We start from the raw sequence: 57,671 nt of genomic DNA, 5'->3' as shown, positions 1-57,671 counted from the left end.
GAGTTTCAAGAACACGATTGGGATTTGCTGCTTTTAGATGTGATGCTTCCTGAACTGAGCGGACTTGAAGTACTTCGTCGCATTCGAGCAAACAATGATCAGACGCCCGTTATCTTATTAACCGCTCGAGACGCCCTTCCTGATAAGGTAAGCGGACTAGATTTAGGAGCGAACGATTACATTACAAAGCCCTTTCAAATTGAGGAGCTTTTTGCACGTATCCGCGTATGGCTTCGCCATCCTGCATCAGCATCTCCTGCTGAAAAAGAAGCAGATACTCTGCAGCTAGGAACTTTAGTTGTTAATGAAAAAACGCGAGAAGTCACGCGTGAAAATGAAGCTATTGAGCTGACTCCTAAAGAATATGATTTGCTTGTCTATATGCTTCAAAACAACAATCAAGTGCTGAGCTTTGAACAGCTTCTTACAAACGTATGGGGATTCGATTACTACGGAGACACCAATATTGTATACGTATACATTCGTTATTTGCGCAAAAAGATTGATGCACCATTTTCAATACCTTATATTCAAACAGTGCGCGGCGTTGGCTATATGCTTAAGGAGTAGCTTATGAAACTGCAAACAAAGATTATCCTTACATCAACTGCCCTGCTTTTTATTCTCTTAGTAATTGCAAACAGTTCGATTTACTTCATTTTCAAAAAAACCATGGAAGACAATGCAATTGAACGTTTACAAGCAGAAACAAGCAACGTAACAAATGGGCTAAAACAAACAAGTTCGACGGTTAAACAAGCCAATTTGCTTCGTGCCTATTTGCCTCCTAACGGAATGATTCGTATTTTGCCTAAATCAGGGAGTCCTTTAGTTGTATCGGTTACTGATCAAACGAAAGAGCTTCAGGACTTATCCTATTCTTATTATTCAAATGAACAAACAACCATCAAAGAAGACGACGGCCACCTATACGCAATTTCGCATACTCCGGTCATTTGGACGAACGGTGAAGTCGTTTCTTTAGAAGTCACGGAACAACTCGAAGACGTGGAACAATCTTTACAGACGTTAAAATTCATCTTGCTTATTGCCTCTCTTGTTATATTAATTCCGACCATATTTGCCGGACGGCTTTTAAGTAAAATCATTTTGCGGCCTATCAAATCTCTTATTCATACTATGGAAGAAATTCAAGTGTCTCGCACATTCAAAAAAATCGCTCTCTCTTCCTCTTCTAAAGATGAGTTAGATCAAATGGCCAACACCTTCAATAATATGATGGATTTATTAGAGGAAAACTATAAAAAGCAAGAGCAGTTCGTATCCGATGCTTCTCATGAATTAAAAACACCCCTGACCGTGGTAGAAAGCTATGCCAATATGCTAAAACGCTGGGGGATGAAGCGTCCAGATATTTTAGAAGAAGCCATCGAAGCCATTCACTCTGAGTCTTTACGCATGAAACAGCTTACGTCTCAAATGCTGGTGCTTGCGAAAGATGAGTCGCAGTGGGAGCTTCACATGGACCACGTAGATGCGGCGGCCGTCTGTAACCAAACAATCAAGCATCTAGAACAAGCTTTTGAACGAACCATTTATTTAAGCGTAAAAACTGATCATCCAATTGTAACAGCCGATGAAAAGCGCTTAAAGCAGCTGCTGTACATCCTCTTAGATAATGCCATTAAATATAGTGAAAAAGCGGTAGAGGTAACCATAACAAGAAGCGAAAGCTTTATGATTACGGTCACAGATCAAGGAATTGGTATTCCAAAAGAAGATTTATCAAACGTGTATGAACGCTTTTTCCGCGTAGATAAAGCAAGAAATCGAGAAACCGGTGGTTCAGGGCTTGGGTTATCCATTGCTCGAAAGATTGTAGAAGCCCATAGCGGACGTATTGAGATTAGCAGCGATGAAGGCAAAGGGACATCCGTAACGGTTTGCTTTCCTCTTTGATTTCTCACCGTTTCTTAGAGATTTTTAAGAATTGCCTGCTATACTATTTTTCATAATACTGGAGGTGAATGTATGAAGAAAACGGTGCTTTTTATACTTATCTTTCTTGCTGTTGGTTCAGCTTGCTTTTATGGAATAGCAAAAGCAATGAATCGATCTGATACCATTTTATCCGAGTCTGAAATCAGCCGTATGATTCAGCAGAAATATGGCGGCACGATTGAAAATGCAAGTTTTTCTCAAAAAGATGATGAACCGATTTATCGAATCACTTTGCTTAAAGGTGATATTCCATACCACATCACAGTAAATGGAGAAAATGGAGAAGTCCAGTCATTAATCAAACAAAAAGTAGAGAAACAAACGTCTACTCAAACTAAAAATGATACAGAAAAAGAACAAAAAAAGAGCGAGCAGCCACCCGTTTCTCCTACATCCGACGAGCCTCTCATTTCAATGGAACAAGCAAGAGATATTGCTTTACAAAAAGTAAAAGGAACGTTTTCCTCAGTTGAAATAGAAGAGGAAGAAGGCCAAACCTTCTACGAAGTCGAAATTGATCAGTCTAAAACAAGAGAAGCTAAAGTAATGATAAACGCTTACTCTGGGCATGTAGATTCCATCACCTATGAAAATGACGACGACTAAAAGTACAGCGGAAAGCTGTGCTTTTTTTATACACCTTTATTTATTTCTAAGAAAATTTTAAACTTCTTCTTCTTTTCCTTTAAAGTTCATCGGCTAAGATAGTCTTAACAACAAATCAAGGAGGCCGTAACATATGAAAGTTATTACAACCGTTTTAGCCAGTGCAGTATTAGTCGGTGGATTAGGTGCAAGTGCATATGCCATGACGGATCAGTCTAAAAGCAATGACAAGAAGCAAACCACAACGATTGAAGAAGCCAAGGCAAAAGACATTGCTCTTCAAAAAACAGACGGCGGTGACATTACAAATATCCAATTAGCCGTAGATGACGGCGTTAAACAATATGAAGTAGATATCACAAAAGGTAATAAAGAATACGATGTAGATATTGACAGCAGAAGCGGTAAAATCATTGAATTTGATGAAGACCAAAAAGACGATGATGATGAGAAAGAAGAAAATCTCCAAAACATTTCCCCTGCTGTTTCATTAGATCAAGCGATCAAAACAGCTTTAAAAAGTGCTAAAGGAACCGTGAATGAAACGGATTTAGACCAAGAAAACAGCCGTTTAGTATATGAAATTGAAATTGACACAGCCGATAAACGTGAAGCAACTGTTTCAGTAGATGCCAAAAACGGTGACGTAATCAGTGTAGAAATAGATGATTAATAGAAAAAGCACGCTCCAAAAGGGGCGTGCTTTTTTTATACCGCTAATTTAATAACCGTTAACACAATACCAATCAAGAATCCACATAGAGCTCCGTTCACTCGAATCCACTGCAAATCTTTTCCGACATTGTTTTCCATCATATCCACAAGCGTTTCATCATCTAATTTATCTAAGTTTTCTTGAACAAGCTGCCCAATTTTTGAATGATTCTCGTCTACAAAACTCATGATTTGCTTTTGAATAGCCGTATCAATTGCTTCTTGACGCTGTGCATCCACTTCAAGAGCATTCAGCCAGCTCTCTACGTAAGGAACGGCGTAGCTTTTCATAAATTCAGGGCTTTCAATAAATGCCGTCACTTTCGCTTTCATTTTATCGACGATTTCTGTTAATTTATTCGTTACATTTAATTCATTAATCGTTTTTTGTTTCCATGCTTCTAATTTCTCAAGAAGTTCTTCATTGTGCTCCAAGCCTTGCAGCTCTTTTCTAATTCCATTTACCAAAGCAAGGCGATATTCATCATCTTCATTACGAAGACGACCTGTAATAGAAAGCAGTAGATTTTGCAAAATAGACCCTAGCTTCTCTTCGTTAATCATGCTTTGAAATGATTTGAGAGCAAATTGTAAAATACCGTCAAGCTCAATATTATCAAGCGCATTTTTAGCAATACTTCCGAGCTGATACTGGGTTTCTTCTTTTTTAATCCAGCCCTCTCCCTTATTTAAAAGAACATCAAGTGCTTTTTCATCATACTGATTTCTAACCACTTCTCCAACAATCGAATGCACGATAGGCTTTAACTCTATTGCTGAAAGCGATGACTTGAGCTCTTTTTCAATAATAGGAACTACTTTCTCTGTATCCACACGATTAATCGCATCAACAAGCAGTGCTGTTCCTTTTTGTTGAATCGTTTCCGAATGAACACCTTTTCGAACAATCGGAAGCAAACGCTTTGTAAACGCAATTCTTTTCACTTTTTCTTGAATACTTTCTTTTGACAGCCAGTCGTTTTCAAGCGTTGAGACTAACCCTCTTGTAATACGCTGCCTGTTTTTAGGAAGCAGCGCAGTGTGTGGAATAGGAATGCCTAAAGGGTGACGAAAAAGAGCCGTAACTGCAAACCAATCCGCTAAGCCCCCGACTAATCCAGCTTCGAACCCACCTTGAAGCAACCGACCCCAAATTGAATCACCAAAAGGCATGGTGGCAACGAAGCCCACTCCCATAATGGCCAAAGAAATCGTGGCCAAGTGCTTTGATTTCTTTTTTGGGTTTGTTGTAAATACATTATTTGATTCCATTGTAGTCCTCATCCTTTATTTATTTAACTAAACATTTCATCTAGAAATATGTAACGTGATACAGAAATTTTCGCAAAAAAAGAAAGACAAGCTTTTACCCTCGTCTTTCTAGTATATTGCCTTTTTGCTATACTTCAAACTTTTTTTCTTTTCGACTTTTATTAATAAATGAAAAAATGAGGAGTACGACCAGGATAACCGCACATACGCTTGATCCAATCACATTGTTTTTGTTAAACATAAACGATACAAAAATAACAAGCAGTGCTGCTGTTGCAAAGAGCGTTGTATAAGGAAACCACTTTAAGGCAAAAAACGGCTTTTCTTTATACCCTTTACGCAGCTTTAATTGAGCTAAACAAATGCTCACCCAAATGAGAATGATCGTGAAACCTGGAATAGTCATTAAATAACTAATTACATTATCCGGCGTCTTATAGGCTAAAAACAAACCTATTAAAATACAAGCAGCCGTAATCATCAAACCGTTAATCGGAATGCCATTTTTTGAAACTTTCAAGAAGCGCTTTGATGCTTCTCCGCTTTGAGCCATAGCATAGAGCGTACGCGAAGTTGCATACATCCCTGAATTGGCTGCTGATAAAACGGCCGTCAATAAAACGAAGTTCATAATGTGAGCCGCACCTGGCAGACCGGTAATACTAAACACTTGCACAAAGGGACTGTCTTGCCCCGATACAGAATTCCAGGGCATAAGGCCGCAAATAATTAAAATAGGCAAAATATAAAAGCCAATCACTCGCCATACTGTGCCTTTAATTACTTTCGGTAACACGTTTTTTACATCTTTTGTTTCCGTTACGGCCACACCAATTAGTTCAGCTCCCCCGTAAGAGAACATCACAATTAAAAAGGCACTCAGCACACCGCTCATGCCGTGAGGGAAAAAGCCTCCATGAGCCGTATAATTTGCCCAAGGGTTTTGCACATCACTTGGAATTACACCGAATAAAATGAAAGCTCCCAAAATGATAAAAGCAGTAAGAGCAATTACTTTAATACCGGCAAACCAAAACTCAATTTCTCCGTAATACTTCACTTGAAATAAATTCATCCCGACAATCAGCACTGCACAGAGAAAGCTTAAGAGCCAAAGAGGTACAGAAGGGAACCAAAACTTCAAAAAGCTTCCTCCCGCAAGCAGTTCAACAACCGTCACAACAATCCAGTTCACCCAGTACAGCCACCCTACAATAAAAGAGGTTTGCGTACCGAATGCCTTATGCACTAAATTTTGTACGTTCATATTCGGATAGACAATTGCCATCTCCGCTAGTGCTGTCATTACAATAAATAAGATAAGGCCGCCAAATAAATACGCAAGTACAACACTTGGTCCTGCAATACCTAGCGTGTCAGCGCTACCTTTAAAAATGCCTGTCCCAATCATGCCGGCAAGTGCAATGAGCTGCACATGACGAGGCAACAGACCTTTTTTTAAATTTTGATCTTGTTTTCCCATAATGCCCGTCCCTTCTGTTCATTTTACGTGTTAGTTTAACCAAATCACTTCTTGCACAAAAACCCCTACCGGATATTCAGTAGGGGTTGGACCAACACTGTTTTTTTTCTTCTATATAATGAATGAAAATAATCTCATTTAATCACTGTTACTTTAGTCATTTTATGCGTTGCAACAATGCATTGTCAATGTTATTTATTTTCCAAAAATAAAGTCAAAAGAGTATCTACACCCTTTTGACTTCTAGTCTTCGTGCAATGACTGATAAAGCATAGTTTACAATAAAATACATCATCGCAATGATCAAAAACATCGGCACCACGTAACTTTGTTTCTGTCCATAAATGATTTGAGCATTATGCAGCAAATCAGGAAGCGCGATGACCACTGCAAGCGACGTATCTTTTAATAATGAAATAAATTGACTAACTAAAGGAGGTACCATTCGTCGCAAAGCTTGTGGCAATACAATAAAACGAAGCGTTTGGTAATAGTTTAAACCTGATGAACGTGCCGCTTCAATTTGTCCTTTTTCAATTGATTTTAATCCGCTTCGGATAATTTCTGAAATCATAGCAGATTCAAATACAGTGAGGGCCACAATCGCTGCTGACGTAATTTCCATATCAATTCCGATTTCAGGTAAAGCAAAGTATGTAAAAAAGATGATTAAAAGAAGCGGCAAATTCCGGATAATTTCTACGACAAAAGCGAGTACATGAGACAGAACTGGAATGCGGGCATACCTTAAAATACCTACTATACTTCCAATAATAAAACTTAACACAATCGAAATGAATGCCACTTTTAAAGTGACCCAAAATCCTTCCATTAAGAAGGAAAGGTGATCAGGAGAATAAGCACCCATAAAATCCATCACTTTCACTCCTTTCAGCTTGTTTTACCAAGACGTTTCTCAAGATAACCAACTCCTAAACTCAACGGAATGGTTAGAACTAAATAAAACAGAGCCACAAAAATATACACATCAAACACTACATAAGTTTGAGAGGAAACAAGATCTGCCTGATACATTAAATCAAAACCAGCAACAATCCCTAACACAGATGAGTTTTTCACTAAATTAATAAATTGATTCCCAAGAGGAGGAATGACAATTTTAATGGCTTGAGGCAATATAATGAATCGCATAGCCTGACTATACGTAAGGCCGGATGAACGCGCCGCTTCAAGCTGCCCTTTTGGAACTGCCATAATTCCCGCTCGTATGGCTTCGGCTATAAAAGCTGCCGTATAAATAGTTAATCCCAGCACTCCGGCTGCTGTACCGCTGATTCCTGCCACAATAAAAATAAAAAAGACGATAACCACAAGTGGAATATTTCGAATAAACTCTACGTAGACAGTGCCAATTACATTTACTATTTTGAGAGGGGCTATTCGCATTACCGCAATGATTGTACCAAGTACAAAACTGGCCACTAAAGCAATCAGACTGGCGATAATGGTGTACTTAAAACCTTCTAAATAAAGATCCATATTGTTCGTCAGAATTGAAAAATCCAGCAATTTTCTTCCTCCTTTCAACTAAACAAGCAGGATGAGCATAATGCTGCTCATCCTGAGAAAAGAAAACTGTACGCTTATTGTTTGATCCACTTGTCGTGAATTTCATCATATTTTCCAGAGTCTTTCATTTTTTTAAGCGCATCGTTTAATGCATCTACAAGCTCTTTGTTTCCTTTTTTCACAGCAATGCCATAAGGCTCTTCTGTGAACGGCTTTCCTACTAATTCATAAGAAGGATCTTCATCAGCCATTCCATAAAGAATAGCATCATCAGTTGTTAAAGCATCTCCTTGCTTAGATTTTAAAGCGGTAAATGCTTCTGCATAGTTTTCAAACTCTAATACCGTTGTCTCCGGTGCTTTTTCGCGAATATTAATAGCTGAAGTTGATCCTTTAACAGCCAACACTTTAGTACCTTTCTTCAAATCATCAACGCTTTTAATTTTACTGCCTTTTTTCACAAGAAGAGACTGGCCAGCTTGAAAATACACGTCCGTAAAATCCACTTCTTTTTTACGCTCATCTGTGATGGTCATTGTTGCAACAACAGCGTCAATATCTCCTTTTTGAAGAAGAGGAACCCTTGTTTTGGACGTAACTTCTTTAAATTCTACCTTGTTTTCATCTCCTAAAATCTCTTTAGCCAGCTGCTTAGAAATATCAACATCAAAACCTTCTACTTCACCCGTCTTTGGATTCTTTAAGCCAAACAAACGCGTATCATTTTTAACTCCAATAACAATTTTCCCTCTGTCTTTGATTTCAGTGAGCGCATCTTTTTTAGCTGATGATCCACTCGTTTCTTCACTTTTCCCTCCACAAGCCGCTAACATCATAGCCGCTGCTAATGAAAGCACAGCTGCCTTTAAAAACGTTTTTGATTTCTTCATATTACTCCCCCTATTAAACAATTAATGATTTAAAATACGGCTAAGAAATAAACGTGCCCTTTCTTCTTGCGGGTTTTCATAAAACTCAGCCGGAGTTGCCTCTTCTAAGATTTTTCCTTGATCCATAAATACAATGCGGTCTGCTACTTCTTTAGCAAACCCCATTTCATGAGTTACAACTACCATCGTCATTCCTTCTTTAGCCAATGTTTTCATGACATCCAGCACTTCTCCAATCATTTCTGGATCAAGAGCAGAGGTAGGCTCATCAAAAAGCATAATCTCTGGTTTCATTGCAAGTCCCCTCGCAATGGCTACACGCTGCTGCTGGCCACCTGAAAGCTGGGATGGGTAGGCGTTGGCTTTTTCACCGATTCCTACTTTATCCAAATAGTATAGAGCTGTTTTCTTAGCTTCTTCTGACGACTGTCCCAGTACTTTCATAGGCGCTAAGGTGATATTTTCTAAAACCGTTTTGTGCGGATATAAATAAAAATGCTGAAAAACCATACCTATATTGCGGCGCAGTTTGTTAATATTTGTTTTTTTATCTGCAACCAATATATTATTTACCGTCAATTGTCCGTTAGATATTGTTTCTAAATAATTTATGCATCGCAGCATCGTGCTTTTACCCGAACCCGAAGGTCCAATTACGACGACAACTTCACCTTTTTTAATCGTTAAATTGATATCTTTTAATACGTGAAAATCACCGTAATATTTGTTCACTCCGTCAAAAACAATCATTTTCCTCCTCCTAATCTACGAACAATGATAAATATTTAAATTTTTAAAATATTTAAAATATGTTAAAAATTATATTCTTACCCTTAAAGCAAAGTCAACAGTTGACAAATTATCTCTTTTTTGTAATCAAAATGAACTATCTTCAAATAAAATATGCTAGAAAAATAAAAGGTTTTGTTGGCATTTGCCGATATGTAAGCATACGTTCGCTAGGCTGAAGGTACTTGTATAAGCTTAATCAATAGATTATATTAGTTAACGCATATCTTTATACGAATTGTCTTTCATTTTTCTAGGGCAGTTCTCTCTAATCAGCCCTTTTTCTAATTATCCGTCTATCACTTTATTATATTAATATATATAATTCTCTTAGCAGTAAATTAATAAAAAAAGTAAATACAAGCTTCCATTCATGTTAGAGGTTCTGACATAAATATAGTGAAATTATATTATTTCTCTAAAAAACACACGCTTTATTAGCGTGTGTGGCCTTTTATATTTTCCGGACTCATTTGAAAATGCGGATAGTCTTTAAAACCTTGCCAATCTCCTCCCCATTCAAACCCTAAACTTTTTGCGATATCTACAACCTCCATCCAATCAGACCGATTATTGTTATTACCGTCATATTTCATGTCCCAAATAACTTGTCCGTCTTTTAACCCAATAGCAAAATCAATAGCTAGTCCATAGTTATGATAAGACTGGCCGCCCTTTGAATAGGTAACAATGTTGCCTTCTTCCGTCCTGCCTTTTGCATAAAGCTTATCTTGTTCTTCTTTTGAACGGAAACCTTCCGTAATGACAATCGAGATTCCTTGGTCGTTTGCTTGTTGAACAAGTTTATTTTTCTTTTCTTCTACGACAGGATGCAACTCAGCTGCTCCTGAAAAATCTTTTAACGTTGGACCTGGCTTTAACTCATCGCGAAACAAAAATAACAGGCTTACCGCTATCACAACTATCAAAGCTATTGCCAATTTTTTAAGAACGTTCATCTATATAAAGTCTCCATTCTTTTTTGCTGTTACTTAGATAAAATCATATCGAATTTCATTTTGTTATCCAATAAAAGAGCTGTAGTGTTCAACAAACGTCTATATTTTTTCGTTTTTTATCTATTTTCACCATTTTTTCACTATTGGTGGTTACATTAACAATTGTGGACAGCTCTGTACCACACCCCTATAACTTTTAAGGAGTGACAACAGCATGAAAAAGAAACTATTCGGTTATATCATGGCAAGCGGTTTAACACTAGGAGTTATGGCCGCTGCAAACTCCACGGCATTTGCAGCAAGCAAAGATGAAACAAGCTCTTCAACGGTTGTAGAGCGAACAAATGGCAATACAACAACTACGAGTGATGCAACACAACAAAAAGTTGATGATATTATGAAAAAAGCACAGGAAAAATTACAGAAACTCGGCGTAAGCTTACCTCAGCATCATAAAGAAGGCCCCTTTAGCAATTTAGATGCTGGTACAAAGGCAAAAGCGAAAGCTATTATGGATCAGCTTCGCGACGGCACCCTGACTAAGGAACAAGCTGAAGCCAAATTAAAAGAACTTGGCGTAGACTTTCCTGAACATAAAGGCGGTCCTTTTAGCAATCTAGATGCAGCCACTAAGAAAAAAGCCAAAGCTATTATGGACCAGCTTCGCGACGGCACCCTGACTAAGGAACAAGCTGAAGCCAAATTAAAAGAACTTGGCGTAGACTTCCCTGAACATAAAGGTGGTCCTTTTAGCAATCTAGATGCAGCCACTAAGAAAAAAGTCAAAGCTATTATGGATCAGCTTCGCGATGGCACGCTGACTAAGGAACAAGCTGAAGCCAAATTAAAAGAACTTGGCGTAGATCTTCCTGCTAAAAAGAAAGATTTTCTAAATGGTTTAGATGCTGAAACAAAAGCTAAGGCCGAAACCATTTTAGAAAATGCAAAAAAAGAAATTCAAAAACTCGGTGTCACAATGCCGTTTGAAAAGAACGAGCACAAAGTTCAATAACTAAAAAAGCTACTTGGCTGTTGAGAGCCAAGTAGCTTTTTTATGATGCAGTTTTCCGTTTCACTAATGCCATGTATACACCTAATGCTAATAAATCACAGACCATAATCACAATGCCCATCGGCAGAGCATTTTGCCCTCCTCCAAGTCCCACAAGAGGAGCTACGGCTGCTCCGAGCAAGAACGGCAGCAATCCAAGAAGCGCTGAAGCACTTCCCGCATTGGAAGCTTGATTTTGCATAGCAAGTGAAAAAACGGTGGTGTTCACAATTCCTACGCTTGATACAACAAAGAAAAGCAAGATGCAGACCAAAATAACGGACGTGTGAGTAGCAATTACAGCCACTAAAAGCACGCTTCCAACGGCTGCTTGAAGCAATCCATACATGAGAAGAGTAGCTTCTTTTACTTTACCAGCTAAACGTCCTGTCACTTGAGTAGCTATAATGAGACCAAAACCGTTAATAGCAAAAACAAAGCTGAACATCTGCGGAGACAGCCCGTAAATGTCTTGAAGGACAAATGTAGAGCCTGAAATATAAGCAAACATAGCGCTCATAATAAAACCTTGCGCCAGCGCATATCCCACGAAGACACTATCTTTTAGCAATACGCTAAATATACGCAGTACTTCTGTTAATCCACCCTCTTTACGGCGTTCGACCGGCAGCGTTTCTTTTAAGCCAAATAAAACGGCAAAAAACATTAGTGCACCAATTACGGCTAACACACCAAATACTCCACGCCACGACATAACCGTCAGCAGCTGTCCACCGGCAACCGGAGCCAAAATGGGAGCTAAACCATTTACGAGCATGAGCATGGAGAAAAACTTTGTTAAATCCGAACCTGAAAACAAGTCTCGCACGCTTGCTCTTGAAATAACCATTCCTGCTGCTCCCGCCATACCTTGAATAAATCGTAAAACGATAAAAATCCAAATAGAAGGCGCAAACACGCATAAAACAGAGGCAACTGCATAGGTGATTAATGCTGCTACAAGTGGCTTTTTCCTTCCCCGGATATCACTGAATGGCCCCATTACCACTTGCCCAAATGCCAAGCCTAATAAGCAAGCTGTCAGACTGACCTGGGCTAAAGAAGCTGACGTATGCAGTTCTTTAGCGAGCGTCGGCAGCGCTGGCAAATACATGTCGATTGATAACGGTCCAAATGCGCTTAGTGAACCCAAAATTAAAATAAATAAAATGCGATTTCCTCGGCTTAAAGACATTCCTTGGGAAATACTTTGCTGATTCATCTATTGTTGTCTCTCCCTTCAGCAGTTTTACAATAGTCTCATCTTAAACCCTCCAGCAACTGGATAGTCAAGACGTAATTCGAATTTGAATTTCCGTCAGCCGCTCTTCTTCATGATGAGAAATAAATGAATCTACAATTCGCCGAATTAAAAAAGGCCCTTCTGCTTTGTATCCTTCGGCTTTAATAAAGTTCAGTAACGTATCGTAATAGACTCCTGTGGTATCTCTCTTTTCTCTCATATAAATAGATGCGTAATCGCCTTCAGGTATTAACGTAACGAGTTCATGCTTAAAAGAAACATCGCTTTCGACCAATAAAAAAATGCCATCGTAATCTGTAAATTGTTGTTTTTTTGTGTTTTCTACAGATAGTATAAACCCTACTTTCCCAATCATAATCGGGGTAATATGACTAATTTTCTTTTTTAAATCACGGAGAACACTTTCAGTTCCGTCTAACGTACCTACCTCTGCTTTTACTTGCACAACTTCACGAGAAGGAAGGTGTTTGATGAAGGGGGCTCCTATTTGGTTAATATGTCTCGTCTGTTCTAATTCCTTCATTCGAGTTGTTAACTGCGCATTCACTCTTTGAAGGTGACGAATTTTTTCTTTTGTTACCTTCTGATATTCCGCTAAGGTGTCAATAAATTCATCCAAGCTGCTGTGCTCCATTTTTCTTTTAATTTCTTTTAACGGAACTCCCATCAGCTTTAAATAGACAATGATATCTAATTTCTTAAATTGTTCTAACGTATAATAACGATATCCAGTTTGCGGATCAACTTCATAAGGCTCGAACAGACCAATTTCATCATAATAGCGAAGTGTTTTAATCGGAATATCGTGCAGTCTGGCCATTTGCCCAATCGTAAATTTGTTTTGCACTATAAGTTCACCTTCTTTATGTAAAGCTGCTTGCACTTAAAGCAAGCAACACCGTAATTCTCATCATTCATTTAGTTCTTGTACAAGCTCTTCCACAATAAGATGTGCAGGCAGTTCTTTTGCCAGCGTAAATCCAGTTCCTGCCCACAAAGAAGTGTACTCTGGATTATTCATTTGTGTAGCTTTTGTTCGAATAGGCTTTGTCATGTAATGAATATGAGGGTAAGCGGATGGTGCTGATTTATCATAGGAAATAAAAAAAGCATTCACAAATCCTCTAGCACGTTTCCCTGTAAAAGCTCTTGTAACACCTGTTTCATTAAAACGCTTTTGAAGAATGCTTTCTTTATGAAGAGCACTCGCTCCGCTTTCTGGACAACAAATAAAAGCCGTACCTAACTGCGCAGCAGAAGCACCTTCCTGTAACACGCGTTTAATGTCAGACCCCGTCATCAAGCCTCCCGCAGCAATTAATGGCTTTTTAGTGATTAGACGGACTTCTTTTAGCAAATTTATAAGCGAAAAGTCCACCGAACTCTCTAAAAAAGTAGACCGATGGCCGCCGGCTTCAATTCCTTGCAAGCACAGCACATCTGCTCCTGCTCTCAAAGCCACTTCGGCTTCTTGAGGTGTTGTAATCGTAACGAAAATATGACTTCCAATTCCCTTTAAGCTTGCTACGATCTCTCGATCCGGGCACCCAAATGTAAAGCTCACAGCAGGTACTCGATGTTTTTGAATGATGTCGAGCTTGGCACTCCATTCATCATCATCATTCTTTGGTATGCCAACTTGACACTCCAAATATCCAGCGGCTTTTGACAATTCTTTTTGATAACAATCAAGTGCATCAACTGCTACTTTTTCATTTGTCGGAACAAACAGATTTACTCCAAAAGGTTTTTTCGTAAGTGAATGCATCTCTATAATTTCCTGCTCCAATTCACGCGCACTTTTATATCCAGCGGCTAAAAATCCTAGCCCTCCGCTATTAGATACAGCTGCAGCTAGTTTAGGCGTCGAAACTCCTCCTGCCATAGGAGCTTGTACAATTGGATACTCACATATATTTTCCACACTTATCACCTCAGCCCTTCATGCGTTCTCTCTTCATTCTACTACAACACCAGAAAAAAAAGCCCTCCAAAAGGGCTTTTCTTCCATATATAGATTATGCTCATTTCAAAAATTGGGATCATAAATGACGCTTAGGAATGCGGACTACCTGACTATTCCCTCAAAGGTTCACCTATGCGGATGGCACTAACCCCGAAAGGAGAGTGACAGCCGCTTAGGTTTAGAAAGCCAGACCTGATTGTTTTTGGATCAGGTCTGGCTTTCTACATCGATTACTTATAGTGGAGGAACTTTACGCATACAGCTTCTGGAACCGTAACGTTAGATTGAAGAAGCGTTAGCTTTCCATTTTCTTGGTCTCTTTCAAACAGCACCAAGTTTCCTGTCTCTTGATTAGACGCCACAATAAATTGTTCCGTTGGATCTAAAACAAAATCGCGCGGCCAGTCGCCTTCAGTGCCTGTCCATTCTACGAATGTTAACTGTCCAGAATCCTGGTCTACTTTGAATGTTGCAATCGAGTTATGTCCGCGGTTTCCTGCATAGACAAAGCGGCCGTCTGAAGAAATGTGGATCGCACTCCCTTGATTATTTTCTGTAAAATCAGCCGGAATTGCTAAAGTAGCTTGTTGTTGAGTAAAGCTTCCTGTGCTTTCGTCATACGTTAAAAATAAAACTTCGGAGCTGAATTCTGTCATTGCATACGCATAGCGGCCATTTGGATGGAACGTTAAATGTCTAGGGCCCGAACCAACAGATGTAGAAAGGCTGTTGACTTCCTTCAATTTATTCTCTTCCACTTCATATGTCACAATTTCATCAATACCTAGGTCTACAACCGCCACGTGCTTTTCTCCAGGAGTAAAATCGGCATAGTGTACGTGTGGTTTTCCTTTTTGTCCTTTTTTGAGGTCTGAATGAGGATGTTCCACTACGGATGCTACATATTCAATTTCTCCTGTTTCTTCATTAACAGAATACGTCTCAACGCTCCCTTTATGAAAGTTAGCAGATAAAACAAGCGTATTATCTTCATTCACTGAAACGTAGCAAGGAGGCGCGCCGTCTAGCAGCTGTTTGTTTACAAACTTCAATTGCCCTGTGTTTGGATCAACCTTAAAAGCAGCTACTCCGCCTTTTTCTCCTTCTTTAATAACTGTATAAAGATGTTCGTTGTCTTTGCTTGCATTTAAGTATGTAGGATTTTCAATTTTAGCCACGGCTTTTACTTCTACAATTTTTTTAGCCTTCGTATCTAACGTAAATGTATAGACACCTTCACTACCTGCTTTTGTATATGTACCTGCAAATCCAATAAATTTTCCATGTTCACTCATTTTCCTATACCCCTCCTAAAGAATTGTTTTGTTTCATTTATTTTACTATATCATACCGCATTTGTTATAGAGAATGCTCCAATTCAACGTTCATTTATCAGTTTTCCCTACATGCCTAGCGTCAAACCCTTCCTTTTTAAGCCTGCATCTTGCATTTTCCTACCATTGGGCGTTATGATTAAGGATGATTTTATATCGCCCAATAGCAGACGGTTCCTGTATTTCTTAGATTTTCAAGCAAAGAAGAATGGGCTGATGAATAGTCGACTTCCATCGCTATAACCGCTGCTCAACTTTTTTCGTAAAGTTACATCAAAAAAGGAGTGAACAACAATGATCACATTAAAAAGTGAACGCGAAATTAATTTAATGCACGAAGCAGGTAAATTATTAGCTTCTTGTCATAAAGAAATCGCTAAAATGATCAAACCAGGCATAACAACAATGCAAATTGATAAATTTGTTGAAGAGTACTTAGCAAAGCACGGAGCAACGCCGGAACAAAAAGGATACAAAGGATATCAATATGCAACGTGCGCTTCTTTAAATGATGAAATTTGCCACGGTTTTCCAACAACTAAACCGTTAAAAGACGGGGATATCGTAACCATTGATATGGTTGTAAATTTAAACGGAGGCTTAGCAGATTCTGCATGGACTCATACCGTTGGAGACATTTCAGACGAAGCACAGCGTCTAGTAGATGTTACATACGAAGCGCTTTTAAAAGGAATCGAGCAAGCACAGCCAGGAAACCGTACAGGTGACATCGGCCACGCTATTCAAAGCTATGTAGAAGGCGAAAAATTCTCTGTCGTACGCGACTTCACAGGACATGGAATTGGAAATACCATGCACGAAGCGCCTACAATTCTTCACTACGGAAAAGCTGGCAAAGGTACACGTTTAAAAGAAGGTATGGTTATTACAATTGAGCCAATGGTAAACGCTGGTACATGGCATTCTAAAATGGATAAAAACGGTTGGACTGCTCGTACAACAGACGGTAAATTATCCGCTCAATTTGAACATACGCTTGCGATTACGAAAAACGGTCCTCTTATTTTAACAGCACATTAAAAAACAGCCCTTTTGAGGCTGTTTTCTTAATGTAGAGGAAATTTAATAACAAAAACTGTGCCGCGGGAAGAAGTAGATAATAATTTAATCTGTCCTCCGTGGCTTTCTAGAATACGCTGAGCAATGGGCAGACCAAGACCTGTGCCGCTATCCTTCGAAGTGGAAAAAGGCTGGTACAGCGACTGCTGCATATGAACCGGAATACCTTTTCCAGTATCTTCAATGTATAGACAGTAGCTATCTTCATGAACCTGCGAGTAGATTGTAATGACTCCTTCTCCATCCATGGCTTCCATACTGTTTCGAATTAAATTATGAAGAACTTGTTTGATTTGTTTTTCATCTACCTTTAATACATGCGGCTGCAAATTCACATCGAAAATAAGCTTATCTTTTTCTGTAAATTTGCTTGAGTGAGTAATCAAAGGCAATAACTCATTAATAATATCCTGCATGCTGACTTTTTTCATCACCGGAGTCCCAGGTTTTGATAACAACAGCATTTCTTCAATGATGTAATTGATCCTCTCTAGCTCTTTCATAAGCAGAGGCAGGTAAAAACGCTTTTTCTCCTCATCAGAAAGAGACTGATTCATAAGAGATATAAATCCATGAATCACGGCAAGAGGATTACGAATCTCATGAGCAGCTCCGGCTGCCACTTCTCCAACCAAGGCAAGTTTCTCAGACTGATGCATTCGCTTTTCTAATTCTTCGGTATCCGATATATCAATGAAATAAAAAATCCTTCCAATGCTTTCGTTCTTCTCATTAAACAGCTGCGTTTGAGAGGCTAAAAAGCAATAGCACGTCTCTTTCGTTCCAAATAATACTTTTTTATTTTCGTGAATTTCTCCCGAATTCAACATGCTCCAAAATTCAGTATTATATTCAGGACATTCCTTCATATACCGGCAAATATCCTTTTCATCGAGATCTAAAAACTGTTTTGCTGAGGTATTAGCAAATATACTATTTGTCTCATCTTCTATTGTGATAATTCCAACAGGCAGTGAATTTAAGATCTGCTGGCGATATGCTTTATCTTTAATGATTTTCCAAAATGAATCTTCTAAACTAACCGACATTTGATTGATAGAAGCCGAAAGCTGCTTCAGCTCGATTTGCTTTGTGTCTTGAAGAACAAGACCGTATTCTCCGTCTGCAATATCATTCACTTTTTCAATCATTTGTTCAATTGGTTTCGTAAGGCTTGCACTCATACGATAAGAAACATAAAGAGAAGCCACAATAGCACTTACTGTTAAAATTAATAGTAAAATTAATGAATCTTTAATAATGACAGACAGTGTATCTGATAGTGTATCAAGTGAATCAACCGTCTCTTCTTTTGAACTATTAATATCTTTTTTTATCTGATGCAGATCCGGCAAATAATTTCTCTTAAGATACTCTTTTGCTCCCTCTATATCTCCGTACTTCAGCAGTCCCTGCACGTTATTAGAAATCTTGAAATCAAGCAGCTCAATTTTTTCCTTCAGTGGAATCAACGATTTTGGCACAGGCTGCTTATACTTTTCATTGTCTTCAATAACTCGTGTATCATATGATTGATATTCTTCTATCAAAGAGACAGTGGGGTTCTTTAGATTATTTTTCACAATGTATTCTTTTATGTTCAGCTGCTCTTCCCAATAAGAAAGCCACACCATTTGAGGAACATCTTCATCTTTAATTTCGTTGCTTACATGATTCATTTTATCAATGGCATGCACTAAAACTAAAGAGAACCCGCTTAACATGAATGTAATCAAAAGAAGAATCGTTAATATTTGGCTACGGAATGACATGTTGCGAAATAATTGATTCATAATCATCTCTTTCTTTTTCATAGTTACTTCGGCTGTGTAGACATTCTAACTTTCGAATATAATATTTGTTTTTCTTGTTTACTGTACATTGGTCCAAAAGGCGCAAGCTTATAAACACCATCCCGGGCATCAAGTTTGACTTCTCCAGATCGAAGGCCCTTTTTACTAAAATAGTCTTTCATAATCGCGTTGTAAGCTTGAGGAACATCATTTATCACACTTGTTAAAATAACAGACCTCCCCATATACGCCTGATCATCTAAATATCCTATTACGTACATTTTTTGTTTTTTCGCTTCTTGAATCACTTCTTGATTATATGAATTTCCTTTAGCATAGACGATATCGACGCCTTCATCTTTTAACTCACGGAGCAGCTTTACTGCTTTTGCTCCATCGTCTCGGCTGTTTACCACTCGATAATAAAAAGCAATTGAGGAATCAGACGCTTTTAGGCCTTTTTCAAACCCTGGATTTTTTTCGCGTGCTTCAAATGCATCAATTAATCCAATTTTTTTCGTTTTTGTCTTCATGGCAGCTGCCGTGCCTGCCAGATACTCTATTTTTGTTTGATCAAATGTATATACAGTTTGGTTTTTATAACGTGAAGTACCGTGAATGGTGACGAAATGAACATGAGGATACTTAGGAGCGAGTTCTGTAAAAACGGTAGAAAATTCTCTTCCATGTCCAATTACGACTTTTGTTCCATTTTGAATAACTTTTTCAGCAGCTTCCTTCATTTTTTGGTTCGTATTTACTTCGCTAATAACTTGAGCCGAAACGGGGTACTTCTGCTCGATGTTGATTTTTCCTTTATAAGCTAGACTGCCCCAGCTTTGATCTGTCAGTACATCAGAGGTGAGAATTGCAACGCTTGTGTTTTCTACTTTTTTTGTCGTTTGCTGACTTATAATCCCTTGTGTTTTCGAAACAATAATAATTAAAAACGAAGCGACAACAATCAGGGCAAGCAATAAAATCAGCCTTAACTGTCTTGATCGTTGCATAGACCTTCTCCTTTTTGTTTAGCATACTTTCATTATATAAAAAAAGCATCTAAAAAGACTACATCTTTAACGAAATTCCAACTTTTTTCGACATTTCTTTCATATCTTACCTTTTTTAACACTTTCACTCCAAAAGAAAAAGCAGAAAACATCTGTTTTCTGCTTCGGCCTTCAATCTTCATCTTTTACGTCCATATCTTCAGGGATTGGCTCATTTAGGTATTCTTCAATTTGTTTTTTATACTTTTCCATTTGCTCTAAATGAGTGTTAAACTGCTCTTTATTTAATAAGTAGTTTTCACCATCAAATATAGCCCTTACTTTTCCTTCTTGAATCAATTTCTGTACATATTCTTCAGGAAAAGATAGATACTCTGCTGCTTCTTTTATCGTTAAATACATCCTGCTCCACCTTTTAGACGTTATAGTGTACTTCTTCTGTAGCTTTAACCATTAAATCATACTGACGCAAGCGAAGCTGGAATAATGTTAACGGATCATAGTAAGCTTCAGGATTGGCTTTCATATGACTTAATACGTCTTGATTTTCATTAATATGCGCCTGTGTTTCTTCAATCGTTTCTTTTAGAACCTCTTTTGGCTTTTCAAAGAATAGTTCAATATCAACTTCTAAATTTTTCTCAAATAAATTAAATTGCATAAAAAACTTTGCCAGCATAGATTCTGTGATATCTTGATAGTCTTGACTTTCAATGTACTTTTTATATTGATTATAAAGCAGCGTTTGATTTTGAAGAATGGAAGAAAACAGTTTCCCTGCTCCTTTTAACAAAAGCTGCGTTGGATTAACGCGAAGTAAAATATTTTCTTCATCCAGCTGAACCCGATTAGCCATACGATTAACGTCGCGGCGCCAGTCGTCCAGCACTTTAAAATCGCAGGCTAACGTTAATTTTTGCTCATTGTACATCTTATTTAATGACTCTGCTACTTCTTCAATATCTACTTGACTCGCAATCAGCTCTTCATTTGATGTAGCAATCCAGTCCTTTAAAGAAATACGGAACTTAGGTAGGACATCTTGCTGCAAGTGCTCTTCCACGCGCATATTCATTTGTTTATTCAGCTCAATATGAACCGTACTAAAATCACTGTCTTCCTTCACTAATTCTGAAGACTTTTTGAGTAAACGAGGAATTTTATTTTTTAGCTTTTTGCTGATATCCTCTTTGATGCCGTGATAAGCCGAAACAATACTACTTGCTTTTTCTTGTTCTAAGTCATCCACTCGATGCAAGAAGCCATTTAATCGCACAAGCATATCTTCGTTCCATTTAATACTTTCAATCAAATGATTTTCTGTGTGATTTCTCTTCTCCACTAAGCCCTTTAGCATGCTTTGAATAAAGAACAGCAGTCTGCGCGCACGCTCTTCTACTCCAACGTCGTTTGGATCGTAATAGAAATTAGCTTTAATAAACTGAGCCAAGTCTCCGTGGTGCTGACTCGATACGTAGTGAGGCGTATAGGCTAATACATGCGCCTGCGGGAAATCAGCGCCAATGCTTGCCTCAAATTCTTTTGTAATTCGCTCAATCGTTGCTTGATTATAAAGACTGTCCATATTGTTGATGACAAAATGAACTGGCGTATTTGGCGCATATTCTTTAATCTCCAGCAATAATTCTCTTTCTTCATCAAGCAGCGATTCTTTTGCATCAAGCACAAACAGTAAACCATCTGCTAAAGGAGCATATTTAAATGCATCCTGCTCACGCGCCTCTTGTTCTGTAAAGCTTGGCGTAACAATGCATGAACAATTATGCTTATCAAGGAACGCAAAAGGTTTTTTCACTTCTACAAGCGCCTGGTGAGAAGATTGCTCCGCTCCGTCAATCGTTTCCATCGGAATGATTTCTTGATCAGCGATTTGCTGGATAGATTCTTCTTCATCATGAATGAACACAAAGGTTGTTTCATGATTTTGCGGTACCTTTTCTTCTGTAATCGATCCCACAAATGAAGACGTTGCAGCATTTGTTCCTGTAATTAATAAGTGTGTCGTATGAGCATCTAATAAAAAGTCTACCCACCATTTAAAGGTGTGCCCCACTTCTAAACCATTTTCATTAGCCCATTTAATAATGCCATGGCAAAGTTTGTAGTGATATTCAAGACCATCAATGTCGTTACGCGCCTCAAAAATTAATCTGCCTGCATTTTCGATTGTAATGGTATCAATAGTTGACGGAAACTTTTCATTCCATGAAAGCACGGCCGCAGACGGAAATAACGCACGTGACTTATTAGTAATTTTAAGCCAGTTTGTTAATACGTTCGGAATGACTTCATGCAATTCCTTTACAGAATGATCACTTTCCATTAAGTCAGTGTACGTCTCTTGATAAAGAGTTGAAATCTCTTGCCAATAATCATAGAGACCCACTTCAATATTCAAGAAAATATCATTGATGGTTTTAATCCAAGCAAGATAAGGAGGCTGACTCTTATATTGTTTCCATAAAGCTGAGACAAGCTGTTTGAAATATACTTGGTCCACTTTGTAAAATGAAATCATCACTTGATAAAAATAGTTAGGGATAAAGTTTGCTGTATATCCTTTATCTACGTAAGTCTTTAATACCGCAAACCAATTCAGCGATTCTGTTCGAATACACTCATCTACTGCAAGCTCCACTGCGCTATTAAAATCTTCTTGCTCTTCATAAAATCTTCGCGCAATCGCCGTGACGTTTGGATAATCCGGCTGAGAAGCAACCAGCTCGTTAATAACTTCATAAGCTCGTTCAATATTGTTATGGTCCGTATAAAGCGAAAACAGCTTTAGCGCTATTTCAGCTTTTAATACTTTTGAATCCGTTTCGATGGATAGGTAAAGCTCTTCAGCGAGCGTAGACAACCCCAATTCATAATGTGCGTCGGCTGTATTTTTCTTCGCCCACAGCTTAAAGTCGCCATTTACATTCTCCCACTTAAAAATCGCGGATTCAAAATCTTGATTGTGGAAGTACACTTCTCCCTGAGCTAAGCGAATGAGCGATAAGTCGTACCACTCTTTTTGCTGCTCTTCGTAATAAGCTTGTCCAAGGACTTTTACAGGCGGCTGATTTTCATTTTCTTGCATAAACGTTTCGTAATATTTCTTTTTCGTTAACTGATATTCTACCGTCATATAGTCTCTCCTTTTTGATGTCAATATTTTATGTACTCTATCAAATTCCCTTTTTTATACTTTTCATACACGATATTTTCTTACTCATATTTTACGCAAAAAAAGCCTCAAGAACTACTCTTAAGGCTTTTTTTATAACTTTTATACTATAAAAATGGCTATTTATCATAAATCGGCGCTGAAATAACAAATATATTAATAGGCATCCCGTCGAAACAGCCCCATTACTTCTACCGTTTCCGTAATATTTACGAAAGCTTCAGGATCCACAGATTGAATTAACTGCTTGAGGTTTGCAAGCTCATAGCGTGAAATCACCGTCATTAATATTTTACGGTCTTCTCTTGAATAAGCTCCTTCACCGTTCATTAACGTCACACCGCGCACCAAATTCGTAAGAAGCTGCTGCTTCATTTCTTCGCCTTTTCTCGTAATAATGGTTAACGTGAGCTTAATGTGGCGAGTATGAATCGCATCCACTACTTTTCCTGTGACGAAAATCGAAAGCATCGTATATAAAGCCGCGTCCCAATTCACAAAGAAACCTGAAACAAATACGACCACGGCATTCATCGCTGATAATATAGCGCCAAGCGGAAATTCTTTTTTATGCGTAAGAAGCATCGCAATAATATCAAATCCACCTGTTGAGGCTGACTGACGAAAAACAAACCCTACGCCAATTCCAGTTAAAACTCCTCCAAAAACAGCTGACAGAATAGGATCTGTACTCACAGCTCTCAAGGGAATCACGTATAAAGCAATTGATAAAGCCACAACGGACAGCAGCGTATGTAAAACAAACCGCTTTCCTAACTTCATAAAACCAATAATTAAAAGGGGTAAATTCAACAAAAAATTCATTGTTCCCGTGCTTGCAGGCGTTAAAATTCCTATAATCATAGCAATACCGCTAATGCCGCTGCTTAGCACTTTATGGGGGATTAAAAACCAATTGTATGCAAATCCAATTAACACAGAACCCGCTATAATAGCAATTGCTCTATACATGATGTCCCTTCACCTCTTACCACAAATATAATGTTTTCATTTATTGCTTCTTTATTATAATTCCTAAAATATTGAAAACCTTAAAAAAAGTATATTCAGAAATTTGCTGTGTTGGTGGGGTGGACAAACGGCAAAATAAAACGGACATACAAGCGAATAATGCTTTTATATCAAGCTTTTGCTGCTTTTGGTATAAAAATGCTAACTTTACCTTTTCCGTACTTATTTAACCTAAAAGAAGTTGAGACATCATAATGAAATGAATCTGATTTAAAGGCGAACAACTAGTATAGATGAGCTTGTATGGAACCGCAGTTGATTTCCGTGCAAGACTTCGCTTTCCGCGGGCGGCCGCTGAGCCTCCTCGTCGCTTGCGCTCCTGCGGGGTCTCACCTGTTCCGCTTTTCCCACAGGAGTCTTCGCCTTGCCCTCCAATCAACTGCTAGAAGGAACGAAACAGACGACACTTATTTGCCCTAACAAAAAAATAAACCACGAATCAAACATGTTAATTAATGGTTCGTTTTTTACTTGGGTTAAAATACTTTTGTCCCAGCCTCTTGGTGGAAAGTTATTTTAATTTTATTCTTCTTCATATAAACCGTTAATAAATTCTTCAAATGAATGGGCGACGAAAAAAATACTGCTTTCAGGATTCTCATATGCTAGTTCATGATTTATAAAAACGATAATAGGCCGCTGAGAGTTAGAACGGTAGTCAAAACATACATGATTATCCGCTATGTCATATCCAAATGGGTAAATACCATCAACTAGCTGGTATTTAATATCATGATACACGTTTAAAATGTAATCCTTTTTCTCCTGATTAAAACTTAGTAAGTGGTAAAAAGAACATTCTCTCTGTCCAACATTAAATCCATCAGCTGAAGGTTCTCCACCATGATACTTTGTTACACATTCAATAAAGTCGATTGGAAACAATACATCCCATACTTTTTCTACATTCAAAATGGTTTCTAAACTTACCTCTTTTTCATCCGTTTCCCACGTAATCAATTTGCTTCCTCCATTTTGCCTTATGTATATTTAGGAATCTTTTTACTCCCATTTATAATTGCTTTTATTTGTTTCTCTATAAATCTTTTAGTATATTCCGTACTGTATTAAAAATAAAAGCCAATATAAAACACCACTACCATTCCTAATGATAGTGGTGTTTCAAACAATTTTCTTATTTTAATGTAAGCACCGCCACATTCTCCACATGCGTCGTATGCGGGAACATATCAACAGGCTGAACTTCAACCGTCTCATAGCCGCCTTTTTCTAGAATAGCTAGATCACGCGCAAGAGTTGCTGGTCCGCATGAAACATAGACAACTTTTTTCGGCTTCATCTCGATGATGGTATTTAAAAGGGCTTCGTCGCATCCTTTTCGCGGTGGATCTACGACGATGACGTCCGCTTTGATGCCTTGTTTGTACCAGTTTGGAATGACGACCTCTGCTTCGCCTACTTCGAATTCAGCGTTGTGAATACCGTTTAGCTCAGCGTTGCGCTTTGCATCTTCAATCGCTTCAGGCACGATTTCAACGCCATATACTTTTTTCGCTTTTTGAGCGAGAAATAACGAGATTGTTCCGATTCCACAGTAGGCGTCAATGACCGTTTCTTCTCCTGTTAAATCTGCATACTCGAGCGCTTTGTCATAAAGCACTTTCGTTTGCTCAGGGTTTACTTGATAGAATGATTTTGCTGAAATGGCAAATTTAACGTCGCCGATATAGTCGTAAATATATTCTTCTCCCCAAAGTACGTTCGTTTGGTTCCCTAAAATGACGTTCGTGCGCTTGCTGTTGACGTTTTGAACAATTGATTTCACGTTCGGCACGGCTTCGATAATGTCTTCTATAATACGCTTTTTGTTTGGCAACTCAGCTGTACGAGTCACAATTACAACCATAATTTCACCCGTTACAAGTCCGTAGCGCGCCATGATATGACGAAGCGAGCCTTTATGCTTTTGTTCTTGGTAAGCAGAAACCCCATGCTTTTCACAGATTGATTTGACAGCTTGAACAACATCATCATTTGCCTGCTGCTGAATCAAACAGGCATCCATGTTAATGATATCGTGGCTTCGCTGCTGATAAAATCCAGCGACCAAACCGCCTTCTCGCTCTGCTACGGGAACTTGAGCTTTGTTTCGATAGCGCCAAGGATCGTTCATTCCTAGCGTCGAATGTACCGGAACGTCAGGTAAATGGCCAATTCGCGCCATGACGTCTTTTACTTGCTTTTGTTTAAATTGCAGCTGTCCTTCATAGCTTACATGCTGCAGCTGACAGCCTCCGCACTGCTTGTATACCGGACAGGGTGCTTCAACACGCTGCTCACTAATTGTATGGTGCTTGATAAGCTTGCCAAACGCATAGCCTTTTTTTACTTTAATGACTTTTACTTGGCCGCTTTCGCCGGGCAGCGCATTTTGAACGAAAATAGGAAATCCGTTCACTTTCGCTACACCCGCTCCGTCATGCGTTAAATCTTCAAACGCAACATCTATATATTCATTTTTTTCTACAGGTGGTTTTAATTTTTCCATTTATCGTTACATCCTTTTAGTCATTTGAAAATGCTGAACTGATTGTACCATAAGAGCGAAAGCCAAACAAAGGAAAGCATGAAAAAAGATCGCAATTAGGCGATCTCATTTTTTTCCATCAATTCAGCTGTTGCTTTTGGAACAAAGATTTCTACATGGCGATATAAGTTTACAAATTCCCCAGGCAATAACCCACCGTACTCGCCATCTAGATTTAGCTGCATTTTATCATTCGTATGAATTTTAACACGGTTCGCTTTTGTATAAATAATATGAGGATCATTGATATGTTCTCCTCGCAGCGCAAGTGTCGCAATTCGAATAAACTCAGCTAAATTTGCTTTCTTTAAAATAATTAAATCAAACATGCCGTCATCTAAAGAAGAGTCTGGTGCCAGCTTTTCAAAACCGCCGACTGAGTTCGTTAAGGAAACGAGGAAGAACATAATCTCGCCGCCAAAGAATTTTCCGTCATACTCAATTTCAACGGATGTTGGTTTAATAGAAGGAAGCATTTCCATGCCTTTTAAATAGTAAGCTAGCTGTCCAAGCATTGTTTTTAACTTGCTTGGCACTTCATACGTTAATTCAGTTAAACGGCCGCCTCCGGCGATATTTACAAAGTAATGCGTTTCTCCGTCGTTTGTTACACAGCCTAAATCAATTGGCTTCGTTACACCTTCTACAATAACATCAACAGCGCCTTCAATTGTACGCGGGACATTAATGGCACGAGCAAAGTCATTGGTTGTTCCAACAGGAATAATACCTAGCTGCGGACGATAGTCTTGTCCGGCAATACCGTTTACGACTTCATTGATGGTACCGTCTCCACCGGCTGCAATTACAACATCAAAGCGGCGCTCTACTGCTACTTTGGCAGCTTCTGTTGCATCGCCAGCGCAAGTTGTAGCATGACAAGATGTTTCGTAGCCTGCTTGCTCTAGCTTTTGCAAAACTTCCGGTAAGTTTTTCTTAAAAATTTCACGGCCCGATGTCGGGTTATAAATAATTCTCGCTCTTTTCATATTCATCATCCTAATAATGATAATTTGTCACAAATCTTTGCCTACTTTTATCAGTGAAAGAATGCCCCCTCACATTACATCATCAACAAGAGGGGGCATGAACAAACATATTATAAAGAAATTAACCTTGATATACAATATTCACGTTTCGGTTTTTATTCATACCTTCAGCGCGATCGCCCTTACTCATAATAAATGTGAGATGGATACCCACCTCACATTTAGTTATCAAATTTAGCGTTTATTAATTTCTTCTAAAAGAATTTTATTAACCATCGGTGGGTTCGCTTGACCTTTTGAAGCTTTCATAATTTGACCAACTAAGAAGCCGATTGCACGATCCTTACCGTTTTTGAAATCTTCAATAGACTGAGGGTTTGCATCTAATGCATCTGTTACGAATTTACGTAAAGTTGCATCATCAGAAATTTGTACAAGACCTTTTTCTTTTACAATTTTCTTTGCATCTCCGCCATTTTCAATTAATTCTTTGAATACTTTTTTCGCAATTTTAGACGAAATTGTACCTTCTTGAATTAATTGAATCATACCAGCTAGACCTTCAGGTGTTAATGCTACATCTGAAAGTTCTTTTTGATTTGAGTTTAAGTAAGCAGAAACTTCGCCCATTAACCAGTTAGAAGATAGCTTAGCATCTCCGCCTGCAGCAAGTGTTGCTTCAAAGAAATCAGACATTTCTTTTGTTAGCGTTAATACCATTGCATCATAAGCAGGTAAGCCAAGCTCTTCTACATAGCGCTTTTTACGAGCATCTGGAAGTTCAGGAATCGAAGCACGAACGCGTTCTTTCCACTCTTCGTCGATGTGTAATTCTAATAAGTCAGGCTCTGGGAAGTAGCGGTAGTCGTCAGATCCTTCTTTTACACGCATCAGAATTGTTTCACCCGTAGACTCATCAAAACGGCGTGTTTCCTGCTCGATTAGGCCACCAGACAATAACACTTTTTCTTGACGAATTTCTTCGTGTTCAAGACCGCGGCGCACATAGTTAAATGAGTTTAAGTTCTTTAGCTCAGCTTTTGTACCAAACTCTTCTTGTCCAACTGGACGTAAAGAAATATTGGCATCACAGCGAAGTGAACCTTCTTCCATTTTACAGTCAGATACGCCTGTATATTGAATGATTGATTTTAGTTTTTCTAAATAAGCATATGCTTCTTCAGGAGAACGCATATCTGCTTCCGATACAATCTCAATTAGAGGTGTACCTTGACGGTTGAAGTCTACTAGTGAATAGCCATCGCCTGTATGCGTTAACTTACCAGCATCTTCTTCTAAATGAAGTCGGTTAATACGAATGCGCTTCGTTTCACCTTTCACTTCTACTTCAATCCAACCGTTCTCGCCAATTGGTTTATCAAATTGAGAGATTTGATAAGCTTTTGGGTTATCCGGATAGAAATAGTTTTTACGATCAAACTTTGTATCTGTTGCGATTTCACAGTTTAGCGCAAGCGCCGCTTTCATTGCAAAATCAACTGCTTCTTTGTTTAACACAGGTAGTACGCCAGGATAACCTAAGTCAATTACACTTGTGTTAGCATTTGGAGCCGCACCAAATGCGTTTGGACTTGCTGAGAAAATTTTAGATTTTGTCTTAAGCTCAACGTGTACTTCAAGACCAATAATCGTTTCAAAGTTCATCTTTATCTCACCCCTTACAGTGCTGGTTTCGCTTTATGATGCTCAGTTGCTTGTTCGAATGCATGAGCAACACGATAGATTGTGCTTTCGTCGAAATGCTTACCGATAATTTGTAACCCTAATGGCAATCCATTTGATAAGCCGCAAGGCACAGAAATACCAGGTACTCCAGCAAGGTTTACTGGGATTGTTAAAATATCGTTTGCATACATTGTTAATGGATCATCTGTTTTCTCACCAATTTTGAATGATGGAGTTGGTGTAGTTGGTCCAATGATAACGTCATAGTTTTCAAATACAGACTCAAAGTCTTGCTTAATTAACGTACGTACTTGCTGTGCTTTTTTGTAGTAAGCATCATAATAACCAGAGCTTAACGCAAATGTCCCAAGCATGATACGGCGTTTTACTTCGTTTCCAAAGCCTTCGCTTCGAGACTGCTTGTACATTTCGATTAAGTTCTCAGCATTATCTGTACGGTATCCGTAGCGAACGCCGTCAAAACGAGATAAGTTAGCAGACGCTTCAGAAGAAGATAATAGATAATACGTAGCTAATGCGTATTTAGAGTGTGGAAGCGATACTTCTTCCCAAGTTGCGCCTAGTCCTTCTAACACTTTTAGTGCATCTAAAACAGACTGGCGAGCTTCTTCGCCCACACCTTCGCCTAAGTATTCTTTTGGAACAGCAATTTTAAGGCCTTTTACGTCACCTGTTAAAGCAGATACATAATCCGGTACATCAACATTAGCAGAAGTAGAATCCATTGGGTCTACGCCTGAAATTGCTTGAAGTAAGTATGCATTATCTTCAACAGAATTTGTGATTGGTCCGATTTGATCTAAAGAAGATGCAAATGCCACTAATCCGTAACGAGATACGCGACCATACGTTGGTTTTAATCCAACAACACCGCAATAAGCAGCTGGCTGACGAATTGAACCACCTGTATCAGAACCTAAAGAGAACGGAACTTCGCCTGCTGCTACAGCTGCAGCTGAACCACCGCTAGATCCACCCGGTACGTAATCTAAATTCCATGGGTTGCGCGTTAACTGAAGACCTGAGTTTTCAGTTGAAGAACCCATTGCGAATTCATCCATATTTAATTTACCGATTGTTACTGCTTCAGCTGCCTGCAGTTTTTGAACAACTGTTGCATCATAAATCGGATCAAAGTTTGCTAGAATTTTACTAGAGCAAGTTGTACGTAAATCTTTTGTGACAATATTATCTTTTACACCGATCGGCATACCAAATAATAGGCCAAATTCATCTTTTGTTTGTAATGCTTCATCTAGCTCTTTTGCATAAGCACGAGCATTGTCTTCATTAAGCGCTAAGAACGCACCTACTTTATCATCTACTTCATTAATACGTTTGTATGATTCGTCTACTAAATCTTGTACACGTACTTCTTTCTTGTGTAAAAGGCTATGTAGTTCTGAAAGTTTACGATCGAATAAAGACATCGTAAAGCCTCCTTCCTTATTCTAAAATAGTTGGTACTCGAATGTAGCCATCCTTGTGGTCTGGCGCGTTTTTTACTACGTCTTCAATTGGTAAGCCTTTAGCTGGCTTATCTTCACGCATCACGTTTTTCATATCCAATACGTGAGAAGTTGGTTTTACATTTGTAGTATCTAGCTCATCTAATTGTTCTGCATATGTAATAATAGCATCTAATTGTTTTGTAAATAGTTCTGCTTCGTCATCCGTCACCGCAAGTCTCGCTAAGTTTGCAACGTGTTTTACTTGATCAACAGAAATTCTTGACATGTTCCTTCACCTCCGAATATTCGTCCCACTACAATATACTGATAATACCAAACTTCACTAGCAACAGGCAACATTTCTGAGACTAGTTCCTAAAATATTAAAAACCCCGCCAGACAAGACAGGGCTTACATTTATCACTTCTATTTTATACCAAATCTATTTCATTCAAACAACATTCCATACTTTTCCTTCGTCATAAAATATTTCTCTCTTGCATAGGTATAAAATAACCTTCTTTTTAGAAAAGATAGATAGAAAGAGAAACATGCTTTAGAAGAACACACCACCATGTTTTAATTTCACTAGTCTTTGGGAAAGTAAAGAAAACGAATAACTACTTTACCGTAAAAGAGGTGCTATAAAAATTGAATAAAATACTTATACAGTCAGTCATCCACCAGCGCCCTGTGTATCAGCAAAGCGGAAGATGGTTTGTATTAGATGAAGAATTCAAGTGGGATTTATCCACCTTGCAAAAAGATGTTTTTGCTTGTTTAAATAAAGCCTTTCATATTCCTATCATTTTTTGTGATTCATGTGAAGCCAATAAAATTGTCTCCGCTCTCGGAGAAGAAGAAGCAGAATACCTGCAGTTTGCCTCAGGTGTTTACTGGCGAGAAGTCGGCATTATATTTATTTTTAAATTTGATGACTACCTTCCGCTTGTTGAAACCATCTTTCACGAGCTGCGTCACTATATTCAAGATCACATCCCTTATTATCAGAAAGAATTTGAGCTGGATAAAAAACGCCCGTATGAAGAGCGGACAACCGAACAAGATGCATTTGCATTTGCTGCTTATTATCTTGCTAAGTTTACGAGACAAAATTCTCACGCCATTTCTTCATAGGAGGCAATTTCATAGAATTAAAAAAAGACACTGCTTGAGCAGTGTCTTTTTTTGCTTACTCTTCGTAAATATGAACGAACGGCTTGTCTTCATCTGCTTTTCTAACAATGAGAGCTTCCGGTCCGCTTACTGAGTTAATAGAGATACTCGTTTCCATATATGAAGGGAAATGATCAAGCATTAAACCAGCAACGTACTGAGTAAATCCTACAATTTCACCTTTTCCATAAAATTGTACGGGAATATCAATCGTCATTTTTTGAAGCTGTCCATCTTTGTAATACCCTTTCCCTACTACGCTTGTAAAGTTTGGGAAATAGTCTTCGATTTGCGCTTTAAACTCATCAAACTTCATCGCATCATCTCGGTGATCTTTTGTTGCATCTGATGATGGGAATAAATAATATTGCTCGTCTAAATTATCCCAGCTGCCAACGGCCGTATCATTTGAACCTGCATTTCCGACAGCTATAAAGTTACCCGGTGTTAAAGAGGACTTAGCACTTTGTTTGAATAATGCTACTCGAACTGGAACATTTTCTAAGCCTTTGATGTTGCGCATACGCTTAACAATTTCATCTGCCATTTGCTTTCCTTGCGCTTCAATCTCTTTATTTGTAAGCTTCACTTCACGTGCATAACCATTTTCCTCTGTATAATAATGAACAGAATTCATCGCTAAGCCAATTGTGACGCCTCCAAGTTTTACCTTGTCGTCTCCGTCTTGAATAAGGTAGTCTTGTTCAGTAATGTTCGCTAAGTACATTGGACTTGTTTCGTTACGAGTTTTCAAATCGCCTTTTTCTGTATCAATTGGGTTTAACCCAGTGTTTTTAAGCTTCTTTTTCGCCGTATCATCTTTTGCTTTGCTTTGAAGATCTTTAAACTGTTTATCACTCAGCTTACGGCTTAACCATGAGCGAATAGTATCTTTATCAAGATACTGGCCTTCTTGATACACATATTTTTTCGGAGAATAGCTATCTGTCGATAAGCGCATTAAGCCTGTTTCAAATTCTTGCGCATCCAAGCGGTTATTTAAGTTTGCTGCTACTAAGCCTCTTGCCACTCCCGCTTTAAATGGAAGAATTGTTCGGTAATAATCGTCTGAAATACTATACTTCGGAATAACTGCTTTTTCTTTCTTGTTGTTGGTTTGTTGAACAGTCTCTTTATCGTCCGAAAGCTTCGGTGCACACGCTGAAGTTACAAGCATGACCGCAAGAGAAAGTAACAATATCTTTTTCAACTACACACACCTCTTATTTATTTAGTTCCGTAAGTAGCCTTGCTTCATCCCATACTTCAATTTCAAGCTCGTTAGCTTTTGTCAGTTTGGAACCAGCCTCTTCCCCTGCCACAACAAGGTCTGTCTTTTTACTTACGCTTCCTGTGACTTTACCGCCAAGTGCTTCAATTTGTGCTTTTGCCTCATTGCGAGATAGCTGTTCAAGCTTACCTGTTAATACAACGGTTTTACCAGCAAAAACAGAATCTACATTTTCTACACTTACAAGCTTGGGTCCTTTGTATGTAAGGTTTACTCCATACTCTTTTAATTCATGTATAAGTTCTTGAACCTCTTCTTGTGTAAAGTAAGCGACAATAGCATCAGCCATTTTGGCACCAATTTCATTAATTGCCACTAATTCATCATACGTTGCTTTTGTTAACTTGTCTATGGTTTCAAAGTGCTGAGCTAACGTCTTTGCAGCTTTTGCTCCAACGTGGCGAATGCCCAAACCAAAAAGCAAACGCTCAAGTGAATTTTCTTTAGAAGCTTCGATGGCCGCAATCAAATTATCAGCAGATTTCTCACCCATGCGCTCAAGCTCGATTAACTGCTGTTTTGTCAGCGTATAAATATCTGCTACATCTTTAATTAACTGTTCACGAAATAATTGTGATATAACTTTTTCACCAAGTCCATCAATGTTCATCGCATTGCGGGACACGAAATGAATAAGTCCTTCACGAATTTGAGCAGGACAGCTTGGATTAATGCAGCGAAGCGCAACTTCTCCTTCTAAACGTACCAGTTCACTTTCACATTCAGGGCAGTGAGTAGGCATCGTAAACTCTTGCTCTTCTCCCGTTCGCTTCTCTTCAATCACATTCACTACTTCAGGAATAATATCTCCTGCTTTTTTCACCACGACATAATCTCCGATGCGAATGTCCTTTTCACGAATCAAATCTTCATTGTGAAGAGACGCACGCTGTACCGTCGTACCTGCTACTTGAACCGGCTCCAAAATAGCTGTTGGCGTAATGACACCTGTCCGGCCTACCGTCAGCTCAATATTTACAAGCTTGGTTACAACTTCTTCAGCAGGAAACTTATAAGCAATAGCCCAGCGTGGACTCTTGGCCGTTGTTCCAAGCTCAGCCTGCTGATCAAATGAATCTACTTTTACAACAATGCCATCAATATCATAAGATAGTTCTGGACGTTTCGTTTGCCAGCTTTCGATATAAGCAATCACATCATCAATGGTTTCACACGTCTGTCTTTCTTTATTTGTTTTAAAGCCAAGATCATCGAGTAAATTCAAACTTTCGCTGTGAGAGTCGATTTCTAATTCTCCTGTATCAGTCATGGCATAGACAAAGATATCTAAATTACGTTTTGCCGCAATTTTAGGATCTAGCTGACGCAGTGAGCCAGCAGCTGCGTTACGGGGGTTAGCAAACGGAACTTCATCTCTTTCCATTTTTGCTTCATTAAGTGCTTCGAATGATTTCCTCGGCATAAATGCTTCTCCGCGAACTTCCATTGATAACGGTTCTTTAATTCGCAGTGGAATCGAGCGAATTGTTTTTAAGTTTTCAGTAATATTTTCACCAGTCGTACCATCTCCGCGCGTAGCACCCAGCACTAAGTATCCATCTTCATAGCGAAGAGATACAGCAAGGCCGTCAATTTTAAGTTCGCATACATAAGAAAACTCGTCTTCAACGGCTTGGCGCACTCGGCGATCAAAATCTCGAAGGTCTTCTTCATTAAATGCATTTCCTAAACTTAGCATAGACGTTTGATGCTGAACCTTCTCAAACGCATCGAGCACTTGGCCACCGATGCGCTGAGTAGGTGAGTCAGCTGTTTTTAATTCTGGAAACGATTCTTCTATTTCAATTAACTCATTCATTAATTTATCGTATTCTGCATCTGGAACAGATGGCTGATCTAACACATAATATTCATAACCATATTGATTTAATAAGTCACGTAATTCTTGAACTCGTGATTTTGCTGTCTCAAACTCCATATTCTAGCTCCTTTTCACGATTACACTTTCGTAACCGGGGCAAATTTAGCAAGCAGTCTTTTTACACCTGTAGGACTAGGAAAAGCAATGTCTAATTCTTTTGAGTCTCCTTCTCCTTTTACACTTACAACTGTACCAATTCCCCATTTTTTATGCTCGGCCTTATCTCCAACGCTCCATCCAATCGATTCACTGCCCGTTGATACAAGCTTCGTTTTTGCCACGGCCGCTTGTCGGCGCGCTGCAAACGGCGAAGCTGAAGCCCCTGAACGACCAGCAGCAGGCTTGCGCATCGTTTCATTTAAAGATTCCACAAGCTCGCTTGGGATTTCTCCAATGAAGCGCGATTTTGGATTGACGTTTGTTTTACCAAATAGTGTACGCATTTGAGCATTTAATAAATACAATTCTTGTTCAGCACGTGTAATCCCTACGTAGGCTAAGCGTCGTTCTTCTTCCATTTCATTATCTTCGAATAACGATCGGCTATGAGGGAATACGCCTTCTTCCATACCCATTAGGAAAACAACCGGGAACTCTAGACCTTTTGCTGAGTGAAGCGTCATCAGAATCACTTGTTCGTTCTCTTCTTCTTCCTCGTCGTCAAGCTTATCGATATCAGCAACAAGCGCTAAATCGGTTAAAAATGCTACTAAGCTCTTATCTTCACTTGCTTCTTCAAACGTTTTTGTAACAGATAAAAACTCATCAATATTCTCTAAGCGACTTTGTGCTTCAATTGTTTTTTCTACTTTAAGCGCTTCACGGTACCCTGTTCTTTCTAATACTTGTTCCACAAGCTCTGTTACAGACATATAGTCTTGCATTTGAGCTAAGTTTGAAATCATGGATTGGAAATCACGAAGTGCTTTTGTTGCTTTACCCGTTAACCCCATCAATTCTACTTCATCAAGCGCTTTGAAAATAGAAATGTCATGAACGTTTCCGTAATTGGCTACTTTATCGACTGAAGTAGCTCCAACTCCGCGTTTTGGAACGTTCACAATACGAGCTAAGCTAATGTCATCATCTTGGTTGGCAATTAAGCGCAAGTACGCAAGCAAATCTTTAATCTCTTTGCGGTCGTAGAACTTAATCCCGCCGACAATCGTATAGTTAATATTGGATTTTAGCAGTACTTCCTCCATTACACGCGACTGTGCATTTGTACGATACAAAATGGCAAAATCGCTATATTTACGTTTGCCGCTGTCTACTGCTTCTTTGATTTTACGTGCTACAAACTGTGCCTCATCATGCTCACTCATTGCTTGGTAATGATAAATCTTCTGGCCTTCATCGTTTTCCGTCCATAAGTTTTTCACTTTACGATTCATATTGTTTGCAATGACGCCGTTTGCCGCAGCCAAAATCGTTTTCGTTGAACGATAATTTTGTTCAAGCAAAATGGTTTTGGCTTTTGGGTAATCTTTTTCAAATGACAAGATATTTGTAATATCAGCCCCGCGCCAGCGGTAAATAGACTGATCTGAATCCCCTACTACGCATACATTTTCAAATCGTGCGGCTAGCAAGCGAACCAGCATATATTGTGCATGGTTTGTATCTTGATACTCGTCCACATGAATATATTGAAACTTGCGCTGATAGTACGTTAACACTTCAGGAACTCGTTTAAATAACTGAATCGTTGTCATAATCAAATCATCAAAATCGAGCGCTTGGTTTTTCTTTAAACGCTTTTCATACTCTTTATAGACTTTACTTACAACTTCTTCATATGGTCCTGCTGCTGTTTTATCAAATTCTTCCGCTACTTTCAGTTCATTTTTAGCTGAACTAATGCTTCCTAATAGCGAGCGCGGATCGAATTTTTTTGGGTCGATGTTTTGATCTTTTAAAATGTTTTTAATAACGGACAGCTGATCCGTTGAATCTAAAATCGTAAAGTTGCGATTAAAGCCAATACGATCAATATCTCTTCGTAAAATACGTACGCACATCGAGTGGAACGTTGAAATCCAGATATCTTCTGCCACTCCGCCAACGATACTTGCCACACGCTCTCTCATTTCACGAGCTGCTTTGTTTGTGAAGGTAATAGCTAAAATATTCCAAGGTGCAACTTCTTTTTCCGCCATTAAAAACGCAATTCGATGCGTTAATACGCGTGTTTTCCCACTTCCTGCACCGGCCATAAGTAATAATGGTCCGTCTGTTGTTTTAACTGCCTCTTGCTGCTGAGGGTTTAATCCTGTTAATAATTTTTCACTTAAAAAATTCACGTTTTCACCGCCTATATCGAACATATATTCTCTATTCTACTTTATTTATTTTTCACTGTGCAATATTCTTTTTTACCGCTTTTACCGTTTTTAATGCTTCCGATAAATTTGTATAAATAACATTTCCTACAATAACTGTATCAGCTAGCTCTCCCATCTCACTTGCTTGCTCTTTTGTCTCAATACCGCCGCCGTAAAATAACTTCGTCTCATTTAGCGAATTTTTCACTTCTGCCACTAATGCAGGGTCTCCATATGTTCCACTGTATTCTAGATAGAAAACGGGCAAATGAAACATGCGTTCAGCCATGCGAGCATACGCTACAACATCTTCTGCATCCAAATCGGTTTTCGCTTCCGTTAGCGCAGCTACTTTTGCTTCGGGGTTAAGTACGCAGTATCCTTCTACAAAAATTTCATCCCAGTCCATGATTTCACCGTATTCCTTCATCGCCGCATGATGTAAGTCAACAATCCACTTTGGATCCTTGCTGTTTAAAACGGTCGGAATGAAATAAGAATCAAAACCAGGCGTTACAGAGTCAATTGTTGATACTTCTAGCGCACACGGCACCGTGTAGCGGCGAATACGCATTAACAGCTGCAGCACATTGTCTAAAGTTACTCCGTCTGATCCTCCAACAAGAACCGCATCCGTGCCGGATTCGCAAATTTTTTCTAAATCTGCATCTGAAATTTCTTTATTAGGATCTAATTTAAAGACATGTCTCCACTCTTTAATATCATACATATAGGTTCCTCCATTTCTTTACACTTAAAAGTTCGCGCTCGTCCATTTGTTCATTATAACAAAACTAAGAGGGTGAAATGAAAGGAAAACCGAACTTTTCATCACGTTTTTTGTTTTCAAAAAATATGGATAAAAGATATGGTTTTATCCTCAAATTCCGGAAGAAAACATCACAAAAAAAGCCCATTTTGCACAAGGTTATTGTTTCTCTGCATAGGATATGCTAATATATAGCTACTAAAATTCATATGATATACGCTGAAGGATCAATAGTACTTAAATCCTCTTCACAAAGCGAACTAGGGACGGTGGGAGCCTAGAGAATGGTTTAAGGAAAAGGCAATCTGGAGTATATACAGACGAAGGTGGATACATTTTGTATCAACCAGGGTGGAACCGCGGGAAAAACTCTCGTCCCTGGGCATATTGTTGATATGCCCAGGGACGAGAGTTTTTTTGTACCCGCTCTTTTTGTTTCGCTTGAATTACTACCATTTACAGGAGGAATTAGAATGTCAAAAACAATGGATCAAATCGTATCTCACGCCAAACATCGCGGCTTTGTATTTCAAGGTTCTGAAATTTACGGCGGTCTTGCAAATACATGGGATTACGGCCCGCTTGGCGTAGAATTAAAAAACAATATTAAAAAAGCATGGTGGAAAAAATTCATTCAAGAATCTCCATACAACGTTGGTTTAGACGCTGCGATTTTAATGAATCCAAAAACATGGGAAGCTTCTGGTCACTTAGGAAACTTTAATGACCCAATGATCGACTGTAAGGATTGTAAAGCTCGTCACCGTGCTGATAAATTAATTGAAGAAAAGCTTCAAGAAAAAGGCATTGAAATGATCGTAGACGGCCTTTCATTTGATGCAATGGCTGACTTAATTAAAGAACATGAAATTACATGTCCTGAGTGTGGTTCAGCTAACTTCACTGAAATTCGTCAATTTAACTTAATGTTCAAAACGCACCAAGGTGTAACTGAAACATCAACAAATGAAATTTACCTTCGTCCTGAAACAGCTCAAGGTATTTTCGTAAACTTTAAAAACGTTCAGCGCTCAATGCGTAAAAAGCTTCCATTCGGTATCGGCCAAGTGGGTAAAAGCTTCCGTAACGAAATTACACCTGGTAACTTCACATTCCGTACACGTGAATTTGAACAAATGGAGCTTGAATTCTTCTGTAAACCAGGCACTGAATTAGAATGGTTTAACTACTGGAAAGAAACATGTAACAAATGGCTTCTTTCTCTTGGCATGAAAGAAGAAAACGTTCGTCTTCGCGACCATGATGATGATGAACTTTCTCACTACAGTAATGCAACAACAGACTTTGAATACAAATTCCCATTCGGCTGGGGCGAACTATGGGGCGTAGCTTCTCGTACAGACTATGACTTAAAGCAGCATATGGAACACTCTGGAGAAGACTTCCAATACGTTGATCAAGAAACAAACGAACGCTATGTACCTTACTGCATCGAGCCTTCTTTAGGTGCTGACCGTGTAACATTGGCTTATATGATTGATGCATATGAAGAAGAAACGTTAGAAGACGGCTCATCTCGTACAGTAATGCAGCTTCACCCTGCTTTAGCACCATTTAAAGCTGCTGTATTGCCACTTTCTAAAAAGCTTTCTAACGAAGCGCGCGCTGTCTTTGAAGATTTAGCAAAACACTTTATGATTGACTACGATGATGCTGGTTCAATCGGTAAACGTTACCGTCGCCATGATGAAATCGGTACGCCTTTCTGTATTACATTCGACTTCGATTCATTAGAAGACAATCAAGTAACAATTCGTAACCGCGACACAATGGAACAAAAACGTGTAGCAATTAGCGACCTGAAAAATATCATTGAAGAAGCAACTCAATTTTAATTAAAAAAATAAGCGTATGGCTGCTTCAGCCATACGCTTTACTTTTGATTTGAATCTTCTTGAAGGCGTTCTAATACCATTTGGTACGCATCGCTTCCATAATTCAAGCAGCGTTTAACACGGGAAATAGTCGCTGTGCTTGCTCCAGTTTCCGTCTCAATTTTATGGTACGTGTTGCCTTCTCTTAGCATTCTTGCTACTTCTAAGCGCTGTGCTAATGATTGAATTTCATTAACTGTACATAGGTCATCAAAAAATTGATAGCATTCTTCAATGTTTTCTAATGATAAAATCGCTTGAAATAGCTGATCTAATTCTTTTCCTCGTAGTTTGTTGATTTGCATCGTATCGAACTCCTTTATCATTGGCTTTCTTTACTAGTTGTTTCTATCTATAAAATACAGTTTCTATATTTATTTGCACATACATTCATTCTGTATGAAGACAGCCAATTTCATACAAATTTCAAATTCCTTTGATACTTTTATATTTTAACGCATTATAGACGGAAAAAGTACTTTTTTATTCATAACGTCATAAATTCCTACTGGCGTGATACGAATATAAGGCAAATGTGTAGACGAAAAGAACAGCAGTGAATAGACAGGATCATCGTGTTTGTATCCTCGCTCACCCAGCACTTTCTTGAGTTCCACCTCTCGTTTACTTAGCTCTTCCATCGGCAGATTCGACATGACTCCTTTTAACGGAAGATCCAGTTCATATACTACTTTCTCACCTTCTGTAATAACAATACCGCCGCCAATTTCTTTCATACGTTTGAATGCACACATCATATCTTTTTTCGATTTTCCAATTAAAATAAAATCACCTGTATTTGAAAACGAACTCGCCATTCCCGATACATTTGTCGCAAATCCTTTTAACAGCGTATTGATGCGCCACTTGCCTTCTCGGTCCACCAGCACTAAAAAGCTTTCATCATGATCAGAGGCTAATACATCTCCGCTCACATTTAAGTGAATTGAATACGGCTCCATAATAACAGCATTTTTCATTTTCACGCCTACTGGCATTGAAAATTGAAAATCGTCCATCGTTAAATCAAAGTCTAACTTTAACGGTGAAAAACCAAACTTTTCCCAAGGAAATTCCACCGAGGCTAATGCTTGTTCTTTGCCTTCTTTTTTCATCCACTTTCCTTTTGCTAGCACAGATACCGGAGTAGGCCGCATAGGATCTTCTAAAATATTAATATTAGCCACACAGCCTGTTGCTACATGCCCGTGCAAATGTTCCATGTTATAATAGCGGGCAATATTTACAGACACCATATTATAAGCATCTAACACAGGAACTCCTTCTGAAATAGCTAACGTAATTAACATATCTGACACGCCGTTTTGGTAAAAAGAAGGCGGAGAACCGTCTGTATTCATCGTAATATGGTCAAAATAATCTACCTGCAGCTCTTTTAACTCCTGCAGCAGTTTTGGCAAATCTGGCCGAATGGAAGAGTGGCGCAAAGCAACGTCATAGCCTTGCGTTAACCGAGCAACAACATCTTCCCCTGTCATAGACTCATGATCGCTGTCTGCCCCGAGCAATTTCATTTTTGCTAAGGTAAATGCTGACGCCCCCGGGAAATGTCCTTCAATATGCTTCCTCATCCGCTTTGTCTCTTGAACCCAGTGAAGCATTAAATCATCTCCGTCTAAAAGCTTCGGCCAACTTGTCAGTTCGCCTCCTTGTAAGACAGCTTCATTTTGTAGCCAAGAAGTAATGTTTGTATGTGAGAAGATATCAGCCTCTTCATCAATTTCTGTCTGCGAATCAAATCTGCACCACCAATACAGTGACTGTGGTAACGTTTTCATTTCTTCAATCAACGAAAATGCCGTTTTTTGTTCAAGCTGTAAAGCGAGAATTAAATTATCATTAAATAAAGTGGTTGTTCCGTGCTTGGCTGCATATTGGGAAAAAGTCTGGGGATTATATAACTGAAACGGGTGAACATGCGGCTCAATATACCCAGGAACCACATATTTCTCACTGCAGTCTATAATCTCTGTAGAAGCGTCTGTGTGCTTAGGCATCTCTGAGCCAACGTATACAATACGATCTTGGTAAACCCAAATATGTGCTTTTTTCCACTGCTTCATTCGAGCGTTCAAATATGTTGCATCTTTTAAGACAATAGTTGGTGCTTTTTGACCGTTTAATACTAAAAGCTGCTGTCTAATATGTTTGCTTTTCCAGCGGTATCTCTGTTCCGGCATGCTAAATTCCCCCTAATTTACTATGTATTTTTATCGTAACACATCCGTGATGTAAACGCATTCAGAAACTGTTATTAATTTTATGAATAAAGGTGATAAAACATGAAACCAAATATCGGTATTGTTAACGCATTAATTCGACTTACGCTGGGCTTTACCCTTCTTTCTTGGACAACATCTCGTTTATCTCGCAGACCGTACAAAGATTCATACATCTTCTTAGGGTTAATGGGAGCTTTAAAAGTTGCAGAAGGCATCACGCGTTTTTGCCCCCTTACGTACGCATATGATTCATGTCAAAAACACGATGAACATGAACACCATCCAAATGGAAACGAAGAAACGTATAATCCTTCATAAGGTAAAAAGGAGAGCCGGAGCTCTCCTTTTTTATTTTAAAGCTGCTTTTGCTAATGCACGATGGCCGATGTCTTTGCGATAGAAAAAGCCTTTTTCTACATCGATATGAGCCATTTGTTTGTATACTTCTTGCTGCGCTTCTTGAAGAGTTGCTCCTTTGGCACCTACTAATAGAACGCGGCCGCCGTTCGAAACGTATGTGTCGTTTTCTAAAGCCGTACCAGCGTGGAAAACAAGCGCGTCTTCACTGATCGCATCCAATCCGTTAATTGGCGCACCCTTTTGATAATCTTCTGGGTAACCCGCTGCTGCTAATACAATTCCAATAGCTGCTTCGTTATCCCATTCAATTTCTACTTTTTCTTCTTTCAAAATGCGAAGAAGCACATCGACTAAATCGCTTTTCATACGGGGCAGTACAACCTGTGTTTCAGGATCTCCAAAACGCGCATTAAATTCAATCACCTTTGGTCCTTTTTGTGTTTGAATCAGACCAGCATATAGAATTCCCGTATACTCACAGCCTTCTTCAGCTAATCCTTTAGCCATTGGAAGTAAGATGTTTTCTACAGCCTCTTGTACTTCTGCATCACTAATTTGCGGAACAGGAGAGTAAGCTCCCATGCCTCCTGTATTCGGACCTTGATCGCCGTCAAAAGCACGCTTATGATCTTGTGCAATTACCATTGGATACACATTTGTCCCGCGTACGAATGCCATTAATGAAAATTCTTCACCATCCAAAAATTCTTCTACAACTACTTTGGCACTTGCTTCTTTAAATTTTTGGTCAACTAGAAAATCACGTAATGTATCTACAGCTTCTTCTACTGTTAAAGCAACAGTTACACCTTTACCAGCTGCTAAGCCGTCTGCTTTAATAACAATTGGAGCGCCTTGCTTTTCCACATATGCTTTTGCTTCCTCGTAAGACGTAAATGTTTCATACGCTGCGGTTGGAATATCATACTTTTTCATGAGCTCTTTTGCAAAGCTTTTGCTTCCTTCAATCATCGCTGCTTGTTTGCGCGGTCCAAAGACCGGAAGACCTTCTTGTTCGAATCGATCAACAATGCCTTCAATTAGCGGATTTTCTGGTCCAACAATTGTTAATCCAATCTTATTTTCTTTTGCAAACTGCACAAGCTCTTCTTGGCTGCTTTCATCGATTGGTACAATCGTTGCCACATCTCTCATGCCTGGGTTTCCTGGTGCTACAAACACTTCGTTAACAAGTGGACTTTTTGAAGCTTTCCATGCAATTGTATGCTCTCTTCCGCCTTTTCCAATAACTAAAACATTCACGTTCTTCACCTCATTAATGTTTAAAATGTCTTACGCCTGTAAATACCATTGCAATGCCGTATTCATCTGCTTTTGCAATTGACTCTTCATCACGAATTGATCCGCCTGGCTGAATAATAGCTGTGATTCCTGCTTTAGCTGCTGCTTCTACTGTATCGCCCATTGGGAAGAAAGCATCTGAACCTAAAGCTGAACCTTGTGCTTTTTCACCAGCTTGTTCAATTGCAATTTTTGCAGCGCCCACGCGATTCATTTGACCAGCACCTACGCCAATTGTCATGTCATCTTTTGCAAGTACAATAGCATTAGACTTAACATTTTTAACAACTTTCCATGCTAATTTTAAATCTGCCCACTCTTTTTCTGTTGGCTCGCGTTTCGTTGGAACAGTAATCGTTGCATCATCAAATCCGAATACGTCTTCATCCTGAACAAGCACGCCGCCTTTTACAGACGTTAAGAAAGCTTCTTTTTCTGCTTTTTCATCAAGCTCTATCGTTAGTAAACGAAGGTTTTTCTTAGCTGTTAATACATCTAATGCTTCTTGATCGAAAGCAGGAGCAATGATAATTTCTAAGAAAATTTCTTTTAACTGAATAGCCGTTTCACGGTCGATAGGACGGTTAGCTGCTACGATGCCGCCAAAGATAGATGTAGGATCCGCTTCATATGCTTTTTGATAAGCTTGAGCAATTGTTTCACCCACACCTACACCGCAAGGGTTCATATGTTTGATCGCTACGATAGCCGGCTCTTTGAATTCTTTTACGATTTGAAGAGCTGCGTTTGCATCGTTGATATTATTGTATGATAACTCTTTTCCATGCAGCTGCGTAGCTGTTGCAATAGAACCTTTTTGTGTTAACGGCTTTTTATAAAAAGAAGCTTGTTGGTGAGGGTTTTCTCCGTATCGTAAGCCTTGAACGCGCTCATACGTTACTGTTAATTTCTCAGGAGTTGTTTCACCTGTAATGTTTGTTAAGTATTCAGCGATTAATGCATCATAAGCTGCCGTATGACGGAATACTTTTGCTGCTAATCGTTGGTTGGTTTCAAATGAAACATTGCCATCCGCTTTTAACTCTTCTACTACGGTTGCGTAATCGCTTGGATCTACTACAACTGAGACAGAACGATAGTTTTTCGCAGCTGAACGAAGCATTGTAGGTCCACCGATGTCAATATTCTCAATCGCTTCAGCAAGCGTTACATCCTCTTTTTCAATTGTCTTTTTAAATGGATATAAGTTTACAACTACAAAGTCGATTGGCGAGATATTATGCTCTTTCATTTGAGCTTGATGCTCTTCATTATCGCGTAACGCTAATAAAGCACCGTGAACGTTAGGATGCAATGTTTTTAAACGGCCGTCTAAAATTTCTGGGAAACCAGTTACTTCAGAGATTCCGATAACGTCAATGCCGTTTTCTTCTAGGGTACGCTTTGTACCGCCAGTTGAAATAATTTCTACTCCTAAGTCCTTTAATTCTTGTGCAAATGAAACAATACCTTCTTTATCAGATACGCTAATAAGCGCGCGTTTTGCTGTCATTTTGTAAACTCCTCCTGATCCGATCTCTCATTTAAAATCTTTCTTTCACTACTACTCTACCATAGTAAAGGATTAAAACTTTTTTGACAAGGTTACATCCTATTTATTTAACTGCGGCTTGTTCAAATAATTCATTCAGTACCGCGGGATAAAATTGATGTTCAATTTCATGAATACGGGCCTCAACTGTTTCTCTTGTATCGCCTTTTTCAATGCGAATAGCCTGCTGGTCAATAATTGGTCCTGTATCCATGCCTTCATCTACAAAATGCACGGTAATTCCAATCACTTTTACTCCTGCATCAAAAGCTTGACCAATAGCATCAATCCCAGGAAATGCAGGTAAAAGCGAAGGGTGGATATTAACAATACGATTTTTGTATGGCTTAAGCAACGTCGAACCAACTAATCGCATATATCCTGCTAAAACAAGAAATTCTACTTTAGCTGATGTAAGCTCTGCAAGAATTGCTGCTTCATACGCTTCTTTATTTTCATAGTTTTTAGGCGAACAAACAAAGCATGGTATTCCACATGCTTTTGCTCGTTCAATTACGTATGCATCCGGTTTATTACAAACAACAAGCGCAATATTTGCTTTTAATCGACCTGACTGAGTTGCTTCGTAGATGGATTGAAAGTTACTGCCGTTTCCAGAAGCAAACACTGCAATATTTATCATGCAAACGTCCCTCCAGCAAATTCAACACCTGTTCCTTCTTTGACACGTCCGATAACAAATGCTTTTTCGCCTTCGTTTTCAATTGCTTCAATGACTTTATTCATATCTTCAGGTTCAACAGCTAAAACAAATCCGATTCCCATATTGAATACTTCGAACATTTCTTTACGGTCTAGCTTGCCTTGCTCTTCAAGGAAATCAAACACGTATGGAATTGGCCAAGAACCGTAATCGATTTCTACACCTAAACCTTCAGGAAGCATACGAGGGATATTTTCAACAAATCCGCCTCCAGTAATATGAGCCATACCTGCAATCTTAGCTGCATGTAATGCTTTTAGGACCGGCTTCACGTATATTTTTGTTGGCGTTAATAACTCAACTCCGAGCTTTTCATTAAAACCAGCGTAAGTTTCGTGAAGATTTAATCCTTGATCATCAACAATTTTACGTACAAGAGAGTAGCCGTTGCTGTGAATACCGCTAGATGAGATACCGATCAACAGCTGTCCAGCTTTAATCTCATCTCCAGTAATAATTTCTGACTTTTCTACCGCTCCTACTGTAAACCCTGCAAGATCATATTCATCTTCTTCGTATAAACCTGGCATTTCAGCTGTTTCTCCGCCAATTAACGCACAGTTGGACTGTTCACAGCCGTCTGCAATTCCTTTTACAATCGATTCAATTTTTTCAGGAACTGCTTTCCCGCAAGCAATATAATCTAAGAAGTAGAGAGGCTCTGCTCCTTGTGCTAAAACGTCGTTTACACACATGGCCACTGCATCCACACCGATTGTGTCATGCTTATCCATTTGAAAAGCAAGTTTCAATTTTGTTCCTACTCCATCTGTACCAGAAACAAGAACAGGCTCTTTTAAATTCAATGTAGATAAATCGAACATTCCGCCAAAGCCGCCGACTGTTCCCATAATACCTGCACGAGCAGTTCGTTCTACGTGCTTTTTAATACGTGAAACAGCTTCATATCCTGCTTCTAAGTCAACTCCAGCTTGTTTATATGAATATGACATGTTGTCACTCCTTTTTTACGTTAAAACTAACAAGTTACCTTTTCATGAGGGTGTACAGTATCTGGATAAATTTCAGTTGGATACTTTCCAGTAAAACATGCCATACACTGTCCGCCGTTGCCTTCATACTGTCTGCCGATTGCGTCTACTAAACCTTCGTTGCTTAAGAAAACAAGTGAATCAGCTTCAATCAATTCACGAATTTCTTCAACAGAGCGCGTAGCAGCAATTAACTCAGAGGATGACGATGTGTCAATTCCATAAAAACATGGATTTTTAATAGGAGGTGAACTGATGCGTACATGTACTTCAGTTGCTCCTGCTTCTCGAAGCATACGAACAATGCGACGGCTTGTTGTGCCGCGAACGATAGAATCATCTACCATGACAACACGTTTACCCTCTACAATTTTACGTACAGGAGACAGCTTCATTTTTACACCTTGTTCACGCAATTCTTGTGAAGGCTGAATGAATGTACGGCCTACGTATCGATTCTTAATTAAACCTAATTCGTATGGAATCCCTGACTGTTCTGCAAAACCAATCGCTGCTGAAATACTTGAATCCGGAACGCCTGTTACAACGTCTGCTTCAATCGGTGACTCAACTGCAAGTTGTTTCCCAAGGTTTTTACGAGCAGAGTGAACATTGATTCCATCAATATTACTATCTGGTCTTGAGAAATAAATATATTCCATACTGCAAATAGCACGGTTTACGTTTAGTGTGAATCGCTCTGATTGAATACCTTCATCATTAATAATAAGTAACTCACCAGGCTCTACATCACGCTCATGAACCGCTCCAACAATATCAAACGCACATGTTTCAGAAGCTACTACATAGGCATCACCTAATCGTCCAATTGATAATGGACGCAGTCCGTGAGGATCAAGTGCAACCATCATCGTATCTTCCGTTAAAATAACGAATGCGTATGCGCCTTTAACCATGGATAAAGCATTTTTCACTTTATCTTTCATATCTTCATAGCCGCTTCGTTTAATTAAATGAGCAAGTACTTCTGTATCAGATGTTGATTGGAAAATACTCCCTTGGTTTTCCAGCTGATGCTTTAATGCATTTGCATTAACCAAGTTTCCATTATGAGCTAACGCAAGGCTTCCGCTATGAGAGCGGAAGTGAAGGGGTTGAACATTTTCAAACCCTCCGCCTCCAGCTGTTGCATAACGAACGTGTCCAATTGCTGCTTTACCGTTTAGTTGCTCTAACTCTCCGTGGCCAAATACTTCGTTAACAAGACCGACGCCTTTCATCACTGTCACTTTTTCTCCGTCTGTTACAGCAATACCAGCGCCTTCTTGTCCGCGGTGTTGCAAGCTATGCAAACCGTAATAAGCAATCTGGCTTGCATTTTCATGTCCCCATACACCGAATACGCCACATTCTTCGTTTAAGCCTTTGATTTCAGCAAGCATGGAAGCGCTCCTTTCCAAGCAGTAGTTAATTCTTCAACTGATAATTGAACAAGAACATTTTCTTGATGTTTAACAGTTAATGTTGCGTCTTCTGTTACGCGTCCTACTAATGTTGCATCTTGTACAAGCATTTCGAATTTTTCTTTATTCTCTGGTGAAACCGTTACGACAAAGCGTGATTGTGTTTCACTGAATAGCTCTGCTGTTGCTTCACCGTCTACCGTTACGTTTACGCCTAACCCGCTGCCGTTCATCACTTTTTCAGCTAGGGCTACCGCGAATCCTCCTTCTGCAATATCGTGAGCAGATTGAACTGCACCTTCACGAATTGCTTGAAGAAGCTGATCTTGACGTGTTTTTTCAACCGCTAAATCTAATTTAGGTGACTGGCCGAATACCGTACCGTTTTCTAGTACTTTTTGAAGCTCAGTACCTGCGAATTCTGCTTCAGCTTTACCAATAACATAGATTAAGTCATCTTTTTGCTTCGCATATTGAGTTGTAATATGGTTGATATCGTCGATTAGACCAACCATTCCAATAACAGGAGTTGGGTAAATTGCTTCACCTTTTGTCTCATTGTACAGAGATACGTTACCGCCGATAACCGGAGTCGATAGCTCACGGCAAGCGTCGCTCATACCGTCTGTTGCTTTTTCAATTTGCCAGAAGATTTCTGGCTTTTCAGGGTTACCGAAGTTTAAGCAGTCTGTAATCGCAAGAGGCTGTGCACCTGAACATACAAGGTTACGAGCAGCTTCTGCCACTGCGATACGGCCGCCTACTTCCGGGTCTAGGTATAAATAGCGAGAGTTACAGTCTGTTGTCATCGCTAATGCTTTATTTGTATCACGTACACGAACAACCGCCGCGTCAGATCCAGGAGATACAACTGTGTTTGTACGTACTTGGTAGTCATATTGGTTGTAAACCCACTCTTTGTTTGCAATCGTAGGCTGTTTTAAAAGCGTTACTAACATATCACTGTGATTTTCAACAGTAGGAGCGTATGCTGACTGCTCTTGGAACTCACGATAGTATGCTGGTTCTTGAGATGGTTTGTGGTATACCGGTGCATCTTCTGCTAATGCATCTACAGGAACATCTGCTACTACTTCTCCGTTATGAGTTAAACGAAGGCGCTTATCGTCGGTTACGTGACCGACTGAAACAGCTTCTAATCCGTATTTTTCAACGATTTCGACGATTTCATTTTCACGGCCTTTTTCAACAACGATGAGCATGCGCTCTTGAGATTCTGAAAGCATCATTTCATATGGTGTCATACCCGTTTCACGCTGAGGTACAAGATCAAGGTTCATTTCAATACCAGAACCTGCTTTACTTGCCATCTCTGCCGAAGAACTTGTTAAGCCCGCAGCACCCATATCTTGAATACCTACTAAAGCGTCACACTTGATAAGCTCTAAGCAAGCTTCAAGAAGAAGTTTTTCCATAAATGGATCTCCTACTTGTACAGCAGGACGTTTTTCATCTGACTGATCAGATAGCTCTTCAGAAGCAAATGTAGCGCCGTGGATACCGTCGCGTCCCGTTTTTGCTCCTACGTACATAACCGTGTTGCCAACGCCTTTAGCTTGACCTTTTTGAATATCTTCGTGGTTAATTAAACCAACACACATAGCGTTAACAAGCGGATTTCCTTCATATGAAGCTTCAAACTGAATTTCTCCACCTACTGTTGGGATTCCTACACAGTTACCGTAACCTGCGATTCCCGCTACTACTTCCTCAAACAAATGACGAACCTTTGGAGATGTTAATTCACCAAAACGTAAAGAGTTTAAAAGTGCAATCGGTCTTGCTCCCATTGAAAAGACGTCACGAATGATGCCACCTACACCAGTTGCTGCTCCTTGATAAGGTTCAATCGCTGATGGATGGTTATGACTTTCGATTTTAAATACAACGGCTTGGTTATCACCAATATCAACGATACCAGCTCCTTCACCAGGACCTTGTAATACTTTTTCACCCGTGATAGGGAATTTTTTCAGTACAGGCTTAGAGTTTTTATAGCTACAGTGCTCTGACCACATAACAGAGAATAAGCCTGTTTCTGTATAGTTAGGAGTACGACCAAGCAGTTGCTCTACATTCGCAAACTCTTCGTCTGTTAATCCCATATCTCGATATAACTTTTGTTCTTTAATTTGCTCTACATTTGGTTCAAGAAGTAACGACATTTTGTTCCCTCCACTGCTTTACGATTGATTGAAATAATTTAAGTCCGTCCGCGCTTCCTAAAAGATCGCTTACCGCTCTTTCTGGGTGAGGCATCATTCCTAATACGTTGCCTGTTTCGTTCGTAATCCCTGCAATATCTTGAAGGCTTCCGTTTGGATTATCACCTGCGTATTGGAAAAGAATCTGGTTGTTTTCAATCAATTTTTGTAACGTATGTTCATCACAATAGTAGTTGCCTTCACCGTGTGCCACTGGAATAGCAATTACTTCATCTTTGCCATAAGCATTTGTAAACATTGTTTCGTTATTAGCTACTTTCAAATTCACTGTTTTACAGATGAATTTTAAGTTTTCATTACGGCGCATAGCACCTGGCAGTAATCCTGCTTCTAATAAAATTTGGAATCCATTACATACACCTAGTACTGGCTTTCCTTGGCTTGCTGCTTTTTTTACAGCATCCATTACATTTGAGAAGCGAGCGATAGCACCTGAACGAAGGTAATCTCCATATGAGAAACCACCTGGAAGCAAGATACCATCATATTGATCTAATGATTCTGTATCGTGCCAAACGTAATCTACTTCTTCACCAAGCTCATCTTTGATAGCATGATACATATCTACGTCACAGTTTGATCCTGGAAAAACAATTACAGCAAATTTCACTGTACGACAACCTCCTCAACCTCGTAACGGTAGTCTTCAATTACTGTATTAACTAAAAGCTTTTCACACATTTCTTTTACGCGTTCATCTAATGAATCTGTGCTGTCGATTGTTAGCTCTAAAAATTTACCGATGCGTACTTCTTGAACTTCTTCATAAGACATACGGTGCAATGAATTTTTAACGGCTACTCCTTGAGGGTCTAATACACTTTCTCTTAATGTGACAAATACTTTTACTTTATACATGGTTGGGTTATCCTCCGATTCGCTGTAAGATTTTTTCGTATGCTTCTGTTAAACCGCCTAAGTCTCTGCGGAATACATCTTTATCTAATTTTTCGTTCGTATGAACATCCCAGAAGCGGCAAGTGTCAGGTGAAATTTCATCCGCTAAAATAATGTCGCCTTGAGAAGTACGGCCGAATTCTAATTTAAAATCCACTAAGAAAATGTCTTTATCTTTGAAAAATTTCGATAATACTTCGTTGATTTGAAGTGCTTGTGCCTTTAAACTATCAATCTCTTCTTGAGTTGCAGCCTTAAGGAAAATCGCATGTTCTGCAAGAATTAATGGATCACCAAGCGCATCATCTTTGTAGTAAAGTTCAACGATTGGCTGTTCAAAACGAATACCTTCTTCTACACCAATTCGCTTCGCAAGGCTTCCTGCTGTAGCATTTCGTACAACGACTTCAAGCGGAACAATTTCTACTTTCTTAACCGCCTGTTCATGATCTGAAAGCTGCTTCACAAAGTGAGTTGTAATCCCTTGCTCATGTAACATTGAAAATAGTAAACTACTAATTTGATTGTTCAGCTGTGCTTTTCCGCTAATCTCTGCTTTTTTCTGACCGTTGAATGCTGTAGCTTCATTTTTATAAGCAACCCACAGTACATCTTGCTCATCAGTAGCGTAAATTTTTTTCGCTTTTCCTTCATAAAGTAACTCTTGCTTTTCCATGCTGTCACCTCTACATACAGAATATTCAGATACACTTTCTTAGATAAAGGCAAGGACGTGCCTTGCCTTTTTTATTAAAGACCTAAACGTTCAAAAATCATATCTACATTTTTTAAATGGTGCTTATGATCGAAGCAATCTTCAATCTCTTCTGGCGATAAGTGGCGAGTAATGCGCTCTTCGCCTTCAATTAAAGAACGGAAAGGAACTTGCGTTTCCCATGCTTCCATTGCTTTTGGCTGTACTAAGTCGTATGCTTCTTCACGTACCATACCTTTGTTAATTAATGTTAAAAGTACACGCTGTGAGTAAATTAGCCCTAGTGTACGATCCATGTTGCGCTTCATGTTGTCAGGGAATACTGTTAAGTTTTTAACAATATTTGCAAAACGATTTAACATGTAATTCAAAGCAATCGTTGCATCAGGTAAGATGACACGCTCTGCCGATGAATGAGAGATGTCACGCTCATGCCAAAGCGGTACATTATCATAAGCTGTAACCATATAGCCGCGAATTAAGCGAGCAAGTCCCGTTACGTTCTCAGAACCGATTGGATTACGTTTATGAGGCATTGCAGATGATCCTTTTTGACCTTTTGCAAAGTACTCTTCAACCTCACGTGTTTCACTCTTTTGAAGACCGCGAACTTCTACTGCAAATTTCTCAATAGATGTCGCAATTAACGCTAGTACTGACATATAGTGTGCATGACGGTCACGCTGTAATGTTTGCGTAGAGATTGGTGCTGGTGAAATTCCTAACTTCTCACATACGTATTTTTCAACGAAAGGATCGATGTTAGCGAACGTTCCAACTGCTCCTGACATTTTACCGAATTCCACTTCAGCTGCAGCACGTTTTAAACGCTCTAGGTTACGCTTCATTTCTTCATACCATAATCCCATTTTCAAACCAAATGTCGTTGGCTCAGCGTGTACACCGTGCGTACGTCCCATCATAACCGTATATTTATGTTCTTGAGCTTTTTCCTTTAGTACTTCTACAAAGCGCTCTACGTCACTTAGCAAGATTTCATTAGCTTGCTTTAATAAATAAGATAGAGCTGTATCAACTACGTCAGTTGAAGTCAAACCGTAGTGTACCCACTTGCGCTCTTCACCAAGCGTTTCAGATACTGCACGAGTGAAAGCTACTACGTCATGACGCGTTTCTAGTTCAATTTCATTGATGCGGTTAATATCAAAAGATGCATTTTGACGAATTAACTTCACATCTTCTTTCGGAATATGTCCTAATTCTGACCATGCTTCGCAAGCTAGAATTTCAACTTCTAACCAAGCTTTAAATTTATTTTCTTCTGTCCAAATAGCTGCCATTTCTGGTCTTGTATAACGTTCAATCATGTTGTTACTTCCTCCGTTCTTTCCCAAATTCCTAGAGATTCGGCTTTTTCTATCGCCTCATCTATCTTATCAGCTAATACCGTGATATGTCCCATTTTTCTCTTCTCTTTTGCAACTTTTTTTCCGTACAAATGTAAGTGCATATCATCTAAACATTCGATTTTTGCCATTGTGTTCTCAATATGTTCCCCTAATAGGTTAACCATCACAGCAGGTTTTAATAAAGTCGGCTGTGCTAGGGTCCAGTTACAAATGGCTCTTACATGCTGCTGAAATTGAGAAAGATCACAAGCATTGATTGAATAATGACCTGAGTTATGAGGTCTAGGTGCCATTTCATTTATATAAAGCTGACCTTCTTCAGTTAGGAACATCTCAACTGCTAATGTACCAACTAAATCTAATCCTTTTGCTATTTCTTGCGCATATTGAAGAGCTTTCGCTTCTTGATCTGCTGTAATACGTGCCGGAACAATCGTTTGGTGCAAAATATGATGCTTATGAATGTTCTCAGCTACTGGTAAACATACCGTTTCGCCTTTTGCATTTCGGTGTACAATAACTGATACTTCTTTATCTAAGTTCATCCACTGTTCTACAATGCATTCCGACTGTGCTAATAGCTCAGCTGCTTCACGAATATTATTCTCATTTTTCACTAGAACTTGCCCTTTACCGTCATATCCGCCTCGGCAAGTTTTTACGACACATGGATAACCAATTGTTTCGACAGCTTTTAAAAGTTCTTCTTCAGTCGTAACGATTGCGTAATCAGGAACGTCTAGATTAAGCTTTGTAATCATTTCTTTTTCTAAACGACGATTTTGTGTAACGGCTAGTAAATGACTGCCTTGTGGCACGTAGCATTTTGTTTCTAGCCATTTCATCATCTCAACATCAACGTTTTCAAATTCATAGGTGATGACATCTGACACTTCAGCAAGCTGTTCAACCGCTTTTCTATCATCATAGTTGCCAATGACTTTAATATCTGCTACTTGACCGCAAGGAGAATCTTCTGTTGGTTCAAGCACTGCAATGTAATAACCCATTTCTTTAGCAGATAGTGCAATCATTCTTCCTAGCTGTCCACCGCCTACGATTCCAATTGTTTTACCAGGAGGTATAAGTAAATTAGACAAGTTGATCACTACTTTCTAACACAGATGATTTAATAGACTCTCTACGATTTTCAAGTTGATCACTTAACGTTGGATCCTGTGTTGCTAAGATTTGTGCTGCTAGCAGGCCAGCGTTCGTAGAACCAGCTTTCCCAATAGCTACTGTAGCTACCGGTACGCCGCCTGGCATTTGAACAATCGATAAAAGTGAATCTAAACCGTTTAAGTTACTTGATTTAACGGGTACTCCTATTACAGGTAAAATTGTTTTTGCGGCAATCATACCAGGTAAGTGCGCAGCACCCCCAGCGCCAGCAATAATAACTTTAATCCCTCGTTCTTTCGCTGTTTCAGCATATTCAAACATATAATCCGGCGTTCGATGTGCTGATACAACTTTCTTTTCATATTGAATATTTAATTCATCTAAAATGTCACACGCATATTTCATAGTGCTCCAGTCTGACTGACTGCCCATTACAACAGCAACTTTTACATTCATGAATAAAAGCTCCTTTTTCACGTTATAAAAAAACCTAGGGTAAGTTATGGCTCACTAAAGGAAAGCCACAACTACCCTAGGTTTCATGTATCAACATTCCTTTTGAAAAGGAATCATGTTTACCTATTTAGTAATTGTACTCTCCTCATAGTCCAATGATTTACGGTCATCGGGTAGAGACTCGTGGGCCATATTCCCACTATTATATGAGGTTTCGGATATCTCAATTGACAACTTAATAATAACAGCCAAACTAGAAAAAAGTCAACCTAAAAATCGAATGTTTACTATTTTTATCATTAAAATGTTCGTATTTAGAGACTTTTCCCTTCGAAAACAATCTGTTGCTTTACCGGAACATAGTCCTTTTTACCATTTATTTCTTTTTCTTCAAAAATAGGCTTTTCCATTCGTCGAACAGGCATATACCCATCTTTTTTCATCCGATCTAAACAACTTGCGATTGTTTCATTTTCTTGTAATTCATACAGTACTTTTTTTGATTTCTTACCCAAAATGCAGCCTCCAGTTCGAAAAAAGTTTCTTACAGCGTCAAAAAGAGCTTTTATAACAAAAATTAAATGAATCCACTATAGTGTAACATAATTTAAAAGTTAAATTCATGCTGTAATTTTTAGAAACAAAAAAGACTAGTCATTGAATGACTAGTCTTTTTATTGGCCTGGCAACGTCCTACTCTCACAGGGACAAAGTCCCAACTACCATTGGCGCTAAAGAGCTTAACTTCCGTGTTCGGTATGGGAACGGGTGTGACCTCTTCGCTATCGCCACCAGACAAGAGATTGCTCTCTCAAAACTAGGTAACAGTTTGCTGAGTAAAGCTTACGCTTTTAAAGTTTGGTTAAGTCCTCGATCGATTAGTATCAGTCAGCTACACATGTCGCCACGCTTCCACCTCTGACCTATCAACCTGATCATCTTTCAGGGATCTTACTAGCTTGCGCTATGGGAAATCTCATCTTGAGGGGGGCTTCATGCTTAGATGCTTTCAGCACTTATCCCGTCCACACATAGCTACCCAGCGATGCCTTTGGCAAGACAACTGGTACACCAGCGGTGTGTCCATCCCGGTCCTCTCGTACTAAGGACAGCTCCTCTCAAATTTCCTACGCCCACGACGGATAGGGACCGAACTGTCTCACGACGTTCTGAACCCAGCTCGCGTACCGCTTTAATGGGCGAACAGCCCAACCCTTGGGACCGACTACAGCCCCAGGATGCGATGAGCCGACATCGAGGTGCCAAACCTCCCCGTCGATGTGGACTCTTGGGGGAGATAAGCCTGTTATCCCCGGGGTAGCTTTTATCCGTTGAGCGATGGCCCTTCCATGCGGAACCACCGGATCACTAAGCCCGACTTTCGTCCCTGCTCGACTTGTAGGTCTCGCAGTCAAGCTCCCTTGTGCCTTTACACTCTACGAATGATTTCCAACCATTCTGAGGGAACCTTTGGGCGCCTCCGTTACATTTTAGGAGGCGACCGCCCCAGTCAAACTGCCCACCTGACACTGTCTCCCGGCCCGATCAGGGCCGCGGGTTAGAATTTCAATACAGCCAGGGTAGTATCCCACCGACGCCTCCACCGAAGCTAGCGCTCCGGCTTCTCAGGCTCCTACCTATCCTGTACAAGCTGTACCAAAATTCAATATCAGGCTACAGTAAAGCTCCACGGGGTCTTTCCGTCCTGTCGCGGGTAACCTGCATCTTCACAGGTACTATAATTTCACCGAGTCTCTCGTTGAGACAGTGCCCAGATCGTTACGCCTTTCGTGCGGGTCGGAACTTACCCGACAAGGAATTTCGCTACCTTAGGACCGTTATAGTTACGGCCGCCGTTTACTGGGGCTTCGATTCAGAGCTTCTCCCAAAGGATAACCCCTCCTCTTAACCTTCCAGCACCGGGCAGGCGTCAGCCCCTATACTTCGCCTTGCGGCTTCGCAGAGACCTGTGTTTTTGCTAAACAGTCGCCTGGGCCTATTCACTGCGGCTCTCTCGGGCTATACACCCTACCAGAGCACCCCTTCTCCCGAAGTTACGGGGTCATTTTGCCGAGTTCCTTAACGAGAGTTCTCTCGATCACCTTAGGATTCTCTCCTCGCCTACCTGTGTCGGTTTGCGGTACGGGCACCTCCCGCCTCGCTAGAGGCTTTTCTTGGCAGTGTGGAATCAGGAACTTCGGTACTATAATTCCCTCGTCATCACAGCTCAGCCTTTATGATGAGCGGATTTGCCTACTCATCAGCCTAACTGCTTGAACGCGCATATCCAGCAGCGCGCTTACCC

51 protein-coding genes, 2 rRNA genes and 1 riboswitch (2 of these 54 only partly in view) are annotated in these 57,671 nt (G+C 39.4%); of the genes, 9 read left to right on the top strand and 44 right to left on the bottom strand.

Going from position 1 to position 57,671, the window contains the following annotated elements; translation table 11 throughout:
• The 4 genes from MKX72_RS01655 to MKX72_RS01640 all read left to right on the top strand — a co-directional run.
• Window positions 1-570: the 3' portion of a response regulator transcription factor gene (locus tag MKX72_RS01655; protein WP_155008615.1), read on the top strand. Its footprint begins 123 nt before the window's first position; only the last 570 of its 693 coding nucleotides appear in the window; its start codon lies beyond the left edge, outside the window; its stop codon occupies window positions 568-570.
• 3 nt (window positions 571-573) lie between these two features.
• Entirely contained in the window at window positions 574-1,920 is a 1,347-nt protein-coding gene (locus tag MKX72_RS01650; RefSeq protein ID WP_154990684.1) for a HAMP domain-containing sensor histidine kinase, read from the top strand.
• 72 nt (window positions 1,921-1,992) lie between these two features.
• Window positions 1,993-2,568, top strand: coding sequence for a PepSY domain-containing protein (locus tag MKX72_RS01645; protein WP_033580707.1), 576 nt, complete (start codon window positions 1,993-1,995; stop codon window positions 2,566-2,568).
• Window positions 2,569-2,701: 133 nt separating this feature from the next.
• Window positions 2,702-3,241: a PepSY domain-containing protein gene (locus MKX72_RS01640; RefSeq protein ID WP_154990685.1), complete on the top strand. Its 540-nt coding sequence runs from the start codon at window positions 2,702-2,704 to the stop codon at window positions 3,239-3,241.
• 35 nt (window positions 3,242-3,276) lie between these two features.
• Here the strand turns inward: MKX72_RS01640 and MKX72_RS01635 are convergent, their stop codons facing one another.
• The 7 genes from MKX72_RS01635 to MKX72_RS01605 all read right to left on the bottom strand — a co-directional run bounded on the left by MKX72_RS01635 (window position 3,277) and on the right by MKX72_RS01605 (window position 10,205).
• Window positions 3,277-4,554, bottom strand: a complete 1,278-nt coding sequence (locus MKX72_RS01635) for a DUF445 domain-containing protein (RefSeq protein ID WP_154992328.1) — start codon at window positions 4,552-4,554, stop codon at window positions 3,277-3,279.
• 127 nt (window positions 4,555-4,681) lie between these two features.
• Window positions 4,682-6,037, bottom strand: coding sequence for an amino acid permease (locus MKX72_RS01630; protein WP_033580704.1), 1,356 nt, complete (start codon window positions 6,035-6,037; stop codon window positions 4,682-4,684).
• Window positions 6,038-6,263: 226 nt separating this feature from the next.
• Window positions 6,264-6,914 (bottom strand): amino acid ABC transporter permease, encoded by a 651-nt coding sequence (locus MKX72_RS01625; protein WP_034266934.1) that lies wholly within the window; start codon window positions 6,912-6,914, stop codon window positions 6,264-6,266.
• Between the two features lie 14 nt (window positions 6,915-6,928).
• Window positions 6,929-7,567, bottom strand: coding sequence for an amino acid ABC transporter permease (locus tag MKX72_RS01620; protein ID WP_155008614.1), 639 nt, complete (start codon window positions 7,565-7,567; stop codon window positions 6,929-6,931).
• Window positions 7,568-7,641: 74 nt separating this feature from the next.
• The gene (locus MKX72_RS01615) at window positions 7,642-8,457 is read right to left on the bottom strand and encodes a transporter substrate-binding domain-containing protein (RefSeq protein WP_033580702.1); all 816 of its coding nucleotides are present in this window, start codon (window positions 8,455-8,457) and stop codon (window positions 7,642-7,644) included.
• A 21-nt stretch (window positions 8,458-8,478) separates the two neighbouring features.
• Window positions 8,479-9,207: an amino acid ABC transporter ATP-binding protein gene (locus tag MKX72_RS01610; protein ID WP_028410185.1), complete on the bottom strand. Its 729-nt coding sequence runs from the start codon at window positions 9,205-9,207 to the stop codon at window positions 8,479-8,481.
• A 476-nt stretch (window positions 9,208-9,683) separates the two neighbouring features.
• Entirely contained in the window at window positions 9,684-10,205 is a 522-nt protein-coding gene (locus tag MKX72_RS01605; RefSeq protein WP_048021637.1) for a M15 family metallopeptidase, read from the bottom strand.
• Window positions 10,206-10,419: 214 nt separating this feature from the next.
• On the opposite strand from MKX72_RS01605, the gene MKX72_RS01600 reads away from it, so the two are divergent.
• On the top strand, window positions 10,420-11,217 hold the full coding sequence (locus MKX72_RS01600; protein WP_340758603.1) for a hypothetical protein: 798 nt from the start codon (window positions 10,420-10,422) through the stop codon (window positions 11,215-11,217).
• Between the two features lie 40 nt (window positions 11,218-11,257).
• On the opposite strand, the gene MKX72_RS01595 is transcribed toward MKX72_RS01600, so the two are convergent.
• The 4 genes from MKX72_RS01595 to MKX72_RS01580 form a co-directional block, all read right to left on the bottom strand.
• The gene (locus tag MKX72_RS01595) at window positions 11,258-12,478 is read right to left on the bottom strand and encodes a multidrug effflux MFS transporter (RefSeq protein ID WP_155008613.1); all 1,221 of its coding nucleotides are present in this window, start codon (window positions 12,476-12,478) and stop codon (window positions 11,258-11,260) included.
• A 67-nt stretch (window positions 12,479-12,545) separates the two neighbouring features.
• The gene (locus MKX72_RS01590) at window positions 12,546-13,367 is read right to left on the bottom strand and encodes a MerR family transcriptional regulator (protein ID WP_049162735.1); all 822 of its coding nucleotides are present in this window, start codon (window positions 13,365-13,367) and stop codon (window positions 12,546-12,548) included.
• A 63-nt stretch (window positions 13,368-13,430) separates the two neighbouring features.
• Window positions 13,431-14,444, bottom strand: a complete 1,014-nt coding sequence (locus tag MKX72_RS01585) for a nitronate monooxygenase (RefSeq protein ID WP_098112280.1) — start codon at window positions 14,442-14,444, stop codon at window positions 13,431-13,433.
• 272 nt (window positions 14,445-14,716) lie between these two features.
• Window positions 14,717-15,781, bottom strand: a complete 1,065-nt coding sequence (locus MKX72_RS01580; protein ID WP_028412510.1) for a lactonase family protein — start codon at window positions 15,779-15,781, stop codon at window positions 14,717-14,719.
• A 333-nt stretch (window positions 15,782-16,114) separates the two neighbouring features.
• Between MKX72_RS01580 and map the strand changes: the two genes are divergently transcribed.
• Entirely contained in the window at window positions 16,115-16,861 is a 747-nt protein-coding gene (map, locus tag MKX72_RS01575) for a type I methionyl aminopeptidase (protein ID WP_025752900.1), read from the top strand.
• 26 nt (window positions 16,862-16,887) lie between these two features.
• Here map and MKX72_RS01570 read toward each other — a convergent pair whose 3' ends face one another.
• The 12 genes from MKX72_RS01570 to gatC form a co-directional block, all read right to left on the bottom strand.
• Complete coding sequence (locus tag MKX72_RS01570; RefSeq protein WP_155008612.1) at window positions 16,888-18,693, bottom strand: ATP-binding protein; 1,806 nt, start codon at window positions 18,691-18,693, stop codon at window positions 16,888-16,890.
• 23 nt (window positions 18,694-18,716) lie between these two features.
• Complete coding sequence (locus MKX72_RS01565; RefSeq protein WP_033580822.1) at window positions 18,717-19,703, bottom strand: BMP family ABC transporter substrate-binding protein; 987 nt, start codon at window positions 19,701-19,703, stop codon at window positions 18,717-18,719.
• A 171-nt stretch (window positions 19,704-19,874) separates the two neighbouring features.
• Window positions 19,875-20,105: a helix-turn-helix domain-containing protein gene (locus MKX72_RS01560; protein WP_013055062.1), complete on the bottom strand. Its 231-nt coding sequence runs from the start codon at window positions 20,103-20,105 to the stop codon at window positions 19,875-19,877.
• A gap of 13 nt (window positions 20,106-20,118) precedes the next feature.
• A complete protein-coding gene (locus MKX72_RS01555) occupies window positions 20,119-22,857 on the bottom strand; it encodes a GTPase domain-containing protein (protein ID WP_155008611.1) in 2,739 nt (912 codons plus the stop codon).
• A 195-nt stretch (window positions 22,858-23,052) separates the two neighbouring features.
• Entirely contained in the window at window positions 23,053-23,868 is an 816-nt protein-coding gene (locus MKX72_RS01550) for a YitT family protein (RefSeq protein WP_013055060.1), read from the bottom strand.
• Between the two features lie 226 nt (window positions 23,869-24,094).
• A complete protein-coding gene (locus tag MKX72_RS01545; RefSeq protein WP_080963428.1) occupies window positions 24,095-24,307 on the bottom strand; it encodes a hypothetical protein in 213 nt (70 codons plus the stop codon).
• Window positions 24,308-24,450: 143 nt separating this feature from the next.
• Window positions 24,451-24,888: an SMI1/KNR4 family protein gene (locus MKX72_RS01540; protein WP_047751759.1), complete on the bottom strand. Its 438-nt coding sequence runs from the start codon at window positions 24,886-24,888 to the stop codon at window positions 24,451-24,453.
• Between the two features lie 175 nt (window positions 24,889-25,063).
• Window positions 25,064-26,437, bottom strand: a complete 1,374-nt coding sequence (gene rlmD / locus MKX72_RS01535) for a 23S rRNA (uracil(1939)-C(5))-methyltransferase RlmD (RefSeq protein ID WP_047751760.1) — start codon at window positions 26,435-26,437, stop codon at window positions 25,064-25,066.
• Between the two features lie 95 nt (window positions 26,438-26,532).
• Window positions 26,533-27,465, bottom strand: coding sequence for a diacylglycerol kinase (locus tag MKX72_RS01530; protein ID WP_028410196.1), 933 nt, complete (start codon window positions 27,463-27,465; stop codon window positions 26,533-26,535).
• A gap of 234 nt (window positions 27,466-27,699) precedes the next feature.
• Window positions 27,700-29,130, bottom strand: coding sequence for an Asp-tRNA(Asn)/Glu-tRNA(Gln) amidotransferase subunit GatB (gatB, locus tag MKX72_RS01525; RefSeq protein ID WP_013055057.1), 1,431 nt, complete (start codon window positions 29,128-29,130; stop codon window positions 27,700-27,702).
• Between the two features lie 14 nt (window positions 29,131-29,144).
• Entirely contained in the window at window positions 29,145-30,602 is a 1,458-nt protein-coding gene (gene gatA, locus MKX72_RS01520; RefSeq protein ID WP_013055056.1) for an Asp-tRNA(Asn)/Glu-tRNA(Gln) amidotransferase subunit GatA, read from the bottom strand.
• Window positions 30,603-30,618: 16 nt separating this feature from the next.
• Window positions 30,619-30,909 carry an Asp-tRNA(Asn)/Glu-tRNA(Gln) amidotransferase subunit GatC gene (gatC, locus tag MKX72_RS01515; protein ID WP_013055055.1) on the bottom strand — a complete coding sequence of 97 codons (291 nt, stop codon included), beginning with the start codon at window positions 30,907-30,909 and terminating at the stop codon, window positions 30,619-30,621.
• Between the two features lie 365 nt (window positions 30,910-31,274).
• On the opposite strand from gatC, the gene MKX72_RS01510 reads away from it, so the two are divergent.
• Window positions 31,275-31,760: a DUF3920 family protein gene (locus MKX72_RS01510; RefSeq protein ID WP_047751762.1), complete on the top strand. Its 486-nt coding sequence runs from the start codon at window positions 31,275-31,277 to the stop codon at window positions 31,758-31,760.
• A 55-nt stretch (window positions 31,761-31,815) separates the two neighbouring features.
• Here the strand turns inward: MKX72_RS01510 and MKX72_RS01505 are convergent, their stop codons facing one another.
• The 4 genes from MKX72_RS01505 to MKX72_RS01490 are packed head-to-tail and all read right to left on the bottom strand — an operon-like array spanning window position 31,816 to window position 38,026.
• Window positions 31,816-33,009 (bottom strand): CamS family sex pheromone protein, encoded by a 1,194-nt coding sequence (locus MKX72_RS01505; protein WP_155008610.1) that lies wholly within the window; start codon window positions 33,007-33,009, stop codon window positions 31,816-31,818.
• A 13-nt stretch (window positions 33,010-33,022) separates the two neighbouring features.
• Window positions 33,023-35,029: an NAD-dependent DNA ligase LigA gene (gene ligA / locus MKX72_RS01500; RefSeq protein ID WP_028412523.1), complete on the bottom strand. Its 2,007-nt coding sequence runs from the start codon at window positions 35,027-35,029 to the stop codon at window positions 33,023-33,025.
• Between the two features lie 20 nt (window positions 35,030-35,049).
• On the bottom strand, window positions 35,050-37,275 hold the full coding sequence (gene pcrA, locus MKX72_RS01495) for a DNA helicase PcrA (protein WP_028412524.1): 2,226 nt from the start codon (window positions 37,273-37,275) through the stop codon (window positions 35,050-35,052).
• Window positions 37,276-37,327: 52 nt separating this feature from the next.
• Window positions 37,328-38,026, bottom strand: a complete 699-nt coding sequence (locus tag MKX72_RS01490) for a heptaprenylglyceryl phosphate synthase (protein ID WP_033580830.1) — start codon at window positions 38,024-38,026, stop codon at window positions 37,328-37,330.
• 512 nt (window positions 38,027-38,538) lie between these two features.
• On the opposite strand from MKX72_RS01490, the gene MKX72_RS01485 reads away from it, so the two are divergent.
• Entirely contained in the window at window positions 38,539-39,921 is a 1,383-nt protein-coding gene (locus tag MKX72_RS01485; protein WP_028412526.1) for a glycine--tRNA ligase, read from the top strand.
• Between the two features lie 38 nt (window positions 39,922-39,959).
• On the opposite strand, the gene MKX72_RS01480 is transcribed toward MKX72_RS01485, so the two are convergent.
• Window positions 39,960-40,265 carry a YerC/YecD family TrpR-related protein gene (locus tag MKX72_RS01480; RefSeq protein WP_013055048.1) on the bottom strand — a complete coding sequence of 102 codons (306 nt, stop codon included), beginning with the start codon at window positions 40,263-40,265 and terminating at the stop codon, window positions 39,960-39,962.
• 147 nt (window positions 40,266-40,412) lie between these two features.
• Window positions 40,413-42,161 (bottom strand): adenine deaminase C-terminal domain-containing protein, encoded by a 1,749-nt coding sequence (locus MKX72_RS01475; protein ID WP_028412527.1) that lies wholly within the window; start codon window positions 42,159-42,161, stop codon window positions 40,413-40,415.
• A gap of 102 nt (window positions 42,162-42,263) precedes the next feature.
• Between MKX72_RS01475 and MKX72_RS01470 the strand changes: the two genes are divergently transcribed.
• Window positions 42,264-42,521, top strand: a complete 258-nt coding sequence (locus MKX72_RS01470; protein ID WP_016762773.1) for a YgaP family membrane protein — start codon at window positions 42,264-42,266, stop codon at window positions 42,519-42,521.
• Between the two features lie 30 nt (window positions 42,522-42,551).
• On the opposite strand, the gene purD is transcribed toward MKX72_RS01470, so the two are convergent.
• The 15 genes from purD to MKX72_RS01395 all read right to left on the bottom strand — a co-directional run.
• The gene (purD, locus tag MKX72_RS01465) at window positions 42,552-43,826 is read right to left on the bottom strand and encodes a phosphoribosylamine--glycine ligase (RefSeq protein WP_033580832.1); all 1,275 of its coding nucleotides are present in this window, start codon (window positions 43,824-43,826) and stop codon (window positions 42,552-42,554) included.
• Window positions 43,827-43,839: 13 nt separating this feature from the next.
• Window positions 43,840-45,378, bottom strand: coding sequence for a bifunctional phosphoribosylaminoimidazolecarboxamide formyltransferase/IMP cyclohydrolase (gene purH, locus MKX72_RS01460; RefSeq protein ID WP_025752921.1), 1,539 nt, complete (start codon window positions 45,376-45,378; stop codon window positions 43,840-43,842).
• A 103-nt stretch (window positions 45,379-45,481) separates the two neighbouring features.
• Entirely contained in the window at window positions 45,482-46,060 is a 579-nt protein-coding gene (gene purN, locus MKX72_RS01455; RefSeq protein WP_014461934.1) for a phosphoribosylglycinamide formyltransferase, read from the bottom strand.
• A complete protein-coding gene (purM, locus tag MKX72_RS01450) occupies window positions 46,057-47,094 on the bottom strand; it encodes a phosphoribosylformylglycinamidine cyclo-ligase (protein WP_028412529.1) in 1,038 nt (345 codons plus the stop codon). The genes purN and purM overlap by 4 nt, the downstream gene beginning before the upstream one ends.
• A 26-nt stretch (window positions 47,095-47,120) precedes the next feature.
• Entirely contained in the window at window positions 47,121-48,536 is a 1,416-nt protein-coding gene (purF, locus tag MKX72_RS01445) for an amidophosphoribosyltransferase (RefSeq protein WP_013055041.1), read from the bottom strand.
• Complete coding sequence (gene purL, locus MKX72_RS01440; protein WP_028412530.1) at window positions 48,512-50,743, bottom strand: phosphoribosylformylglycinamidine synthase subunit PurL; 2,232 nt, start codon at window positions 50,741-50,743, stop codon at window positions 48,512-48,514. Before purL ends, purF begins: the two co-directional genes overlap by 25 nt.
• Complete coding sequence (gene purQ / locus MKX72_RS01435) at window positions 50,727-51,413, bottom strand: phosphoribosylformylglycinamidine synthase subunit PurQ (protein WP_013055039.1); 687 nt, start codon at window positions 51,411-51,413, stop codon at window positions 50,727-50,729. Before purQ ends, purL begins: the two co-directional genes overlap by 17 nt.
• Window positions 51,410-51,661, bottom strand: coding sequence for a phosphoribosylformylglycinamidine synthase subunit PurS (gene purS / locus MKX72_RS01430; RefSeq protein WP_014461938.1), 252 nt, complete (start codon window positions 51,659-51,661; stop codon window positions 51,410-51,412). The genes purQ and purS overlap by 4 nt, the downstream gene beginning before the upstream one ends.
• A 7-nt stretch (window positions 51,662-51,668) precedes the next feature.
• Window positions 51,669-52,376, bottom strand: a complete 708-nt coding sequence (gene purC, locus MKX72_RS01425) for a phosphoribosylaminoimidazolesuccinocarboxamide synthase (RefSeq protein WP_028412531.1) — start codon at window positions 52,374-52,376, stop codon at window positions 51,669-51,671.
• A 74-nt stretch (window positions 52,377-52,450) separates the two neighbouring features.
• The gene (gene purB, locus MKX72_RS01420) at window positions 52,451-53,743 is read right to left on the bottom strand and encodes an adenylosuccinate lyase (protein WP_013055036.1); all 1,293 of its coding nucleotides are present in this window, start codon (window positions 53,741-53,743) and stop codon (window positions 52,451-52,453) included.
• Entirely contained in the window at window positions 53,740-54,885 is a 1,146-nt protein-coding gene (gene purK, locus MKX72_RS01415) for a 5-(carboxyamino)imidazole ribonucleotide synthase (RefSeq protein ID WP_013081438.1), read from the bottom strand. The genes purB and purK overlap by 4 nt, the downstream gene beginning before the upstream one ends.
• On the bottom strand, window positions 54,878-55,366 hold the full coding sequence (purE, locus tag MKX72_RS01410) for a 5-(carboxyamino)imidazole ribonucleotide mutase (RefSeq protein WP_028412533.1): 489 nt from the start codon (window positions 55,364-55,366) through the stop codon (window positions 54,878-54,880). Before purE ends, purK begins: the two co-directional genes overlap by 8 nt.
• Before the next feature lie 128 nt (window positions 55,367-55,494).
• Window positions 55,495-55,596, bottom strand: a riboswitch (purine riboswitch).
• Between the two features lie 84 nt (window positions 55,597-55,680).
• Window positions 55,681-55,881, bottom strand: a complete 201-nt coding sequence (locus MKX72_RS01405; protein ID WP_016762769.1) for an NETI motif-containing protein — start codon at window positions 55,879-55,881, stop codon at window positions 55,681-55,683.
• A gap of 165 nt (window positions 55,882-56,046) precedes the next feature.
• A 5S ribosomal RNA gene (gene rrf / locus MKX72_RS01400) occupies window positions 56,047-56,162 on the bottom strand.
• A gap of 62 nt (window positions 56,163-56,224) precedes the next feature.
• Window positions 56,225-57,671, bottom strand: a 23S ribosomal RNA gene (locus MKX72_RS01395); it runs 1,489 nt beyond the window's last position.

Source organism: Priestia sp. FSL R5-0597 (assembly GCF_038006305.1).
Classification (GTDB): Bacteria; Bacillota; Bacilli; order Bacillales; family Bacillaceae_H; genus Priestia; species Priestia zanthoxyli.
This window is presented reverse-complemented; position numbering and strand designations above follow the sequence as displayed.

Coding starts and splice junctions, on each gene's coding strand:
- MKX72_RS01650 (WP_154990684.1), top strand. CDS start 574: ATGAAACTGCAAACAAAGATTATCCTTACATCAACTGCCCTGCTTTTT.
- MKX72_RS01645 (WP_033580707.1), top strand. CDS start 1,993: ATGAAGAAAACGGTGCTTTTTATACTTATCTTTCTTGCTGTTGGTTCA.
- MKX72_RS01640 (WP_154990685.1), top strand. CDS start 2,702: ATGAAAGTTATTACAACCGTTTTAGCCAGTGCAGTATTAGTCGGTGGA.
- MKX72_RS01635 (WP_154992328.1), bottom strand. CDS start 4,554: ATGGAATCAAATAATGTATTTACAACAAACCCAAAAAAGAAATCAAAG.
- MKX72_RS01630 (WP_033580704.1), bottom strand. CDS start 6,037: ATGGGAAAACAAGATCAAAATTTAAAAAAAGGTCTGTTGCCTCGTCAT.
- MKX72_RS01625 (WP_034266934.1), bottom strand. CDS start 6,914: ATGGATTTTATGGGTGCTTATTCTCCTGATCACCTTTCCTTCTTAATG.
- MKX72_RS01615 (WP_033580702.1), bottom strand. CDS start 8,457: ATGAAGAAATCAAAAACGTTTTTAAAGGCAGCTGTGCTTTCATTAGCA.
- MKX72_RS01610 (WP_028410185.1), bottom strand. CDS start 9,207: ATGATTGTTTTTGACGGAGTGAACAAATATTACGGTGATTTTCACGTA.
- MKX72_RS01605 (WP_048021637.1), bottom strand. CDS start 10,205: ATGAACGTTCTTAAAAAATTGGCAATAGCTTTGATAGTTGTGATAGCG.
- MKX72_RS01600 (WP_340758603.1), top strand. CDS start 10,420: ATGAAAAAGAAACTATTCGGTTATATCATGGCAAGCGGTTTAACACTA.
- MKX72_RS01595 (WP_155008613.1), bottom strand. CDS start 12,478: ATGAATCAGCAAAGTATTTCCCAAGGAATGTCTTTAAGCCGAGGAAAT.
- MKX72_RS01580 (WP_028412510.1), bottom strand. CDS start 15,781: ATGAGTGAACATGGAAAATTTATTGGATTTGCAGGTACATATACAAAA.
- map (WP_025752900.1), top strand. CDS start 16,115: ATGATCACATTAAAAAGTGAACGCGAAATTAATTTAATGCACGAAGCA.
- MKX72_RS01570 (WP_155008612.1), bottom strand. CDS start 18,693: ATGAATCAATTATTTCGCAACATGTCATTCCGTAGCCAAATATTAACG.
- MKX72_RS01565 (WP_033580822.1), bottom strand. CDS start 19,703: ATGCAACGATCAAGACAGTTAAGGCTGATTTTATTGCTTGCCCTGATT.
- MKX72_RS01560 (WP_013055062.1), bottom strand. CDS start 20,105: ATGTATTTAACGATAAAAGAAGCAGCAGAGTATCTATCTTTTCCTGAA.
- MKX72_RS01555 (WP_155008611.1), bottom strand. CDS start 22,857: ATGACGGTAGAATATCAGTTAACGAAAAAGAAATATTACGAAACGTTT.
- MKX72_RS01550 (WP_013055060.1), bottom strand. CDS start 23,868: ATGTATAGAGCAATTGCTATTATAGCGGGTTCTGTGTTAATTGGATTT.
- rlmD (WP_047751760.1), bottom strand. CDS start 26,437: ATGGAAAAATTAAAACCACCTGTAGAAAAAAATGAATATATAGATGTT.
- MKX72_RS01530 (WP_028410196.1), bottom strand. CDS start 27,465: ATGAAAAGAGCGAGAATTATTTATAACCCGACATCGGGCCGTGAAATT.
- gatB (WP_013055057.1), bottom strand. CDS start 29,130: ATGAACTTTGAAACGATTATTGGTCTTGAAGTACACGTTGAGCTTAAG.
- gatA (WP_013055056.1), bottom strand. CDS start 30,602: ATGTCTTTATTCGATCGTAAACTTTCAGAACTACATAGCCTTTTACAC.
- gatC (WP_013055055.1), bottom strand. CDS start 30,909: ATGTCAAGAATTTCTGTTGATCAAGTAAAACACGTTGCAAACTTAGCG.
- ligA (WP_028412523.1), bottom strand. CDS start 35,029: ATGGAGTTTGAGACAGCAAAATCACGAGTTCAAGAATTACGTGACTTA.
- MKX72_RS01490 (WP_033580830.1), bottom strand. CDS start 38,026: ATGTATGATATTAAAGAGTGGAGACATGTCTTTAAATTAGATCCTAAT.
- MKX72_RS01485 (WP_028412526.1), top strand. CDS start 38,539: ATGTCAAAAACAATGGATCAAATCGTATCTCACGCCAAACATCGCGGC.
- MKX72_RS01480 (WP_013055048.1), bottom strand. CDS start 40,265: ATGCAAATCAACAAACTACGAGGAAAAGAATTAGATCAGCTATTTCAA.
- MKX72_RS01475 (WP_028412527.1), bottom strand. CDS start 42,161: ATGCCGGAACAGAGATACCGCTGGAAAAGCAAACATATTAGACAGCAG.
- MKX72_RS01470 (WP_016762773.1), top strand. CDS start 42,264: ATGAAACCAAATATCGGTATTGTTAACGCATTAATTCGACTTACGCTG.
- purH (WP_025752921.1), bottom strand. CDS start 45,378: ATGACAGCAAAACGCGCGCTTATTAGCGTATCTGATAAAGAAGGTATT.
- purN (WP_014461934.1), bottom strand. CDS start 46,060: ATGATAAATATTGCAGTGTTTGCTTCTGGAAACGGCAGTAACTTTCAA.
- purM (WP_028412529.1), bottom strand. CDS start 47,094: ATGTCATATTCATATAAACAAGCTGGAGTTGACTTAGAAGCAGGATAT.
- purF (WP_013055041.1), bottom strand. CDS start 48,536: ATGCTTGCTGAAATCAAAGGCTTAAACGAAGAATGTGGCGTATTCGGT.
- purL (WP_028412530.1), bottom strand. CDS start 50,743: ATGTCGTTACTTCTTGAACCAAATGTAGAGCAAATTAAAGAACAAAAG.
- purS (WP_014461938.1), bottom strand. CDS start 51,661: ATGTATAAAGTAAAAGTATTTGTCACATTAAGAGAAAGTGTATTAGAC.
- purC (WP_028412531.1), bottom strand. CDS start 52,376: ATGGAAAAGCAAGAGTTACTTTATGAAGGAAAAGCGAAAAAAATTTAC.
- purB (WP_013055036.1), bottom strand. CDS start 53,743: ATGATTGAACGTTATACAAGACCAGAAATGGCAGCTATTTGGACAGAA.
- purE (WP_028412533.1), bottom strand. CDS start 55,366: ATGAATGTAAAAGTTGCTGTTGTAATGGGCAGTCAGTCAGACTGGAGC.